The sequence below is a fragment of the Paenibacillus sp. NPDC056722 genome (assembly GCF_042790635.1).
Classification (GTDB): domain Bacteria; phylum Bacillota; class Bacilli; order Paenibacillales; family Paenibacillaceae; genus Paenibacillus_AQ; species Paenibacillus_AQ agri.
Map to the genome: position 1 here is coordinate 1 of NZ_JBHTYV010000015.1, position 57,671 is coordinate 57,671.

39 protein-coding genes, 1 tRNA gene, 1 pseudogene and 1 other annotated feature (1 of these 42 running past the window's edge) are annotated in these 57,671 nt (G+C 49.6%); of the genes and pseudogenes, 11 read left to right on the forward strand and 30 right to left on the reverse strand.

All coding sequences use genetic code 11. The features are described from left to right. Positions 1-989 (reverse strand): annotated as a pseudogene (locus ACFRAM_RS24950) (collagen-like triple helix repeat-containing protein); the annotation flags it as partial. Positions 990-1,219: 230 nt separating this feature from the next. Continuing rightward, positions 1,220-1,440: a binding site (T-box leader), on the forward strand. Between the two features lie 45 nt (positions 1,441-1,485). On the opposite strand from ACFRAM_RS24950, the gene ACFRAM_RS24955 reads away from it, so the two are divergent. Continuing rightward, positions 1,486-3,360 carry an arginine--tRNA ligase gene (locus ACFRAM_RS24955; RefSeq protein WP_379469201.1) on the forward strand — a complete coding sequence of 625 codons (1,875 nt, stop codon included), beginning with the start codon at positions 1,486-1,488 and terminating at the stop codon, positions 3,358-3,360. Between the two features lie 650 nt (positions 3,361-4,010). Here the strand turns inward: ACFRAM_RS24955 and ACFRAM_RS24960 are convergent. From ACFRAM_RS24960 to ACFRAM_RS25015, 12 genes are all read right to left on the reverse strand, one after another. Continuing rightward, positions 4,011-4,760 (reverse strand): response regulator transcription factor, encoded by a 750-nt coding sequence (locus tag ACFRAM_RS24960; RefSeq protein WP_379469203.1) that lies wholly within the window; start codon positions 4,758-4,760, stop codon positions 4,011-4,013. Positions 4,761-4,791: 31 nt separating this feature from the next. Beyond that, positions 4,792-6,519 carry a thiol reductant ABC exporter subunit CydC gene (gene cydC / locus ACFRAM_RS24965; protein WP_379469206.1) on the reverse strand — a complete coding sequence of 576 codons (1,728 nt, stop codon included), beginning with the start codon at positions 6,517-6,519 and terminating at the stop codon, positions 4,792-4,794. Beyond that, a complete protein-coding gene (gene cydD, locus ACFRAM_RS24970; RefSeq protein WP_379469208.1) occupies positions 6,516-8,291 on the reverse strand; it encodes a thiol reductant ABC exporter subunit CydD in 1,776 nt (591 codons plus the stop codon). Before cydD ends, cydC begins: the two co-directional genes overlap by 4 nt. Positions 8,292-8,306: 15 nt before the next feature. Further along, on the reverse strand, positions 8,307-9,320 hold the full coding sequence (locus tag ACFRAM_RS24975) for a cytochrome d ubiquinol oxidase subunit II (RefSeq protein WP_379469210.1): 1,014 nt from the start codon (positions 9,318-9,320) through the stop codon (positions 8,307-8,309). Continuing rightward, positions 9,320-10,684, reverse strand: coding sequence for a cytochrome ubiquinol oxidase subunit I (locus tag ACFRAM_RS24980; protein ID WP_379469212.1), 1,365 nt, complete (start codon positions 10,682-10,684; stop codon positions 9,320-9,322). The genes ACFRAM_RS24975 and ACFRAM_RS24980 overlap by 1 nt, the downstream gene beginning before the upstream one ends. A 1,027-nt stretch (positions 10,685-11,711) precedes the next feature. Then, complete coding sequence (locus ACFRAM_RS24985) at positions 11,712-15,053, reverse strand: GH36-type glycosyl hydrolase domain-containing protein (RefSeq protein WP_379469215.1); 3,342 nt, start codon at positions 15,051-15,053, stop codon at positions 11,712-11,714. Positions 15,054-15,072: 19 nt separating this feature from the next. Next, a complete protein-coding gene (locus tag ACFRAM_RS24990; RefSeq protein ID WP_379469217.1) occupies positions 15,073-17,271 on the reverse strand; it encodes a glycoside hydrolase family 3 N-terminal domain-containing protein in 2,199 nt (732 codons plus the stop codon). Positions 17,272-17,461: 190 nt separating this feature from the next. After that, the gene (locus ACFRAM_RS24995; RefSeq protein ID WP_379469219.1) at positions 17,462-19,075 is read right to left on the reverse strand and encodes an extracellular solute-binding protein; all 1,614 of its coding nucleotides are present in this window, start codon (positions 19,073-19,075) and stop codon (positions 17,462-17,464) included. A gap of 55 nt (positions 19,076-19,130) precedes the next feature. Further along, positions 19,131-20,027: a carbohydrate ABC transporter permease gene (locus tag ACFRAM_RS25000; RefSeq protein ID WP_175370978.1), complete on the reverse strand. Its 897-nt coding sequence runs from the start codon at positions 20,025-20,027 to the stop codon at positions 19,131-19,133. 18 nt (positions 20,028-20,045) lie between these two features. Continuing rightward, positions 20,046-21,002, reverse strand: coding sequence for an ABC transporter permease (locus ACFRAM_RS25005; protein ID WP_066376776.1), 957 nt, complete (start codon positions 21,000-21,002; stop codon positions 20,046-20,048). 29 nt (positions 21,003-21,031) lie between these two features. Then, positions 21,032-21,781 carry an alpha/beta hydrolase gene (locus ACFRAM_RS25010; protein WP_379469222.1) on the reverse strand — a complete coding sequence of 250 codons (750 nt, stop codon included), beginning with the start codon at positions 21,779-21,781 and terminating at the stop codon, positions 21,032-21,034. Positions 21,782-21,815: 34 nt separating this feature from the next. Further along, positions 21,816-22,826: a LacI family DNA-binding transcriptional regulator gene (locus ACFRAM_RS25015; RefSeq protein WP_066376773.1), complete on the reverse strand. Its 1,011-nt coding sequence runs from the start codon at positions 22,824-22,826 to the stop codon at positions 21,816-21,818. 416 nt (positions 22,827-23,242) lie between these two features. On the opposite strand from ACFRAM_RS25015, the gene ACFRAM_RS25020 reads away from it, so the two are divergent. Further along, positions 23,243-24,151 (forward strand): serine hydrolase domain-containing protein, encoded by a 909-nt coding sequence (locus ACFRAM_RS25020; RefSeq protein WP_379469225.1) that lies wholly within the window; start codon positions 23,243-23,245, stop codon positions 24,149-24,151. A 162-nt stretch (positions 24,152-24,313) separates the two neighbouring features. On the opposite strand, the gene ACFRAM_RS25025 is transcribed toward ACFRAM_RS25020, so the two are convergent. Then, positions 24,314-24,387: transfer RNA gene (locus ACFRAM_RS25025), tRNA-Arg, on the reverse strand. A gap of 195 nt (positions 24,388-24,582) precedes the next feature. Continuing rightward, positions 24,583-24,939 carry a hypothetical protein gene (locus ACFRAM_RS25030; protein ID WP_379469227.1) on the reverse strand — a complete coding sequence of 119 codons (357 nt, stop codon included), beginning with the start codon at positions 24,937-24,939 and terminating at the stop codon, positions 24,583-24,585. Between the two features lie 144 nt (positions 24,940-25,083). Between ACFRAM_RS25030 and asnB the strand changes: the two genes are divergently transcribed. After that, on the forward strand, positions 25,084-26,928 hold the full coding sequence (asnB, locus tag ACFRAM_RS25035) for an asparagine synthase (glutamine-hydrolyzing) (protein WP_379469229.1): 1,845 nt from the start codon (positions 25,084-25,086) through the stop codon (positions 26,926-26,928). Positions 26,929-27,031: 103 nt separating this feature from the next. On the opposite strand, the gene ACFRAM_RS25040 is transcribed toward asnB, so the two are convergent. From ACFRAM_RS25040 to ACFRAM_RS25055, 4 genes are all read right to left on the reverse strand, one after another. After that, positions 27,032-27,868, reverse strand: coding sequence for an aldo/keto reductase (locus ACFRAM_RS25040; RefSeq protein ID WP_379469231.1), 837 nt, complete (start codon positions 27,866-27,868; stop codon positions 27,032-27,034). 155 nt (positions 27,869-28,023) lie between these two features. Beyond that, on the reverse strand, positions 28,024-28,479 hold the full coding sequence (locus tag ACFRAM_RS25045; RefSeq protein ID WP_175370972.1) for a cupin domain-containing protein: 456 nt from the start codon (positions 28,477-28,479) through the stop codon (positions 28,024-28,026). A gap of 98 nt (positions 28,480-28,577) precedes the next feature. Next, complete coding sequence (locus tag ACFRAM_RS25050; RefSeq protein WP_175370971.1) at positions 28,578-29,513, reverse strand: SPFH domain-containing protein; 936 nt, start codon at positions 29,511-29,513, stop codon at positions 28,578-28,580. Positions 29,514-29,526: 13 nt separating this feature from the next. Then, positions 29,527-29,946, reverse strand: coding sequence for an NfeD family protein (locus ACFRAM_RS25055; protein WP_379469233.1), 420 nt, complete (start codon positions 29,944-29,946; stop codon positions 29,527-29,529). Positions 29,947-30,698: 752 nt separating this feature from the next. Here ACFRAM_RS25055 and ACFRAM_RS25060 point away from each other — a divergent pair. Continuing rightward, on the forward strand, positions 30,699-32,636 hold the full coding sequence (locus ACFRAM_RS25060; RefSeq protein WP_379469235.1) for a glycosyl hydrolase family 18 protein: 1,938 nt from the start codon (positions 30,699-30,701) through the stop codon (positions 32,634-32,636). 37 nt (positions 32,637-32,673) lie between these two features. Then, positions 32,674-35,112: a glycosyl hydrolase family 18 protein gene (locus ACFRAM_RS25065; RefSeq protein ID WP_379469237.1), complete on the forward strand. Its 2,439-nt coding sequence runs from the start codon at positions 32,674-32,676 to the stop codon at positions 35,110-35,112. A gap of 816 nt (positions 35,113-35,928) precedes the next feature. On the opposite strand, the gene ACFRAM_RS25070 is transcribed toward ACFRAM_RS25065, so the two are convergent. The 3 genes from ACFRAM_RS25070 to ACFRAM_RS25080 all read right to left on the reverse strand — a co-directional run bounded on the left by ACFRAM_RS25070 (position 35,929) and on the right by ACFRAM_RS25080 (position 38,618). Beyond that, positions 35,929-36,570 carry an XTP/dITP diphosphatase gene (locus ACFRAM_RS25070; RefSeq protein ID WP_379469239.1) on the reverse strand — a complete coding sequence of 214 codons (642 nt, stop codon included), beginning with the start codon at positions 36,568-36,570 and terminating at the stop codon, positions 35,929-35,931. A gap of 1 nt (position 36,571) precedes the next feature. After that, positions 36,572-37,330, reverse strand: a complete 759-nt coding sequence (gene rph, locus ACFRAM_RS25075) for a ribonuclease PH (RefSeq protein WP_066376752.1) — start codon at positions 37,328-37,330, stop codon at positions 36,572-36,574. Between the two features lie 163 nt (positions 37,331-37,493). Continuing rightward, positions 37,494-38,618, reverse strand: a complete 1,125-nt coding sequence (locus ACFRAM_RS25080) for a GerMN domain-containing protein (RefSeq protein ID WP_379469242.1) — start codon at positions 38,616-38,618, stop codon at positions 37,494-37,496. A 206-nt stretch (positions 38,619-38,824) separates the two neighbouring features. Here ACFRAM_RS25080 and ACFRAM_RS25085 point away from each other — a divergent pair, with 206 nt between their 5' ends. Then, positions 38,825-39,427 (forward strand): phosphatidylglycerophosphatase A family protein, encoded by a 603-nt coding sequence (locus ACFRAM_RS25085; RefSeq protein WP_379469244.1) that lies wholly within the window; start codon positions 38,825-38,827, stop codon positions 39,425-39,427. A 250-nt stretch (positions 39,428-39,677) separates the two neighbouring features. On the opposite strand, the gene ACFRAM_RS25090 is transcribed toward ACFRAM_RS25085, so the two are convergent. The 5 genes from ACFRAM_RS25090 to ACFRAM_RS25110 form a co-directional block, all read right to left on the reverse strand. After that, on the reverse strand, positions 39,678-40,715 hold the full coding sequence (locus ACFRAM_RS25090; RefSeq protein WP_379469246.1) for an MBL fold metallo-hydrolase: 1,038 nt from the start codon (positions 40,713-40,715) through the stop codon (positions 39,678-39,680). Continuing rightward, positions 40,716-41,450: a class I SAM-dependent methyltransferase gene (locus ACFRAM_RS25095; protein WP_379469247.1), complete on the reverse strand. Its 735-nt coding sequence runs from the start codon at positions 41,448-41,450 to the stop codon at positions 40,716-40,718. It lies immediately after the preceding gene. Positions 41,451-41,619: 169 nt separating this feature from the next. Continuing rightward, positions 41,620-43,332: a glycoside hydrolase family 13 protein gene (locus ACFRAM_RS25100; RefSeq protein ID WP_379469249.1), complete on the reverse strand. Its 1,713-nt coding sequence runs from the start codon at positions 43,330-43,332 to the stop codon at positions 41,620-41,622. 1,134 nt (positions 43,333-44,466) lie between these two features. Continuing rightward, the gene (locus ACFRAM_RS25105) at positions 44,467-46,128 is read right to left on the reverse strand and encodes a response regulator (protein ID WP_379469251.1); all 1,662 of its coding nucleotides are present in this window, start codon (positions 46,126-46,128) and stop codon (positions 44,467-44,469) included. Then, positions 46,125-47,945, reverse strand: coding sequence for a cache domain-containing sensor histidine kinase (locus ACFRAM_RS25110; RefSeq protein WP_379469253.1), 1,821 nt, complete (start codon positions 47,943-47,945; stop codon positions 46,125-46,127). The genes ACFRAM_RS25105 and ACFRAM_RS25110 overlap by 4 nt, the downstream gene beginning before the upstream one ends. A 197-nt stretch (positions 47,946-48,142) precedes the next feature. On the opposite strand from ACFRAM_RS25110, the gene ACFRAM_RS25115 reads away from it, so the two are divergent. From ACFRAM_RS25115 to ACFRAM_RS25125, 3 genes are all read left to right on the forward strand, one after another. Beyond that, positions 48,143-49,516: an ABC transporter substrate-binding protein gene (locus ACFRAM_RS25115; RefSeq protein WP_379469255.1), complete on the forward strand. Its 1,374-nt coding sequence runs from the start codon at positions 48,143-48,145 to the stop codon at positions 49,514-49,516. Between the two features lie 172 nt (positions 49,517-49,688). Continuing rightward, positions 49,689-50,573 carry a carbohydrate ABC transporter permease gene (locus ACFRAM_RS25120; protein WP_175370957.1) on the forward strand — a complete coding sequence of 295 codons (885 nt, stop codon included), beginning with the start codon at positions 49,689-49,691 and terminating at the stop codon, positions 50,571-50,573. Positions 50,574-50,634: 61 nt separating this feature from the next. Beyond that, positions 50,635-51,525, forward strand: coding sequence for a carbohydrate ABC transporter permease (locus ACFRAM_RS25125; protein WP_379469257.1), 891 nt, complete (start codon positions 50,635-50,637; stop codon positions 51,523-51,525). Between the two features lie 107 nt (positions 51,526-51,632). Here ACFRAM_RS25125 and ACFRAM_RS25130 read toward each other — a convergent pair whose 3' ends face one another. Further along, positions 51,633-52,751 carry a hypothetical protein gene (locus ACFRAM_RS25130; RefSeq protein WP_379469259.1) on the reverse strand — a complete coding sequence of 373 codons (1,119 nt, stop codon included), beginning with the start codon at positions 52,749-52,751 and terminating at the stop codon, positions 51,633-51,635. 424 nt (positions 52,752-53,175) lie between these two features. On the opposite strand from ACFRAM_RS25130, the gene ACFRAM_RS25135 reads away from it, so the two are divergent. Continuing rightward, complete coding sequence (locus tag ACFRAM_RS25135; protein ID WP_379469261.1) at positions 53,176-53,997, forward strand: TerC family protein; 822 nt, start codon at positions 53,176-53,178, stop codon at positions 53,995-53,997. Positions 53,998-54,080: 83 nt separating this feature from the next. Here the strand turns inward: ACFRAM_RS25135 and ACFRAM_RS25140 are convergent, their stop codons facing one another. Further along, the gene (locus tag ACFRAM_RS25140; protein WP_379469263.1) at positions 54,081-56,453 is read right to left on the reverse strand and encodes a YcdB/YcdC domain-containing protein; all 2,373 of its coding nucleotides are present in this window, start codon (positions 56,451-56,453) and stop codon (positions 54,081-54,083) included. A gap of 175 nt (positions 56,454-56,628) precedes the next feature. Then, positions 56,629-57,411, reverse strand: a complete 783-nt coding sequence (locus ACFRAM_RS25145) for a TrmB family transcriptional regulator (RefSeq protein WP_379469265.1) — start codon at positions 57,409-57,411, stop codon at positions 56,629-56,631. Between the two features lie 216 nt (positions 57,412-57,627). Here ACFRAM_RS25145 and ACFRAM_RS25150 point away from each other — a divergent pair, with 216 nt between their 5' ends. Next, a protein-coding gene (locus tag ACFRAM_RS25150; protein WP_379469267.1) for a serine hydrolase domain-containing protein crosses the window boundary here: on the forward strand, positions 57,628-57,671 show its 5' portion. It continues 919 nt past the right edge of the window; the window shows 44 of its 963 coding nt (coding positions 1-44); it begins with the start codon at positions 57,628-57,630; its stop codon lies off the right edge, out of view.

Sequence of the window (57,671 nt, forward strand, 5' to 3'; positions counted from 1 at the left end):
CCAGTTGCTCCTGTCGCAGCGTCACCCGTTGCCCCGGTCGCACCCGCTGCTCCAGTTGCTCCTGTCTCGCCTGCCGCGCCAGTTGCTCCTGTCGCTCCTGCGTCACCTGTTGCTCCTGTCGCACCTGCGTCACCCGTTGCCCCGGTCGCACCCGCTGCTCCAGTTGCTCCTGTCTCGCCTGCCGCGCCAGTTGCTCCTGTCGCTCCTGCGTCACCTGTTGCTCCTGTCGCACCTGCGTCACCCGTTGCCCCGGTCGCACCCGCTGCTCCAGTTGCTCCTGTCTCGCCTGCCGCGCCAGTTGCTCCTGTCGCACCTGCGTCACCCGTTGCTCCTGTCGCACCTGCGTCACCCGTTGCTCCTGTCGCACCTGCGTCACCTGTCGCTCCTGTTGGACCTGTCCCACCAGTGTCACCTGTGGCTCCAGTTGCTCCTGTCGCACCAGTGTCACCTGTCGCTCCGGTTGGACCTGTCCCACCAGTGTCACCTGTCGCTCCGGTTGCTCCAGTAGCTCCAGGTGCTCCTTGTGCTCCCGTTGCACCAGTTTCACCTGTCGCACCTGTTGCACCTGTTGCACCTGTCGCACCTGTCGCACCTGTCGCACCAGTTTCACCGGTTATACCATATGGCTCTCTCAATAATTCAGAGGAGACAAGACGGTGTGCGGTTACTAGTTGCCCTTCGGCATCAACACCCCATACCGAGATTTGAACAGGATCGTCGTCCGGCGGATCAGCCGGTGTTTCAAAAAGAAACTCGAAACCGTCAAAGTCAGCAAAATATTCTCTTGTAATGACCTGGTTCGGGGACACAGACAGTACTTCACAGACATACTCCGTTCTTACTCCGTTCAGATAATAACCGTAAATCTCAACGGAAGCGGTAGTCTCTGAACTGCGGTTATCGATTTTAACAATAGCGTGTTGAGTCGGTCTTACCCCGCTCACCGGCGATACCGCATTCTCTATCGGCCCTGTAGATAAAAAGCTCATTGCATCAACTCCTTTTAATATAGATTTAGTAGCTGCGACACTATCATTATCACTAGCATTTATAAATCAGTGCCTCAACATAGTAATATTCGATATTGTTACTGTCGGTGTGGACGTACATAACAATGCTTTCTGATATAGAGAAAGATTTAATTTCAGGGCCGTTAATAAGAAAAGGGGAGTGACTATTGCTTTCTTGGGAAATTTGGGTATACTTAGACAAATTAATATGACAATCGATGATCGGGAGAGTAATTATGGGATTCCAGCCCTCAGCGAGCCGGGTAAGTGAAAGCCGGTGCGGAACTTATAATGAAGCGCACCCGTGAGATGGACTTCTGAACATAACAGTAGGAAGTCCCGGCAGAAGGCCGTTAACCTGTGAGGTGGCTGGACCGAAGGTCCGGCAACAAGAGTGGTACCGCGAGCGCTAACAGCCCTCGTCTCTTTTTTAGAGACGAGGGCTGTTTTTTTATATCTAAAAGGAGGAGTTTTCATGTTAAGTAGCATCATCAGAGAAAGCTTGAATCAAAGTGTACATAGTGTATGCGATACGCTGGGTGTGGCCTACTCCAGTGGTCCCATCCCTATCCAACAGCCTGCCAGTTTGGAGCATGGCGATTATTCCACCAGCATTGCCCTGCAGTTAGCCAAAACTTTGCGCAAGGCGCCTATGGTCATTGCTGAACTTATTGCAGCTGAACTTGAGCAGCACGGTAACACCGCAGGTTTGTTCAGCAAAGTGGAGGTTGCCGCTCCCGGTTTTATTAATCTATCGATTCACTGGCCGGAATGGGCGAAGCATTCGTTCGAACTGCCGACGTCATCAGGAGAGAAAGTAGTTGTCGAGCATACTTCCATTAATCCCAATAAGGCCGCACATATCGGTCATCTCCGCAACTCCTGCATCGGGGATACCTTGGTGCGCATACTGAGAAGAACAGGGAAGCAGGTCGAGGTCCATAACTATGTGGATGATCTTGGTAACCAGCTCGCTGATACGGTGGTAGGATTACAGAACATTCCGCTGGAAGGGGATTATGTCCGCTTCGGGGATTATTGTTGGGATGTCTATTCTCAAGTGAACAAAGCGTATGCTCTTGAGCCTGAGATGATAGCAAAACGGTCAGACACCCTGCATGCCTTGGAAGAAGGTCGGGGAAATACAGCCTGGCTGGGTAATCTCGTCGCCGAGCGGATCGTGCGGGAGCATGTAGAAGAGATGAAAGGCTTCGGCATTGAGTATGATCTGCTCGTCTGGGAAAGCAGCATTGTCAGAGAAGGTTTCTGGGCAGCTGCATTTGACCGGCTGTCACAGACTCCGGCTTTTGTTCAAGAAACTGAAGGCAAGCTTGCCGGATGTTGGGTGCTTAAGCAGAACAGCGGAGAGACGCCAACGGGAGACGCAGAGAGTGACGAATACCATGCTGACAAAGTACTGGTGCGCTCCAACGGGATTTTAACCTATACCGCTAAAGATATTGCCTATCATCTGTGGAAATTCGGACTATTGGAAAAAGACTTCTCCTACAGCGAATTTTCCGCTGGTTTATGGACGACGGGCATGACTGGCCACACCCTGCCTTATGGCAAAGCAGATGCCGTCATCAATGTCATTGATAACCGGCAGGAATATCCACAGCAAATGGTGAAGCAGGCGCTGCAGGTGCTCGGCTACAACGAGCAGGCCGATAAGTTACATCATGTAAGCTATGGCGTAGTTTCACTAAGTCCGGCTTCCGCAGCCGAACTGGGTATTGATATCTCTGACGGCAAAGGCTCTTATGCCATGTCGGGCCGTCAAGGCATTGGCGTGAAGGTTGCAGACCTGATCACCCTCATGGAGGATACGATCCAGAAGAGCCGTTCCGATAAAAGCGGGCTGTCCAGCCGTATCATAGCTCATGCCGCCATCCGGTATTACCTGCTGCGCTTTAATCTTGGCACCGAGATTGTCTTCGACTTCAGGCAGGCTACTGAAATATCCGGCAATACCGGCGTCTATCTGATGTACACCTTTGCCCGGGCAGGAAGTGTGCTTAGCAAAGCAGAAACGGCTGGGATGCTGCCAGAACCGGGAGTTCCAGTGCCATTCCCGAGCTCACCAGAAGCTGCGGAAGCAGCATTACTGAGACATCTGAGCGCTTGGATGGATACCCTCCAAGAGGCTGGACAGGGTCTAGCGCCGAACCTGATCTGTACCTATGCCCACACCCTGGCTACCCTGTTCAATAACTTCTATTCGCTCTGCCCGATCCTGAAGGGAGAAGCGGACAGTATGAGATTCCGGGTCTGGCTAACCGGCAAGTTCCAGGCCACGCTGGGTGATGCGCTGAACGTATTGGGTCTTCCCGCGCCAAACCGGATGTAGAAAGTTCAAAGGTTAGAAACAGAATAGTCCTTCCAGCAATAACCTGAAAAAGTCTCTGGGGCGTTAGTATAACGTGACCACAGAGACTTTTTTAACTTACTATATTAAGAGAAACTAAGATTCAAACAGAAGATCGGGCGTTATTCTAAGATACTGATAATTATTCCGGTTTCCATGCAGTAGCTGATGAAGTTAGGCTTTAGGACGCAAACCTCTTCTCCCTTTACCAGTCGTCTTAACAATGAAAAATGTTCTACTTCCCAATTTAAGCGCATTTTCGTACCTTATTTTTCTTAAATATAGGCGAAAGAAGCAAATAAGGGCATTTTTGTAGCTTATTATTCGAAAAAGCACCCTGAACGGGGTATACTGGAAGATTTAAGGTACAATATTGCACTTAATTCCCACTAAGCCTGAGTTGCAGAGTATTTAAGGTACAAAAATGCCGTTAATTACACTCTACGAATAACTTCTAGACTTTGTTTGTTATTTTAATGCGTTCTATATATTCTAACCAGAATCTGATAATACATATGCTTGGCTGTTCGCCGTAGAATTAGAAATAAATGCTGAGCCAACAGTTTTTCCGCACCGCGTGCGCCTCCCGGCGCGCGGTGCGTGGCCCAAGGTGGTGGTCAACCTCTAGCTGATCAAGACAAAGATTGCTCAGGACAGCGGAACATATAACCGAGTCCCCATAAGGTCTGAATGAACTCAATTCCTTCCGGGTAATGGAAAGTCAGCTTTTCACGCAATCGCTTGATATGGGTATCGACTGTGCGCCTATCGTATATATCCTTCGCGGGCGACTTCCATACTTCTCTCAGCAATTCTTCTCTAGAGAACACTTTTTCCGGATTGGTAACTAGAAGATACAGCAGGTCGTACTCCTTGCGCGTCAAGTGAATTTCATTTCCTTGTACCCGTATACGGCGGGCACTGGGCTCTATCCGAATTCCCGCAATCAAAATTTCCCCACTTGATGAATCATTAACTTGAGAAATGCAGGCTCCGGTCATGCGACCAACAATACTTTGGATACGTAATAGAACCTCTCTTGGACTAAACGGCTTGACGACATAATCATCAGCGCCCGCCTGAAAGCCCTCAATGCGGTCTCCTTCTTCGGCGCGTGCAGACAAAATAACAACAGGAACGTCCCCGCTATGTTTAACGTATCTGCAGATTTCCAGCCCGCTGATATCCGGCAGCTCGCAATCCAGCACGATCAAATCGAAATTTCCATGCACATAATATTTTCGAATCGCTTGAACACCGCTATCAGCTTCCTCCACAATGAAGCTCTCTTTCTCGAGATAGTTTCTCAGCAATGTCCGTACCCGATTATCTCCATCTATTAACAGAATTCTTTTATTCAAAAAATGAGTCAGGTCATTCACCTCCGAAGCTCTTCATCGACACAGCGAAACTTTATGCCCGATCTTCTCCAACCATCTGCCGCTCAATCTGCTTCATCTCATAGAAGTAACCTTTTTGCTCCATCAGCTCTGAGTAGGAACCTCTTTCTACAATCCTCCCCTGATCCACCACTACGATTTGATCCATTTGGTCCAGACCGATAAGCCGATGGCAAATCAACAGAATTGTATCTTCAGCCGCCTGCTCGTAAATATGCCCGAAAACACGCTGTTCTGTGACATAATCCAGAGACGAAGTAGGTTCATCCAATATCCACAGTTTGCCTTTCCGAAGCATTACTCGTGCAATAGCCAGACGCTGTTTCTCTCCGTCGGACAAGTTCTCACCATTCTCGTATACCACATCATTTAACGATTTATTTGGAAGCCCGGCCTTACCCAGAGTCTCAGTCAACACTTCATCAGAATAATCTTCGCCTTGGAGCAGCAGGTTCTCTCTAATGGTTCCCCGGAAAAAATGATTATGTTGTAAAACTACATTTGCCGCGGCCCAAATGCTGGTTTCGTTCAGATCTTCGAGCAACATATCATTTATCCGGATTTCCCCTTCAGTTGGTTTACGCAGCCCCAGCAGCAGATCAACAATCGTTGATTTTCCCGAGCCGCTCGGCCCGACAATTGCCGTCTTGGAGCCTGGCGGAAGTTCCAGCGAAATATTCTTTAACGCAGGACGCCATTCCCCTTCATATTGAAACGCAACATCTGATAGCTTAACCGAGACACCTTGTTGAACAGAGAGCAGACCACCTGAAGGTGAAGATTCCTCATTAGCGGCTTGAACCGTTTCTGTAAGTCTATTGGCAGCATGTTCACTATCCTGCTTGTATGCAGGCAGTGTAGCCATTGCCGCAGCTTCTTCAAATACGGTGAGTGAAGCCATGACCAGCATGGCAAGAAACACGCCAGCCAGTTGACCCTTCATGATCAGACTAGCACCAAGCACCAGTACGCCCCAGGAAATTAAAAACGTAACAAAGGTATGCAGGGATTGGCCTAGGAGCAAATGACCCGCTTCTCGCCGTTGCCCGGCCGCTAAATCTGCTGAAATATCCTGAAGCTGTTGTTCCCGCTGCTTCAATTGACCATATACTTTTAATTCACGAAAACCATACAGAACCTCGGTAAACTCTGTTGACAGTGCTGCTCGCTGCCCGCGCACATGACCCACTATTTTTCGCTGGCCGATTAGAACTATGGCAGGAACAACAAAGGCTATGACGAGCATCCCAAGCACGAATAACGCTGCAATCCAGATGGAGAATACCGATGTAAACAGGATCGTTGCCAAAAAAACCATCACGACAATAACCGGCGGATAGGCAACACGTAAAAAATAAAACTGTAGGCTCTCCACATCCCCAACGATCTGGGCAAGCAGGTCTCCGCTGCGCTTTTTATTCAATACACCTGGTGTTAAGGGAATGAGCTTGGCAAAGAAGGTAGTCCGCAACCGGCTTAGCATGGAGAATGTCGCGCGATGGGAATACAGGCGCTCTCCATAACGGCTCCCTGCACGGAGCAAACCAAGCATTTTAACCAGCGATGTCAATACAATCAAGGTATACAGGGGCGGCATGAATACAGTCTGGGAGATCAGATAGCCGCTTGTGGAAAAAAGAAACACTCCGGCAATGCCTGCAATAAATCCGCCGAGAATGGCAATAACAATATCTTTTCGCTCCTGTATCATCGCTTTGGACAGAATAGCCAGATCGTTCATGCCAATCCCCCTTCTCTTTGAACATGGATCATCTCGGCATACTGAGGTAGAGTCTTCAGAAGCTCGTCATGCCGGCCCGAACCTACTAATACGCCATTATCCATAAATAGAATGTTGTCAGCATGCTGTATGGTATATAGCCGATGCGCCACCGTGATCATTGTCGCCCTTTGGGCCAGTGTACTTAAGGACTTCTGCAGAATACGCTCCGTGTACAGATCCAAACCTACCGTTGGTTCATCGAACAGGATCAGAGACGGCCGCTTCAGAAAGGCACGCGCCAGAGCCAGACGCTGCTGCTCGCCCCCGGACAATCCTCTCCCGCCTTCACCAACCAAGGTATCATAGCCATGCTCCAACTGGGCGGCGAGGTCAGCAAGCCCAGCCTCTGATGCTGCCTGCTCGACTTCTGCTCTGGACACATTCCGGCCCGTACCTATGGCAATATTCTCAGCGAGTGTACCGGCAAAAATATACGGGTGCTGCGTAATATAGCTCATTCGTTCGAACCACTCGGATTCTGCAAATTGCGAATTCAGATTGCCGTTCACCAGAACCTCACCGGAATCTGGTCTGAGTAGGCCGGCAATAAGATGAAGCAGAGTCGTTTTACCTGAGCCGCTTTTGCCCACAATCGCCACGTTCTGGCCTTGTCCAATCGTTATAGATGGTGTGTGAAGTTCAAACGAATCGGGAAGATAGCGGAAAGTAACGTTATCCAGCTTGATGGACGGAGGCATGACAATGGTATCCAAATGGAATTCAGCATTCCTTGTTCCTTCCTCTTCTTCTTTCGGTCCCTGACTTTCTCCATTCGTTTCAACTATCATCTGTTCAACCTTCCGGATCGCGCCCATGCTTGTGCGTCCGCTATGAAAGGCTGTTCCTGTATTTTTGAAAAGACTATAGTATTCAGGAACAAGAAGCAGGATCAAAAAGGCTGTATGAAAAGTAATCGATTTATAAATAAGCAATTGGATCGCCAGCTCCAGGGCAACAATACCAATGCTTAGCATCACGATGGTCTCCAGCATAAATGTGTTCGTAAACGCAATTCTCAAAATACTCATCGTCGCATCCCGGTACCCCATACTGCTGCGTTCAATTTCTTGCTGCTGGCGCCGGGCCTGCCCGAATATTTTCAACGTCACCAGTCCTCGAACCGCGTTGAGAAACGCACCTGAGAACTCGGCGAGCTGGGCATATTTCTCCTCAGATTTATTCTTGGTCTTTAGTCCCGCCAGAATCATGAATAGAGGGATAAAAGGCGCTGTGCACAACATGATAAAGCCGGAATTGGCATGCTGGGTAAACACAACTATTAAAATAAGCACCGGAATCATAGAAACTTCGATCATACGGGGCATATATTGGCTGAAATAGCTGTCAGCCTCATCCACGGCATCCAGTGCAATACTCACCTTCTCCCCTGCTTGTCCACGAATAGCAGAAGGAATGGAGGCGTGAATCATATTCTGCAGCAGCGCTGCCCGCATATTTCTTTTCGCAGTAGCAGCCATGTTCAATCCGATCCTTCCGTTTCCATAGGATAAAAGACTCCGTGCAGCCATAACAGCCAACAGCATTCCTAGCAGAGCAACCACTGATGAAAGTGTTTCTCCTTGGACAAAGATCCGTTGAACTGCATTCGCTAACAGTGCAGCCTGGCCCACAATAGCTATCCCAAGCCCTAGAGAGAGAACTGCGAGGATAGCGAGGCGATTCCTTTGCACAGACATTTGCTGAGATATCAGACTTGTTTTCCTCTTCACGTTCCTTCCCCTCCTTTAATGTTTCCCCTTTACATAATCCGCATCAAAGAGGAAAAGTCTGAACACTAGAATAAGTGAAGGGATCAGCAGACATAGCCCTCCGACAAAGACAATAATTAAGGCGAGACCCATAGCCGGCGAAGTGGCACTGTTCTGGATCGTAATGTAAGGATCAATGATATAGGGATACTGCCCAATACCGTATGCAAAGAAAGCGCTGAAGAATTGCAGCATGACACATATAAATGCCAATCCGTAGCGGCGCCCATTGTACAGCAGCCACATTGCCGTCATAAAGAATCCAACGGAAATCGCCAGCAGCCACCATAGATCCATCATGTTTTGAAAATGACGCGAATTGTGCTGGCCAAGGTAAATAAAAGCAGTCAGTGCAATAACAATGGTCGGTGTACTCCAAAACAGAGCATAGCTCCGCATCAGCTTCAAGGCACCGGTATCCTCCGCACGGGAGGCATAAAAGGTCAAAAATGCACTGCTGATGAACAAGACAGAAACTATCGCCAGTCCAACGATGCTCCAGGATAACGGGCTTGAAAACAACGCCCAGTAATCAAGCGCAACGCTACCCTGCTCTTTTACAATAAATCCGCCCTCAGATAAGGTCAGCGCTACCGATAAGGAGGCCGGAATAAGCAAGCCGGAAGCTCCGTATAGAAATAAATACACGATGCTGCTCTTGGCCCCATAGTTCTCAAAAGCATAAAATGATCCGCGAATAGCAAGCAGAATCACAGCAATGCTTCCCGGAACAAGCAACGCAGAACCGTAGTAGTAGGCCGTATCAGGGAAAAAACCGACCATACCAATATAGAAAAAGATAAAGAAGACATTCGTAATCTCCCAGACAGGGGATAAATAACGTGAAATCAGACGATTAATCAAGTGGTCCTGCTTGGTCAGGCGAGCATAGAAAGCAAAGAAGCCTGCGCCAAAATCAATAGAAGCTACTATTAAATAGCCATACAAGAACAGCCAGAGCACCGAGATGCCAATCAATTCATAATTCATTACGTGTGCTCCCCTTCTTCTGTAGTGAGATTGCGCTTATCCTTCGCCCACTTTTCCATCTCGACTTCTGCCGGATTATTGTTAAACAAGCGTCTTAACACAAGAACACACATAATCCCCAGTACGATGTAAAGAAGCAGGAAGAAGAAAAATAAAATCCGCACATTAGGGGAAGAGGTTGCTGCTTCATCTACACGCATATATCCCCTGATGATCCAGGGCTGCCGCCCCATCTCAGCATAGAACCAGCCTAATTCGACGCCCATAAAAGCGAGCAGTGCACCCAGGACGATGATTCGAAGCAGCCACTTGTTGAACTCATTACGCTTTTTCCAGAATACAAAGAGGAAATAAAGCAGGGAAATAGCAAGTAGTGCAAATCCAATTCCAGCCATCGCATCAAAGAAGTAATGAATGAGCAGCGGAGGCCATTCCTCTTTGGGGATTTGATCAAGTCCTGTGACTGTTGCATTAAAGTCTCCAAAAGCCAGGAAGCTGAGAATTTTCGGGAGATGGAGTGCACCTATGACTTCATGCTCAGCGTTAAGGAAGCCGAGTAAAATCAAATCTGCGCCCTTTTCCGTTTTAAAATGCCATTCCCCGGCAGCGAGCTTTTCCGGCTGATGCTCAGCCAAAAATTTAGCAGAGACATCCCCTGCCAGCGTATTGAGCAAGCTGAACAGCAAAACTACCCCCATCATAAGTTTCAAGGCTTTTTTGTGGTAAGGCGTAACGCCTTTTCTCAGCATGGTTATAGCTGCAACACCGGCCAAGAGGGCGGCTCCTGTCAAATAAGCGGAGCTTAATACATGAAACACCTTGGAGAAGGTTGCAGCATTCAGCATGGCCTGTAACGGATTAACGGCTGTGAATTGCCCGGCATTCATTACAAAGCCTTGAGGCTGATTCATAAATCCATTGACCGTTGTGATAAACACCGCCGACATCCCGGCTCCCAAGACAATAGGTATCATCAGCAGACAATGAATATACGGATTTTTGAACCGGTCCCATGTATACAAATAGATTCCTAGAAAAATAGCCTCAAAAAAGAACGCAAACACTTCTAAAAATAACGGAAGCGCGATGACATTACCCGCCATTTTCATAAAATTAGGCCAAACTAAAGCTAGCTGTAATGAAATTGCGGTGCCTGTCACAACACCGACTGCTACGGAAATTACAAATCCTCGTGACCACCTCTTGGCCATCAGTGTATAGTGAGGATCTTGCTTGCGGACACCGATGAACTCGGCAATGGCAATCATCAGCGGTATACCGACGCCAAGTGTTGCGAAAATAGCATGAAATCCCAGGGTCATCCCTGTAACCAGCTTACTCCAAAATACCGTATCTACTCCCATAGGCTAATGCCTCCTCTCAAGGTCTGTTCGAATTATAAATATCAGAATTATGCTACTCAGCGTCTCCGTTCTATTTCATTCATAAACCCTTTTTTGAACTCGTAATGAACTAATAGAGATTTTTTTCACAAGATAGACAAAAAGCTTCCCTGCATCCCGTATTACGATTCCTGATATTTAAAATTATTATATCTTCGGTTTGAAGCAATTCAATTAAGGTCACGACTTCGTCTTTAAACGTTCAAGAAAGGATCAACTCTTTCCGACAACTACGTGAACATCATAAAAATAACCCGAACGAGCTATTGATGGATCCTTCAGAGCACCCCTCAAATTCTGATTAACCCAATGTCATCCCCGGCTTCAGCGGCAAGAACATGATTCGTAAGGCATATTTGTAGCACGCCTCTCAATTAGAACCTTTATACAATCCGGACGGCTGGAAATCCCGATCTTATCGCAGAGACTTTGGATAATACATATGAAAAGCAAGATCGATTCGAAGATGTATTCCCAACAAACTTTGATCTAACTTAGTTTTCTAATTTATATAGATGAACAAAAAAGAGGCAATTCCGGCTGGTCAGCCAGGAATCGCCTCTTTTTTAGTTATATATAAGTCAAACAAAAGAAATTAACAAAAGCGAAGCTGAGCGAACAGGGACGTTTGGAACTACAGGCACATAGCTCTCGCCTGGATGCTTTTCATAGGAGAGCTAGCACCGGTTCATAGACTGTCTGTCGACAGATTTCAACCACTAGAAGTGCTATATTCCCCTTCACCAGTCGTCTTTACAGTGAAAAGAAGGCTCCCTCCCCAACTAACAGCATTTTTGTACCTTATTTTTCTTCAATATAGGTAAATGAGGGAAATAAGGTCATAATTGTATCTTATTTTTCGAAAAAGCACACTAAATGGGCTATTTTAGAAAATTTAAGGTACAATATTGCACTTAATTCCCACTCCCCCCTAGCTGTAGATGATTTAAGGTACGAAAATGCCGTTAATCGCACTATAGAACGCTTTTTACAGGTAGATCTCTACGACGTTGCCCTCAGCTTTGCTGAACTGGTCATAGTCTTTACGATCGATGCGGACACCGCCGCTGCGGTAGCGGTTGTGGTTGTCTTTGGTAGCAACATCGTTGCCGTTCACGGTAACCCGCGAAATATCTCCACCTGTCAGATGATAGATGAAGTCCACTTTGGCTCCAGCGTATTCAAAAGTAAACTTCATGCCGTCAAGTGACTCCGGCAGGATCGGATCGAGGATCAGATCCCCGCCCTCTTGGCGAATACCAAGCGCGTTGGAGATCAGCTGGTTCATATAGATCCCAGGACCGCTGGAGTAGATTCTCCAGCCGCCTTTTACCGGAACCTCACCGGTACGCAGCTTGTCAAAGCCTTCTTGCGCTTCATAACGAGTATTGAATTTACCGTCCGAGCTGCTGAAGTAAGAATTCGCTTGGCGCAATTCAGCATTTGGTACTACATCACGGATACCAATCGGGTTGATGGCAGCCAGTCCACTCCAGACCTGATCATTCTTGCCCAGCTTAGCCATCGCTTCCACGTAACGGATATGTGCATGCACATATTGAAGTCCGATTTCGCGGCCGAAGTTCGAAGCCTGCTCTGCACGTTTGAAGTGCTTACTAACTCCGCCGACATATTGAGCCGGACGGTTCATCAACCGCACGCCGTCAGGACAGAACAATTTATCCTGAATCACCGCATAATGCGCTTCAGCCTGTTCAGGCGTCAACAATTCACTGATCATGCTGCGAGTCATCGGCAGGAGACGATATTGAATCCCTGTTTCGGTGTCACTAGGATGCACCATCAGCTTCACTTGTTCCGGGTCTTCCATGTAGAGGAAGCCAGGGATAACTTCGGATTGCAGCATATGCGTGTTGAAATCTTCACGGATGCCTTCAGCCAACTTGCCAAGTTCCTGTGCAATACCTGCATCAACTGTCTCCAGCACTTTGGAGAAGCGGTTCAGCGTCTGATAGGTCAGAGCAACCGTCCAGCTGCTCACCATGTATTGCTTGAGCTGCGGGTTCGCAGGCTGCAACGTATCATCCCAGTCCCCGTCGCCGTAGGAGGATAGATGGGTGTCATGCAGGAAATGGCTTTGGATATAACCGATTTCTTTGCGCGCATGATCCAGCAAGCTTTCAGTCTCCTCCGTGAAGTCGAAGCTATGCTTGCGGGTGTATGGAAGCTGCTCCTGCAGGATTCCATAATCACGGGTAACCGCCAGGTAATCTCCCAATACTTTGAGCGGCCAAACGATAATATCGCCATGGCTCTCTTCCTGTTGAATCTTCGTATACTTATCGAACATGAACCATTGCGGCCAGTTGCCATCATCCTCATATTGGTGAGCGAAGATGGTCAAGATGATCTCACGAACTTGCTCATACTTGTGCGTAGCCATGAAATATTCAACCGGTCCTTGGCAGACGTCACGTGTTCCCCATGCCGCGCCGCCGTATTGCTCCAGACCATGCGGAACGGAATAGTGAACCAGCATATTATGCGTGTACCACCAAGCAAGCGCGTTCACTTTGAACAGTTCGCCTTCTTCTCCGTTTTTATTGCTCAGATGGAACCCGTTCATAACACCGGTATAGAATTCACGATAGGAAGCAATTTCTGTTTCCACTGTTGTTTGACGTTCAGGTAGGACTTGTCCGTCCAGCAAACCTTGAATACTCAGGGTCCATTCTGCACTAGACGACAGTTCCAAAACAGCTAATGGTGCCTTCTCAGGAGCAACACCGCTAACCAGCTTGGACTCATCGGTCAACGACAGCTCAGCACCTTGCAATTGGAAACGGTACTGCAGCTCAGGATATACGTCAGAGCTTAGCGATTCGCTGTCAGCCTGGAAGATGATACTTCCATTCTCCTGCTTCACTTTGTAAGCCAGTTCATATTCGTTAACATTCATTGTAATCTGATTCGTTACCAAATAACGATAGGCTGTACCGCTCTCTGCCCGAACATTCAGCAACAGCTCAGGTTCATTCGCTGTCGTGTAGTTCGTAATGATGAAGACCTCATTCTCGGTCTTGTAATGCCAACGGGCATAGTTGAAACCGATCTCGAACAGGGACGGCATAGTCAACAGTCTGTACTGCCCATCGATTTGTACATAAATCCGCTGACCTGATGTTTTAGCAATATTCAGCGCATTTCTAGGATTGGTCATCAGCTTGTTGAAATTCGTGTTGCCGATAACGACCTGGGAATTGAAAATCCCGTACATATAAGAAGTAGTAGTAATGACCTTGTCGTTGAGACGGGCATTGTCGCCGCTCATCAGAATATGACCATGCGGACGCTCTACGAGCAGTTCTTTTTCCTTCAAGACTACATGCTCATAAGTATCCGTGAAGAAGGACAATAGCGTATCCCCCTCCCACTCTTCTTGATGGCGAACCGGATACAAGGCGTTGATTTCTTCCGTAGTCAACGACAGAGCAGCCAGGGGCGCTCCTAGCTCAGACGTTAAGGCAGGACGTTCAGCCACTGCTCCACCTTGGACTTCGGCATCTTTTACCGTATTCCATGCGACAGTGATCTCATCTTCGAATTCCAGTCCAGTCACTGCATCCTGGTGATTCTCCTTGAACAAACCGTAGAAGACAAAGCGGGCATTACCGTCCAGCTTCACCCGTGCAGATTGCAGCGCCGTATAGGCAAACTCATATTGATATACTTCATTCGCCAGTTTCTCACGGCTTAAAGATTCCGGTTCATTCGTCTCCTTATAGGACAGGCCGAAGAATTGGAATCCGTCCGTCGAGAATCCGGTCGCTCCGGTTAGAGAACCTTGCTGTAGATACGGGAATTTCCCGCCTTGCGGCTGGTTTTGTCTGGAGCAAACAACGTAACCTTTAGTGCTATCTTCGAATACCGCATGGTCAATATATTGCGACAAATAAGCTTCATTGCTACGAACCGCGCCGATATCGGCAATACCGACATCCTGGCCGTACACCAGATCAACCTCAACATCGCTACCTGTCAGTTTTACATCCCAGAACCAGATACTGTCCGAACCCAGGGTAAAGACCACTTGATATTCCACATGTCCGGCTTGGCCTTCCCAAACTACACGGTTGCCGTCCTGACGAACCGTGCTGGAAGAACGGATGCCAAGCAATGGAAAAGCTTGAATACCCTCGTTACTGTGCAAACGCAGGTAGAGGTTGGACAGCGAGCCATCCAGCAAGTTTGATAAAAGCTGGTTGATCATCGTCCGTCCGTATGAAGCTTTAAATACATCCCCGCTATTCAGAAAAGTAAACGACAGTTCTCCAGTACTCAGGGAGATGTTCGTGTTGTTAGTTGTCATTCCTGATCACTCCTATCCTTTACGACAGCACATGCCGTATATTTTCTACTGCAGCCTTCTCCAGGCGGAAGCTGTGGCTTTTCACATCTCGGCTGTTTGGACCGACGAACAATTGGAATTGTCCCGGATCACTAACAAAGCTGAGATCACTATGGTGATAGCGAAGCTGTTCTTCTGTAAGTGTGAAGTGAACCTCTCTGCTCTCTCCAGGCAGGAGACTAACTTTGGCAAAGTCCTTCAGTTCCTTAACAGGTCTTACTACTTCGCCTGAAATATCTCTAATGTAAAGCTGAACAATGTCTTGGCCAGCAACAGTTCCGGTATTAGTGACAGTCACCGACACCTTAAGGGGCTGATCCTGGGACATGATCCCTGAGGATACGACCGGTTCGCTATAAGTAAAGGTTGTATAACTAAGACCATAGCCAAACGGCAGCAGTGGTTCATTCGGAATATCGAGATATTGCGAGACATAACGTCCATCCGCATCCGGCGAATCCACAGGACGACCTGTGTTGAAATGGTTATAGTATACCGGGATTTGCCCCACCGATACCGGGAAGGACATACTGAGCCGTCCTGAAGGGTTCTCATCGCCGTAGAGCAAGCTTGTAATTGCCGCGCCTCCTTCACTGCCCGGGAACCAGGCTTCCAAGATAGCGTCTGCAGTCTCATACACACCGCCGAGATCCAGCGGACGGCCATTGAATAGCACGACAGCGATTGGCTTGTCTAGTGCCTTCAGGCGAAGCAGCAATTCTCTTTGTGCTTCCGGCAAACGGATATCGGCACGGCTGCCTGCTTCACCGCTCATTTCGGAGCTTTCCCCGAGTGCCAGCACGATAACATCTGCAGCCAGCGCAGCGGCTTCCGCCTCCTGCCATTGCTCTTCAGTCATAGTCTCTATGCCTGAGCCTTCAGCTACGGTAATATGATCCGCGCCAACCCGTGCGGTCATTGCTGCTTCCAGCTTGACGGCATCCTCCATGGAGCCCGTCCAGGACCATGGACCAAGAATGTCACCGCTGCGGGCGAATGGACCAATCAGGGCCACCTTCTGGTCTCCAGAGAGAGGCAACACCCCATCATTCTTCAAGAGCACACTGGATTTAACAGCCAGCTCACGTGCGGCTGTACGGTGCTCCTCACAGAACACAATCTCACGCTCAGCCTCTGGATCAGCAGCACGATAAGGATTCTCGAACAATCCCAGCTTCTGCTTCAGCTTCAGAATGCGCAGTACAGACTCATCAATCAACTTCTCATCCACCAGGCCGTCCCGCACAAGAGCAGGCAATTGGTGTACATAACAAGCCGTCATCATTTCAATATCCACGCCGGCGCGTATAGCCTTCAGAGCTGCCTCGGCTTCATCCTCAGCAACACCATGCGGGATCAGTTCCTTCACTGCGCCCCAATCGGAGATCAGGATCCCGTCAAAGCCCCATTCTTCACGCAGCAGTTCGCGCATCAACTTCACATTTCCGCTGGCCGGAATCCCGTCAATGGTATTGAACGAGGTCATCACCATTTCACAGCCTTCATCCAGCGCCGCACGGTAGGCTGGCAAATAATATTCACGCATATGGCGTTCAGACAAATCTACCGAATTGTAATCACGCCCAGCTTCAGAGAGTCCATAAGCGGCAAAATGCTTAATGCAAGCCGCCACACGGTCCTTATCTCCTGCCAGATCGCTACCCTGAAAGCCGCGCACAAACGCGCGGGCGAACAGACTATTCAGATGCGGGTCCTCTCCCGTGGACTCCATCACTCTTCCCCAGCGCGGGTCACGCACCAGGTCAGCCATCGGCGCATAGGTCACATGTACCCCCGAGACCGCAGCTTCCTTAGCAGCAACAGCTGCGCTGCGCTCCGCTTCTTCCAAATCCCAGGAACAGCCAATAGCTAGTGGCACCGGGAAAATAGTCTTGAAGCCGTGAACGATATCAGCCATCATCAGCAGCGGAATGCCCAGTCTGTTCTTACGCAGATGAGCTTTCTGCACGGCAATCACTTGCTCCGCCCCTGCCAGACCAAGCACAGAACCACTGCTCTCTATCATTTGATCCGTCATGCCCATTGCTTCCATCGGGCCAGTAATCTGCCCTCCGCTCTCCGCCCCTTCATAGAAGTTAGCGGCTAGCTGTTGTAATTGAGCAATCTTCTCCTCAAGTGTCATCTGATTTAACAAGATGACCAGTTGCCGATCGTCCATTTCAAATCCCCCGTTGTATGATTTCTATATATAATGTCTAATGGAAGAACCCGGGTGCAGCAATTCGCACCCGGGTTCTGTAGCGGTTCGGCCCGGGCGAGCCCGGGAAGACGGGAATCAACACTTTCCCGTCCGCACGATTAATTAAAGATACTAACCACGCTTGGTTCCTCCGCGCATGGGGCAGGAATTACTTTTTCAAGTTGTTCAATTCATCAAGAACAGGTTGTACAAGTGACATTTTGCTGTTAACCCAATCTTTCCAGTTCTTTTCAAGATCACCTGGTTGCAGAATCAGGTTCGTATATTCGGTAGCATAGTCGAAGGACGCCTGGTTCTTGGCTTTGGAATCATACAGCTGGAAGTCCCAATCGTAATCAGCAAGTGATTTGTCTTTCATTCCAAGTTCAGCTTTTTCTTTGAACAATTGCACTGAACGCTCACGGTATTCTTTCTTGATGCCAGGATTCACAATGCTGAAGTCATCCGCCAGGACATACAGTCCTTCAAAACGGTTTGGATATTTCTTATCCAGTGTTTGTCCTTCAGGAAGAAGGCTCACTAGCTCCTGATTGTCACCATACTTCCAGTCTTTTCCTTCAAAGCCCATGTTAACAATCAAGTTGCCTTCTTTGGCTGTTGTGTATTCCATGAAGTCCATGATGCGCTCGAATTTCTCTTTGCTGATGTTTGGCGAGAAGATTACAGCAGACCAGAAGTTAACTTGCTCCAGGTTGCGATATTTACCGTCATCACCAAGTACGATAGCGGTATGCACGACATCATCGCTGTTCAAGCCGAGGTTATCCTTCAGTCTTTGATCCATGTCTTTTCTGTAGGAAGCCAAACCTCCAAGACTAGTAATCCCGGATACACCGTTAACATTGAACTTTTGGTTAGCTTCTCCGTTCTTCCAAGTGTAAAACTCTGGGTGCAGCAGGCCTTCTTTATACGCTTGTTGCAGATCCTTTAAGCCTGTCAGCGTTTCTTGGTTGGCAGGTCCCCATTGGTATTTGCCATCCGCATCTTTGTAGAAGGCAGATTCCACACGGGAATGTGCGCTGTTAGCCATAATAATGTTGGTCAGTGCATCGTTGACATCATAGGAGATAGGAACCAGATTCGCCCCAACCTTGCCTGGATCTTTCTCTTTAAGCAGTCTTGCAAATTCCATCAGTTCACTTGTAGTGTAAGCATCCTTTATCGGGAAACCTACTGCCTTGGCCCAGTCGGAACGAAGGGCGATAACGCCAATTTGGTTCACAAGCGGATCAGCCGGCTTGTTCTCGTTGTATACCGGTCTTGGCAGAACATAAGTACCGCCGACCAATTCTTCCAGCTTGTCACCAAGTCCAGTCAGCTTGTAAGCTGCTGCTACGCTTGGCCAACGCTCTTTCCAGTTATCCGGAAGTTTGTACAGCAGACCTTGATCAATGTAATTAAGGGCATCGCCGTGAACATAGTTCCAGCTCGCTACGTCCGGCAGATCGCCAGAGTTGATCCACAGGCGCAGCTTCTCTGCCCAAGAATCCCACTCTACGTAGTTGTAATCCCATTTGATGTTGAATTTATCGGTAAAATATTTATGAAATTCGTTATCGAAATCAGAGTTCGCTGTCTTGATCGTGCTGGCAATGGAGATATTCAGATTATTTTTGTACCCATCTGTAGGATTTCCGTAATCGGAGTTGCCTGCTTCAGCTCCATTGTTACCCGAGTTCGAGCATGCTGCCAGCAAGACCATGGAAGTGCCCAATACAGCTGCCAAAATCGTTCTGACTGACTTTCTTTTGAATGTGTTCATGATAGACCTCCTGTTTTGTGTGACTATCTGTCTCTTGATGTTACTCATGTATAAACTAGGTCTTGATAGCCCCTGTTAATACCCCTTTAGCAAAATGCTTCTGTAGCAGCGGGAAGAAACACATGATCGGAACCATGGTTACGAATACCGCCGCCATTTTCATACCCATGGAGAAGGACTGCTTGCCGGCAGCACCTAAGCTGCTGGCATTAGCAGCGTTGACCTGTGCCTCCGTAATGATAGATCGCAGCACATTCTGCAATGGCATCTGGTCGGCTTTTCGCAGGAAGATCATTGCTTCATACCAGCCATTCCAGAAAGCTACACCATAGAACAGCGTGATTGTAGCTACGATTGGTGCCGACAATGGCAGTACGACTCTAAAGAGAATCTTCCATTCTCCAGCTCCGTCGATCCGTGCCGATTCCATCAAGGATTCAGGCAGGCCGCTGAAATAGTTGGACATCAGAATCAGGTTGAAGGCACTGAAGCTTCCCGCCAAAATGACGGACCATAGTGTACCTGTCAGGTGCAAGTCCTTCATGATGAGATAGAGCGGTACAATCCCGCCGTTGAAGATCATCGTGAACAGGACAAGCATGAAGATCAGTTTTTTACCTGGAAACTTGCTTCTGCTGAGGCCGTAGCCCATGCTTGTCGTCAAGAACAAGCTCAACGGCAGACCTAGTACAAGAATCTTCATTGTATTCAGATAACCTGTCCCGATGAGACCTTCCGCGAAGAGCGCTCTATACGACTCCAGTGTCGGGTGTTTCGGGAATAGCATCAATGGATTGTCGGCATATTCCTTTTGCGTGGAAAAGGAAATCATGATTACATTCCAAAATGGAATCAGAATGGCTAAAGCACCTACAGTCAGAATTGCGAAAATGACATAATCCATTGTCGTCATCTTCTGACTGCCTACCTTGGCCTTGGATTTCTTGCTCATTTGTTTAGCTCTCCTTTCTTACCGGAATAAACCGTCGCCGCCCATAAGCTTGGCAGCTCTGTCAGCCAGAAGCAGTAATATCATGTTGACAATCGAACGGAACAGACTGACTGCGGTGGAGAACGAGAAGTCCGTAGCGGACTGGAACGTAATCCGGTAGATGTACACATCCAGCACTTCCGAGACATTCTTAGTCGCCGCATTTGCCATATTGAAGATTTGGTCAAATCCGGAAGACATCAGACCACCTACAGATAGAATGAACATAATGGTAATGGTCGGCAAAATGTTCGGAATCGTAACTTTGAAAATTTGTTGCAGACGTGTAGCTCCATCAATCTGAGCGGCTTCATATTGATCCGTATCAATCCCGGAAATCGCAGCCAGGAAGATAATCGCTCCCCATCCGGCTGATTTCCAAATATCTGCCAGATACAACATCGGTACGAACAATTTCTCGGAACCCAGGAAGTTAATGCCTGTTCCACCGAGTAATTTAATGAGGCTGTTCACCAGACCATCATAAGAAAGAACGTTGATGACCACACCGGACACAACGATCCAGGACAAGAAGTTCGGGAAGGTAAATACAGTCTGTAGCGCTTTCTTATAACGGGTCATGCGCAGTTCGTTAATCAGAAGTGCCAGGATAATCGGGAACGGGAATTGAATGATCAGCTTGCCGATGTTAATGGCGAGTGTGCGCCAGACTGCATTAGCAAACGCCGGGTCCCGGAATACATATTTGAAATTTTCAAATCCTACCCAAGGACTTCCCCATATTCCCAAATTAGCTTTAAAATCCTTGAAGGCCAACGACAAACCGCCCATTGGAAGATATGCGAACAGAATTAACCAGACCAAACCTGGAAGCACCAGGGTATACACCATTCTGTTCTTCCATATTTCCCTCATCAACAGCCGAAACTTGCTGTCATTCATCTTACTTGCCGGTAATGCGGCTGCGGGTTTCAAATTGCATCTCCTCACTCTACTTGAGACTTTTAGTTATACAGAAAATCAAAGGTTGTCTTCAGATGCTGCTCCCAGAATCGCCATTCATGCGTGCCGGGGGTTTCAACATATCTGAAATCATAAGGTGTCGTCTCCATATATGAGGCGAAATCCCGGTTCATCTCGGCAAAAGGATCCTCCGAGCCGCAGCAGGTCAGAATGGCCGGTAGCGCCCTGTTATCCTTCACCAGCTTGTCCGCGAGCGCGCGGATATCTTGGTCCGGCTTCACCTGCAACCCATTGCCAAAGACCCCCATCATCTCCCTTGACATCTCCGGGCCCATGTGCGGATCATTCAAGCGTTTCTGAAGATCAGTGACTCCAGACAAGGACACGACCTTGCTGTAGCGTTCCGGATAAGTCAGTGCACATTTCAGTGCACCGTACCCGCCCATCGACAAACCAGCGATGAACGTCTTCTGCGGGTCGGTCTCAAGATTGAGCAGACGCGCGCAGAACTCGGGCAGTTCCTGTGTAATATAGCGGAAGTAATCTAGCCCGTACTCCATGTCCGTGTAGTAACTTCTGCCCACTTGAGGCATAATCACCGTGCAGCCATATTGGCTTGCATACAGCTCTGCGGTGGTTAGTCTGTGCCATGTGCTAGCATTGTCACCCGCGCCGTGCAGCAGATACAGCGTTCCGCCTGATCCTGTACCGGCATCAACGGGTGAGATGATATTGACTGTGGTCGTCATTCTCAAGGTAGGAGAACCTGTCTCAACAGTTAAAAGTGCCATATGCTATCTCCTTTGATTCAATACTGACGCCGATTTATTTGATTTTTCTGCAAGACCCGCGCTTAACCAGCACCGATTCGAATACCGTGTGCTTGTTCGCAGATTGTCCCGAGATCAGATCAAACAAAATTTCAACGCTGGCTTTCGCCATGTCCACACCAGGCTGGCTGATGGTATCGAGGGATGGGTGATAATACTCGGCCATCTCAATGCCGTCAAAGCCGATGATTGACACATCATTCGGGATGGAAAGTCCGAGCGACAGCAGCGCTTTGGCTGCCCCGATCGCAATCGTATCCGATGCTGCGAACACAGCGGTGATTTCCTTCTTCTTGTTGAGCAGGCGTTTGGTTGCCGTGAACCCCGAACTTGGACTGTATTCACAATCCTCCACCAGCGCGGGATCATACTCAATACCATGCTCCTCAAGTGCCTTGATGTACCCCAGCAAGCGTCTGTTCCCAGTCGTATGCTGCACCAACGGGAACCTGGCCAAGAAGCAAATTTTCCGATGACCAAGCGAGATCAGATAACTTGTTGCCTTATACGATTCCTGAACATCGTCAATGACCACACTGGAAAAGACCGAAGGATCAACATCCTGCGTCGTTGTGATGGTCGTAAGCACGAATGGAATGGATAATTGCTTGAACTTTTCTTCTGAGTGGTCATAAGTACCGCCCATGAAAATAACTCCGTACAGATTCTTCTCCTTGACCAGTTGAAGGGCTGTGTTAATCTCGTCCACCCCGTCTTCGACATGCTGGATCAAGAGCGGACAGCCGCGCAGGTTGACCTGGCGCTCAACTTCCTTGATCATATTGGCGAAGAAAGGGTTGGAAATCCCTTTAACCATGAGTGCAATCGTATTGGATTGTGTCTTTTTCAAGTTGCGTGCATTTCCGTTAGGAATGTAGTTGTACTCTTTAACAACTTCCATAACCTTGGCCCTGGTAGCCTCACTGACTACGCCGGTATTATTAATGACCCGCGAGACCGTGGCTATGCCGACACCTGATAGTTTGGCAATATCCTTAATATTCATGTTCTTTCTCTCCACTCCGGTTATCAAATTCTCATAACGTAAAACACGGTTATGAAAACAACTAAAATCTATGGGAAACGTTTCCCATGATAACAATAAGAAACTCTTCTCTAGCTGTATTCGCTTTCTTTGTTCATTATGAACATCATTTTTGGGATTGTCAACAAAAATATCTAACATCAAAAAAGTAGCAATTTAATTATTCAGTAGAATTTTATTCACTTTAAATCATAATTTATGTCAATAACTAATAAATGTAATTTTATCTTCGGATCATTTCATTCCGTTAACTTAGTAAAGAGCTTGAAGAACCTGATTTCCGTTTTTTCTTTACTATTTCAGGAAACGTTTCCACTTGTATTGTTTCTCCATCAAGTTGTACACTTATAGAAGCATTTGCAGAAAGAAGGGAAACTATGCTCAACTTGACCTCATTTGAAACCCTGATCCGGGAATCCGGGCTGAATGTTTTTGGCATCCGTGTCCTGCAACAAGGAAAGTTGCTGGGCAAAGTAGCCTTCGCGGAAGATGTCCGCCGTATCCAGCATTCGATCAGCAAATCCTTTACCGCTATGGCAGCTGGACTGGCCATTGAAGAAGGCAAGCTCTCACTGGATACCAAACTCAAGGATCTTTTTCCCGAGTATCCTCCTCTACCCGGTGTCACTGATGACTCCATGCAGCCGGGTGAGCTGACACTTTATGATTTACTTCGTATGTCTTCAGGACATGATAACCCGCCATTCTGGGCGGAAGAACGAGCCACTTTGCCCGAGAAAGATTGGGTAAAGCATTATCTATCCTTGCCGCTCGACCGTGTACCAGGTGAAAAGTTCATGTACAGCAGTGGGGACACCATCATGATCTCGGCTATGATACAAGAAGCCGTAGGTGAAACTGTGAAAGACTATCTCGTCCCGCGCCTGTTCGCACCGCTCGGCATCCACGATGTCTACTGGGAGACTACCCCGCTTGGCAGAACACTCGGCTGCGCTGGGCTTGTGATCAATACAGAAGAATTGAGTCGTTTTGGACAGCTTATGCTGCAAAGAGGACAGTGGGAAGGTAAGCAATTGATCCCGGCCGAGTGGATTGACTATGCTACCGGGAAGCGGATCGATAACGATGGACCGGCGGATTGGGGACAAGGCTACGGCTGCCAGTTTTGGATGTGTACGCATCAGGCCTACCGGGCAGATGGAGCCTACGGACAGTTCTGTATTGTCCTGCCGGACAAGCAGGCTGTCATCGCCATTAACAGCCAAGAGGAGAATATGCAAGGAATCTTGAATGCCGTATGGTCAGAGATATGGCCACAGCTGTAAGTTGACGGCAGTACTCTTCCCCGAGAAAAGTAACGGTTATATAAAACACAACGCCATTCGGAAAATGACTTCAACGTCATGCGCCGAAAAGATCAATTCCACTTGATAGGGCATTGGAATATAACACAGAAAAAGCCTTCCATATGGAAGGCTTTTTCATGACGTCCCGGAAGGGATTCGAACCCCCGACCGTGCGCTTAGAAGGCGCATGCTCTATCCAGCTGAGCTACCGGGACATGACTATGTATTAACGCAACGTTATCTATTATACCTTATTCAGCTTTTTTTTCAAGGCATAACAATGGAAAACGCATATTTTTTTCATTTTCTCATCTAATCAACACCTTCTTCCGGGCGCTCTCACGAGATCACCATGCACAAAGACCCGCCTTAAGCGGGTCTTTGACAAAGCGAAACCGGGCTTTCTTTTTTTAGGAGAGTCCCCGAAAATGATCCTCCAGCTGCTTCTTCAAATCCCCAAAAATCAACAGCTCTCGCTGGAACTTGGATCGTTCCTCCTCAGGGCTCATAACAATGCTGCCGGCAAAGGCACTTGAAGTCACATCCACAAAGGCATCGTGCAGGTTATTGTCGAACCAATCCGTAGCAGTGCTGGCATCATTCGTCACAATACGCACAATTTCGTACCCGTCCTCGCGCTCGTCCTCCACGATATATACAAGCAGCCCGGAATCCTCAGCAGCCCCTGGCAATACCCCTACCTCTGCGCATGGCGCACCGTCATATTCCGTCATTCTGCGAATTTTGGCATCTTTAATATAATACACTTGTCATCCATCCTTCCCGGCAAATTTCCCTCTTCTCTAGTGTTCGGATAAGGACATACATTTTATTCCTTGCTTCGGCATATATCTGTATTACTTGGCAAAAAAGAAAGGACAACAATCGCACAAAAGAGAGGATGAAACATCATGTGCGGAATAACCGGATTTATCCAGTGGCGCGATGATCTTACGCAGCACTCGGGACTACTGGTCAAAATGACTGATACATTAGCTAACCGCGGGCCGGATGCAGCAGGCACCTGGATTTCAGGACCTGTCGCTTTTGGACATCGCAGACTTAGCGTAATTGATCCAGAGAACGGCGCACAGCCGATGATTACCCGCCATGAGGACCATCCATATGCAATTGTTTATAACGGAGAACTCTATAATGCACCCGAGCTGAAAAAAGAACTGCTCGTGCGCGGTCATCAATTCCGCACAGAGTGCGATACCGAGGTTCTCCTCCATTCCTATATTGAATGGGGACCGGATTCTGTAGAGAAGCTGAACGGCATCTTCGCTTTTGCCATATGGGATGGCCGGCGGGAGCAGGTGTTCTTCGCACGTGATCGCCTTGGCGTTAAGCCGCTTTTCTACAGTCAGGTGGATGATGTCTTTGTCTTCGGCTCCGAGCCCAAAGCGCTGCTCCAGCATCCCAAAGTGCAGCCCGTCGTGGGCCCTGAGGGTCTGGCAGAAATCTTCATCATCGGCCCTGCCCGCACTCCCGGGCAAGGGGTCTACAAGGATATGTTCGAACTTCGCCCTGGCCACGCTATGATCTACAGCCGGGAAGGACTGCGCAATTATGCCTATTGGAAACTGGAAAGCTTCGAACACACAGATAATGAGAACGAAACTGCCGCCAAGGTGCGCGAGTTGCTGCAGGATACGCTAGAGCGCCAACTCGTTTCCGACGTACCGGTCTGCTCCCTCCTGTCCGGAGGACTGGATTCAAGCGCCTTATCTGCGCTGGCCGTCAACTACTACAACCGTACCGGTCAGGGGCAAATCAACACCTTCTCTGTCGATTATGTCGACAACGACAAGCATTTCAAGAGCCATACCTTCCAGCCCGGTGCTGACGGTCCCTGGATCAAGCGGATGGCGGAAGAGTTGAACACGAACCACCACTACATCAATTTTGATACCCCCGAGCTGGTCGAAGCGCTTGATAATTCCTTATACTCTCGCGATCTGCCAGGAATGACGGATGTGGATTCTTCCCTCTATTTGTTCTGCCGTGAGATCAAGAAGCAGGCAACCGTGGCCATTTCGGGTGAAGCGGCTGACGAAATCTTCGGCGGCTATCCTTGGTTTCACCGGGAAGAGATGCTCTCTTCCGGCACCTTCCCTTGGTCCGTAGCTCCGAAGATGCGGGCCGGATTATTGTCTCCGGAAATCGGCGAATGGATTCGGCCACTGGAATATCTGGGAGACCGGTACAGCGACGCGGTCGCCGAAGTCCCTGTCTTAACCGGGGAAACCGGCAAGCAAGCGCAAATGCGGGTTATGTCTTACCTGAACATCACCCGCTTCATGCCTACCCTGCTCGACCGCAAAGACCGGATGAGTATGGGCGTGGGTCTGGAGGTTCGCGTACCTTATTGCGACCACCGGCTCGTGCAGTATGTCTGGAATATTCCTTGGGAGATCAAAACTGTCGGCAACCGGGAAAAAGGCATTCTGCGCAAAGCACTGGAAGGCGTCCTCCCGGATGATGTGCTCTACCGCAAGAAAAGTCCCTATCCCAAAACACATAATCCGGCTTATCTCGATGCCGTGCGCCAGCGGATGCTGAATATACTCGATGACGCCTCGTCCCCGCTGCTTCCTTTGATTGATGCTGCTAAAATCCGTGAGATTGCCGCTTCGCCGGAATCCTCTACCAATCTGCCTTGGTTCGGGCAATTGATGTCCGGTCCACAGCTATTCGCCTACCTGTCACAGGTAGATCTCTGGCTCCGCACATATAACGTAGCTATCCGTTAATTGCACATGTCGATATCCTAGCAAAAATAGCAGGTTCCCGTGTTGGGAGCCTGCTATTTTACGATATTCAAGCTATTGAATGCCTTTACGAAGCTAGGGCGTTTTAAAAATTAAAATTATCCGGGTCCGGCCCAAACCGGCTGTCCTGGTTTAGCTCTTCCAGCGCCTTGACATCCTCATCACTGAGCGTGAAGTCAAAGATGCCTGCATTTTCCTGAATACGGTTGGCATGAACGGATTTCGGAATAGTGATTACGCCCTGTTGAATATCCCAACGCAGCACAATCTGTGCAGGCGTTTTGCCGTATTTCGCCGCCAGTTCCTGAATCAGCGGAAGATCCAGGTTCCCCTGCATCAGCGGACTCCAGGCTTCCAGTTGAATCCCCTGCTCGCGGCTATACTTCAGCAATTCGCGCTGGGTCAGCAGCGGGTGGAATTCAACCTGGTTGACGGCAGGCACAACCCCGGTATCTTCTATAATGTCCTTGAGGTGATGAATTTGGAAATTACTCACGCCGATGGATTTGACCAAGCCCTCTTTTTGCAGATGGATTAGCGCTTTCCATGACTCGCGGTACTTCCCTGCAACCGGCCAATGAATGAGATACAGATCAATGACCTCAAGTCCCAGCTTGCGCCGGCTATCCTCGAACGCCTGAAGCGCAGACTCATAGCCTTGATGGCCGTTCCACAATTTGGTGGTGATGAACAGTTCTTCGCGCGACACTCCACTTTCCCGTATGCCTCGTCCGACACCTTCTTCATTCTTGTACGCCGCCGCGGTATCAATGCTACGGTAGCCTACCTCTAGCGCTGATTTCACCGCATGAACTACCTCGTCGCCATCCTTGGTCTGCCAGACACCGATCCCGAGCCACGGCATGGTCGCTCCGTCATTTAATGTGGGTCCACCCGTGAACGGTCCGTTCAATGTACTCATTGCTTCACCCTCCAAACGTGTATTGTTCGTTTCACCATACTTAACCTTAAAACAGGTTCCAGAATCTGGTACTAACCAAAGATAAGTATAGCAGATTGTCCTCCAAGAAAAAAACAGACAAAAAAACGCGGGCAATCGCTGCCCGCGCCTCTCTCCTACTCTTCAATCAGCTTGAAATCATCAAAATGGAACTCTGGTGAAACAATGCACGACACCAGCGCTGGCTCATCGCCAAGAGTGCGGGCCGCTTGCCATGCCCCTGCCGGAACAATCGCCTGCGGCTGTTGGCCGGCTGCGATATCCGTACCCAAAATCACTTCCTGTACGTCTTCCGGCTTATCGCCGGTTCCGCCAATACTCAAGACGATCGGACTGCCGGAATGCCAAAGCCAAACCTCATCAGACAGCACGGTATGCCAATCAGAGCTTTCATCACCATGGAGCAAAAAATAAATGGAAGAGGCCGAACCTCGCGGGCCGGAATAAGCCTCACCAAGCGTGTTCTGCGGAATTTCAAAAGAAGATACCCAAAGCCTTTTGTACCAGCCGCCTTCGACATGGGGCTGCAAACCCAGCGCCTCCACTAACGGGGAAATTTCTCTTTGTGTCAACTGTCTTCTCTCCTTACTCGTTTGGGAAATTTAACCGGTTCATTTGCCCGGTTTCGCTTCCACTTTAACGGAATAAGGAGCCTTTGTCTATTATCTGCTTACTTTCCGTCCTTACTGGCCTTGAATACTTCAGCAATCGCCCCAAGACTACCCAGGGTCTCTACTGTGCTAGAAGGCAGGAACACTTTGTTCGCCGGTCCCTTAGCGATTTCAGTCAGAGCCTCGAAGGAGCGATACGCCAATACATTCTCATCCAGACCGGCAGTACGGAGGAGCTCAATCCGAACCTTTTCCGCTTCCGCTACAGCTTGAATCGCCTTCGCTTCACCGAGTGCTTCCAATTCCTGCGCCTGACGCAAACCTTCCGCTTCGCGAATGCGAGCTTCTTTATCCCCTTCCGCCTTCAGGATCTTACTCTGCTTGTCGCCTTCCGCGCGCAGGATCATGTCCTGTTTGGCAGCTTCGGCTTCCAATACGATCGCCCGCTTGCTGCGTTCCGCCTTCATTTGCTTATCCATGGCTTCCTGGATATCAACCGGTGGCTTAATGTCAATAACCTCGACGCGCTCAATCCGCACGCCCCATTTCTCCGTCGCCTCATCAAGGGCAATCCGGATCTCGGTAGAGATTTTTTCCCGGCCAGACAAGGTCTCATCCAGCTCCAGCTTACCGATAATCTGCCGCATGGTTGCCGTGGAAATGTTGCGCACCCCATAGACGTAATCGGAAATGCCGTAAGTGGCTTCTTCTGGTCCAACAACTTGATAGAAAATGATGGTGTCGATCTGCACCTGCACGTTATCCTTCGTAATCACTGTCTGTGGCGGCACATTGGCCTGTTGAATCCGCAAATCATGATATGTGCGTACCTGATCAATAACTGGAATAAGGATGTTCAGACCCGGTTTTAACAGACGGTGAAATTTACCGAGACGCTCGACAACCCCCACCCGCTGCTGTGGTACAATTTTGACCGTCAAAGCTACAAATACAATCACAACAAAAAGTACAACTCCAATAATGACCCATTCCATCATTACATGCCCCCTATCGTTCTACTTCAATAATGGTACTGCTTCTTCCAATGATCCTGACAACTTCATCTTTATCCAGCACCTGTGACGAGGATGCACTCCAGGTATCCCCGCCAACCTTGACCTGGCCATAACGCCCCGGTTCAATCGGCTCGACAACAATACCCTGTCTTCCGACAATATCCGTCCCTGTATCCTTGAATCCTCTGGAACTGCGAAACCTAGCCACAATCGGCTTGGAGAACACAGTCAAACCAATGGCAACCAGCGAGCCAAGCACAACCTGAAGCAGAATAGCATCCGGCACGATAAGTGAGACCAGACCTGCGACTACAGCACCAATGCATAGCCAAAGCAGATAAAACGTAAGCGTCATCATTTCTACAACGAGCAGGAGACCGGCCACAATAAACCAGATAGCCCAAATGACCATGGGGTACCACCACCTTCCCTATATACTACTATAACGAAAAAATTGGCAGCGCGTTGCATCCTTTGAAAAAAAAGTCGCTAAGGCATACATATGATATATATTTCTTTGTCTCGGGGGATATGTGTCGATCTGCACTTTCATCTGAAAAAGATGGTTTAGGCCCAAAAACCAACAAATCCAAAACAAATAGACTAATAGATTCCTTCAATCCCCTTTTGAAGTGAGAATAGGTATACATCGATGCACACTAATTAACATACAAGGGCAACTAACATACCATGAACTACTAAAAATGACTATTGCATAAAGAAAATAAAAGGGTTTTTATGAGAATTAGTCTATATATTTGAAAATTTTATCCCTCTATTATGTAATTTTATCCCTAGCATATTAACAAAACTTAACCGAAAATAGAAATTACCTTCACCGCTTCATATGTAAATCATCCTTCTAATTCAACTTTCCCTATCCCTTCCAGTCTTTCTTAGCATTATCCCAACCCCTACAGGACGCGTCACATTCCAGAAGTTAGGAAAATTAACATTAAGTACGCAGCATTAAAAGAAGCGCTTACAATTAATGCGAATTTGGGTTACTCTATCATTTTGCGGCTCTTTCTACATTTTATTAGCCTATTAAATGATAGAAATCAACAGGGTGAAGGTGAATCTTTTAAAACGATGGGGGTGAGCGCCAGAACTTCTTGCTGTACGGGTTTCGATCCAAACATGAACCAGGGAGGTAGTTCGTCAATGATATTCAAGAAAAAAAGCTCACGCAAAACCTTTGCCATCGGAATGGTCGCAGCACTTCTGGTTACCCTCTTCTCCGCTTTGGGTGCAAACATCAAAACCGCCAATGCGGCACAGGATTACAAGCTAGTTGGTTATTATCCTTCGTGGGCTGCCTATGCACGCAATTATAACGTATCGGATATCGACCCTACCAAGATGAATGTAATTAACTACGCGTTCGCTGATATCTGTTGGAATGGCATTCATGGCAATTCCGACCCTACCGGCCCGAATCCCGTAACCTGGACCTGTCAAAATGAGCAAGCTCAAACTATAAATGTTCCAAACGGCACGATTGTTCTCGGCGATCCTTGGATTGATGCCGGAAAGAGCTTCGGGGATGACAAATGGGATGATCCCATCAAGGGCAACCTGAAGCAGCTCTGGAAGCTGAAAGAGCGCAATCCGAACCTCAAAACCCTCATTTCCGTTGGCGGCTGGACCTGGTCGAACCGCTTCTCGGACGTAGCAGCATCGGCGGCAACCCGTGAGGTATTTGCTAACTCCGCTGTTGATTTCATTCGCAAATACAAGATGGACGGCGTCGATCTCGACTGGGAATACCCGGTGAGCGGCGGTCTGGCTGGCAATAGTGTTCGTCCTGCAGACAGAGAGAACTATGTACTGCTCCTGCAAAAAATACGGGAGAAGCTGAACGCTGCCGGGCAAGCAGACGGCAAGACCTATCTGCTGACCATTGCCTCCGGCGCAGGTCCGTCTTATGTAGCTAATAATGATATGGCTGGCATCGCCTCTGTGGTCGACTGGATCAACATTATGACCTACGATTTTAACGGCAGCTGGAATCCAACCACCGGTCATAATGCTCCGCTGTACTACGATCCGGCAGCAGGCGCGTCCGGACTTACCGATCCGCAGAATTATAATATCGACAAGGCAATTACATCTCATTTGGCAAGTGGCGTGCCCGCCAGCAAACTCGTAATGGGTATGCCCTTCTATGGTCGTGGCTATGGCGGAGCACCGAGTGCAGGCAATGGACAATATCAGGTATCGGCCGGCATTTCCGGTACAGGCACTTGGGAGAACGGAAGCTACGATTTCTATGACCTTGAAGCTAACTATATTAACAAGAACGGCTACACCCGATATTGGAATAATACCGCCAAGATCCCTTATCTCTATAACCCTTCAACCCGAATCTTCATCACCTATGACGATGTGGAGTCCTTCAGCTACAAAACCAGTTACCTGAAATCCAAGGGTCTAGCCGGCGCCATGTTCTGGGAGGTCAGCGGCGACCGTAACAAAACACTGCAGAACAAACTTATCGCGGATCTGGCCGGAGGCGTCGTGCCGACCCCTTCGCCAACAGCGACACCGTCCACAACACCAACCCCTTCCCCAACAGCAACACCAACTGCCACCGCAACACCGACAGCAACGGTAACACCTACGGCTACACCAACTGTAACACCTACGCCGACTACTACACCGGGACAATGCGCTGCAGCCTGGAGTGCCACAGCCATTTATACCCAGGGTCAGCGTGCATCCTACAACGGATCGCTCTATGAGGCCAAATGGTGGACCCAAGGTGACCGTCCCGATCTTAGCGGCCCTGATGGTGTATGGAAATTCATCAGCGCATGCGGCGCTCCGACAGCTAGCCCAACAGCCACTGTAGCGCCAACGCCGACAGCAACGGTGGCTCCAACACCTACACCAACGCCGACGCCAACCGCAACAGTAGCTCCGACAGCTACACCAAGCCCAACAGTATCGCCGGGCGGTTCCGCCTGGGCGGCAGGTGTAGCGTACAAAGTCGGTGATGTGGTCAGCTATAGCGGCAAATCCTATACTTGCCTCCAGCCCCACACTTCCATTGTAAGCTGGGAGCCAGCTAATACACCGGCCCTGTGGAAACTGAACTAATCTTAGTACACGATCGAGTTCAAAGGAGGAATGCCCGATGAAAACAAATGCACGTTCAAGGCATCCGTTCCCCGCCCGTTTTCTCGCCGCTATGCTGAGCCTGATTCTGCTTATTCCGCTGTATGCGGGTGCTGGTGCCGGATCACAAAGCGTTGCCCAGGCTGAGGGAGCGAATGCTGCCGCAGTCCCGCCTGCTCCAGATCATCCCCGCAAGATTGTCGCCTATTTCCCGGAATGGGGAGACCAGGCGAACAAAGGCTTTTACACTGTTGATAAAATTCCGTGGAGCAAAATCACTCATATTAATTATGCCTTCGCCCAGGTGAGCGCTCAGAATACAATTGAACTCATGGACCGCACAGCGGCCATTGAGAAGGATTACCCCGGACAATTGACCACTCTTCCGTTTAAAGGTCATTTCAACCAGCTTATCAAATTCAAGCAGCTCTATCCGGATGTCCGCACCCTGATATCGGTTGGTGGCTGGGCAGGCTCCGGTGGATTCTACAACATGGCCAATTCAGAAGCCGGACGGGAAACGTTCGCGAACAGTGTTATCAGCTTCCTGCGCACCTACCAATTCAACGGCGTGGATATCGACTGGGAGTATCCGTCTGGAACGGCACAGTCCGGAAACCCTAATGATTTTGGGGCAGCGGAGCCGCTGCGCGGCGTGAATTATAACAACTACGTTTTGCTTATGAAGACGCTGCGGGAGAAGCTGGATCAAGCTGGCGCACAGGACAACCAAAAGTATGATCTCACTGTCGCTGCCACAGCTTCCTCCTGGATTCTCGGCGGTATGAAGCTGGGAGAGGCTAATCAATATCTGGATTGGGCCAATCTCATGACCTATGATTTTCACGGAGCGTGGAACGGTTATGTCGGACCGCATTCCGCCCTGTACCCGGACTCCCGGGATACGGAGACCACCGCTCTGGGGACGCCCGTCCTGAACACCGATTGGGCCGTCCGCTACTACCTGGGCACTCTGCCCCCGGAGAAAATCGTGATTGGCGTTCCCTATTATTCAAGAGGCTGGAAGAATGTAAGCGGCGGTATCAACAACACCGGCCTCTACGGCACGGCACCGACCACCGGAGGCGGCGCGGACGGCGATTATGGGATTTGGAATGATCCAGCGCCGGAGCAGCCTGCCGGAGCAAATCCGATCTGGCACATCCTCAATCTGCTCAAGGACCCGGCGAACAAGCGCTACTTCGATCCTGTAACTAAAACCCCTTACCTCTTCAATGCAGATAAGAAAATATTCTTGACCTATGAAGACCAGGAATCTCTTGGCTACAAGCTCGATTACATCAAGCAAAAGGGCCTCGGCGGCATGATGTTCTGGGAGCTGACCGGCGACTACTCCCAACAAGCGGACGGCACCTACACGTACGGCACATCACTAACCGATTACGCCTATAATCAGCTCAAAAATGCTACACTGCCCGGCGGACCTCCCAAGCCGCAGCTTCCAGCACCGAAGAACTTCAGCATCAACTTCAGCGGAGCCTATGACCATCCGAACTATACCTACTCTCTGAAAATTACAAACAACACCGGCGCCGATATTCCGGGCGGCTGGAAGCTGGAATTCGATTTGCCTACCACTACCACCCTGACTTCCGCCTGGGGAGCAGGCACTGTGGAGCAAATCGCTACAGCCTGGGACTTCAACCGCTACCGTATTACCGGTACGGCCAGCCAGACTCTCGCGAATGGAACAACCCTGGACATTCCAGGGATGATGAAGCTGAATTTTTCCGGCGGTCCGCAACGGGTCACGCTTAACGGAAGCTCATCCCAGCAGGAGTATGACAAACTGTACGGAGGTGTCACGCCGACACCGACGCCTTCTGCGTCAACAACACCTACACCGTCACCTACGCCGACAGCTAAACCAACTACTGCTCCGACAGCAACACCATCGGCTACAGCAACAGTGACACCTTCAGCCACACCGACAGCTACACCAACATCAACACCAACATCAACACCAACACCGACGCCAGCACCAACCGCAACGCCAACACCTAGCGCTACTCCAACGCCGGGGTCGTGTACGGCTGCAGCCTGGAATGCATCCTCAATCTACACGCAAGGCCAGCGTGCATCCTACAACGGCTCGCTGTATGAAGCGAAATGGTGGACTCAGGGCGACCGTCCTGATCTCAGCGGTCCGGATGGCGTCTGGAAATTCATTAGTGCTTGCGGAACGCCGACAGCTACACCTGCTGCCACTGCAACCCCTTCACCGACAGCTGCACCAACTGCAACGGTGACACCGACACCAGCGACTACGCCGACACCGACGCCTTCACCGGCTGGCACAGCCTGGGCAGTAGGGATTGCCTACAAAGCAGGCGATACCGTCAGCTACAGCGGCAAGACGTATGCCTGTCTCCAGCCCCACACCTCCCTAACAGGCTGGGAGCCTGCTACTACCCCTGCACTTTGGAAGCTGCTCTAGCAGGCTTCAGTCGAGTAGATTGAGTAGCTTGAAATGGCTTAGTGTGGCTTGGAGTAGATTGTGTAGCTTAAAGTGGCTTAGTGTGGCTTGGGTAATTGGCGCATCTGAGTCAAACATCTGTAGCCGGGCATTCCTAAGTCTGGCGAGCAAGAGACGGTTGAACCCGGGGGATAGGCGAGTCACAGTGACCAGAGTCCACATTTGGGAGTCCACACTTCACACTTCGCCTAAGCATTGGTCTAAGCCCGCGTTTGAGCATAAAGTGATTTTGACGATTGGATAGCAGGAAAATATACCGTTAAATGCTTTCGTTTATCTTATTTATCGCAAATAACTGGATTTTCTCCCGTTAAAAACCTCTTTTATCCGTAAAACGCGTAAATCAGAAGAAATTAACGGGAGTTTTTCCAGTTATTTATTAAAAAAGAGAAGACCTTAGCCAAAATAACAGGAACTACTCCCGTTATTCCCGTGCCCTATCGAGCGAAATTGATCTTTTAGCACATGTCTTACCTGAAGAGCTAACCTTTTGTGTATGAATGATTCAAAGGAGGTTCAAAAGAAACTCAAAGGGTGCATTTTCTTGTATTAGACGACAAAACGGACCTTATTAAGACGAGGACGTCATTTTCGAATCAACGTGGCGTTCTAAAATGCGCTTTATTACTGAAGATTTTCATAAAGCAAAATAAGCTTGCAGAACCAAGGTCCAAACCTTGTCCTGCAAGCTTATTTATGTACCCGTAGCTCCCGCTAAAAGGGGAGGCTGAAAATCCTGCTATCGTCTGGCTTACGCTGACACGAAGCGATCAGCCTTTATGGCCGCACGCCGCCTTGCGCCGCGAGCTTCTCGGTCAGCGCCCGAAGTGCTGCGCCCCGGTGGCTAATACCCTGCTTCTCGGTCAGAGTCAGTTCCGCCATCGTCTTCTCATACCCTGGCAGGTAGAACAGCGGATCATAGCCAAAGCCCCCAGCCCCGGAAGGCTCAGAAGTAATCCAGCCGTCCACTGATCCTTCTGCCGTGAGCTCCTGTCCCGTGGACGGATCATAGAGCGACAAGGTGCACACGAACCGGGCTGTGCTCAAGAGCGGTTGGTCAGTGTCCTCCCCCTGCTTCAACCCTTCCAGTTCGCCGAGCAGCTTCAAGTTATTGTCCGAATCTGTGGCGCCTTCACCGGCATAACGGGCAGAATAGACGCCTGGTCTGCCATCAAGCGCATCTACGCATAGTCCTGAATCATCGGCAAGCACAGGCAGCCCGAGGGCATCACCCACTGCCTTCGACTTCTTGAACGCATTCGCAGCAAAAGTCTCGCCATCCTCTACCACATCAGGCAGCTCAGGATAATCATACATGCTCTTGACTGTCAGTCCCAGAGGCTCAAAGGCATGCTGGAATTCTCGCAGTTTCCCTTTGTTCTTCGTAGCTACAATAAGAATATCACCTGCGGAGCTCATACTAGACCTCCTGACCTGGCTGACCCGATTGGATTTTCAGAGCGACCTCGCCCAGAACTTCTTTCTGTGCGGCAATCAGCTCGTAAACCCCCTTCTCGCCAAGTCCTAACAGCTGATCCAGCTCCTGACGTGTGAAGGGTCTGTCTTCACCAGTGCCTTGCAGTTCCACAAATGCACCAGCGCCTGTCATAACGACATTCATATCGACTTTCGCTTTGGAATCCTCTTCATAGTTCAAGTCAAGCAGAGCTTTATCACCCACAACTCCGACACTGATGGCTGCGAGGTAATCTGTGACTGGGAATTGACTCAATTTGCGGTCGTGTGCCAGCTTGTTGATGGCGAACACCATGGCTACAAAAGCACCTGTGATCGAAGCGGTCCGGGTTCCCCCGTCCGCCTGAATTACATCACAGTCCAGGGTGATGCTCCGCTCGCCTAAAGCCTGCAGATTCACAACGGAACGCAGTGCCCGGCCAATCAGCCGCTGGATCTCCATCGTCCGGCCCGTCAGCTTGCCCCGAGCGGCTTCCCGCTGGTTACGAGTCTGGGTAGCCCGTGGGAGCATGGAATACTCTGCGGTTACCCAGCCTTTGCCTTGCCCCTTCAGAAAGGGCGGAACCTTCTCTTCCACTGTCGCTGTACAGATCACCTTGGTATCGCCCATCTCTATAAGTACAGAGCCCTCGGCATATTTATTTACTTGGGTCGTTATCTTCACGTGACGCAATTCGTCAACGTTTCGCCCGTTTGATCTCATCTTTTCTGCCTCCTACATCGAATAGCTAAAAGTTTGTCCTGGCCGTTTCCCCATACGCCTGCCCGCAGTTTGAACCGCTGGCGTAAGCGCACGTTTTTTGCGCAACCTTTATTCTACCAAAGAGCAGGCACAAAAGCATCTTTTTGACCGCCACAATCAGTGATTAGAGCGGCAAGTCGTTCACATATTCCGGGGCCGAAACCGGCTTACCGTAATCCACATGATCCGTTCCAGTCACCGCAGTCTTTCCGTTCATCACAATCTGTACAAGGGAATCCTCTGCATTCTGAGCGACCGTAAGTACGACAGATTCCAGCATTTCCGCCGGTACGTCCTTGGCATCAGCGAACATATCGTCACTCAGCGATACAGTCACCACACCGTTCTGCCCCGCATCCACAGAATCCAGCTTCGTCCCCTCCGTCATCACCATCTGCAGACCGTTATCTGATTCCGGACCTGTAATCAATTCATTCAGCGCTGCCTTGAGCGGCTCTTGCGAAGGGTCTACAAAACGGGTGACCGGAACATAATATTGAGTACCATCAGGCGATTCTGCGGAAAAATAAACCGTAACCGCACTGGAATTCATAACGTTCGTGCTGTGTTTCGGCAGGTTAATGCCCATAGTGCGGGAGAGGGGGCGATCCAGCGGTGTACCCTTGAGCGGCATTTCGGTCAGTTTTTTGCCGTCTACCCATAACTGAACGCCTTTAATATTGTCCTGTCCGGTCAGCGTCCAGGTGACCGCCTCCAGCAGCTTGCGCTCATCCTTGGCTTCATAGGAACCGAAGGAATCATTGAACTCAACTACGGCAAGTCCCGTTGCAGCATCGACGGTAACATCTTTCACAGCTGTTCCGGCAGGCAGTACGCCTTGAAATCCGCTTGGAAGCGAAGCTGCCAGTGGGCCTTGGCTTACCAATGCGGTCAGTGAGTTCTTCAGCATAGCACTCTTATCACCCTTGGGCAGCGCGAGCGAGATCGGCGCCAGAAGGCCGTGTTCATCTTCCAGATATACCGTGGTGCGCGGACCATCGGCTTTGGCCGTCGATGCCTTCTTATCCTTGCTTGCCACGTTACCTGTATCTTCTTCCGTCACTCGCCCCATCACACCAGAATCCAGTGTAGAATCCCCGCTGATCTGAAGCATCTGCGCTTCGACCTCACTTGGCGGCGGATCAACTGCGGCAGATTCCGAACCAAACCAGTTGCAGCCGGAGAGCGTGAGCGGAACGGCCAGCAGGCAGGCTGCGGACAAGCCGCGGATATATTGCTTTCGATTCATAATGAATTGCCCCTTTCAAGGTTGGATAAGCATTTAATACTGCTATGTATACGAGCCCTCTGTCCAAAAAATAACAAGAGCTTATCCTAATTTCGCCTTTCTGGACAAATCTGTCCCATAAAAGTAAAATTCCAAGTACAGCGGAAAGATTATATCGACCTGAACCACCGCTGATAACCAACGACTCATTAACGGGGTGACTGAGCATGGCTGATGCAAAAATGCCTTACAGTCTGAACAGCAAGGCGGTCGCAGACGCAACCTATGCCTGGCTGCACAAACGTGGAGTAACACTGCTGGAAATTGCAGAGCTGGTAATGCTGCTGCAGCAAAAATATTATCCGGGCCTAACGATGGACGAGTGTGTTCACAACGTCGAGATGGTGCTCAGCAAGCGGGAAGTACAGAACGCGGTGCTGACCGGCATCCAGCTGGATATTCTGGCCGAAGAGGGCAAGCTGTTCCCGCCGCTTCAGGATATGATTGAAAATGATGAGGGTTTATACGGGGTGGACGAGATTCTCGCCTTCTCCATCGTCAATGTGTACGGCAGTATCGGCTTCACCAACTACGGTTATGTAGATAAGCTGAAGCCAGGGGTACTGGAGCGCTTGAATGATAAGAGCACAGGACAGGTTCATACCTATCTCGATGATATTGTAGGTGCTGTGGCCGCAGCGGCAAGCAGCCGGATTGCCCACCGCAAGCAGGCCGAGCGGGAAAAAGATTATGGGCTGGCACATACTCCGGAGGACAGCGAACCTGCCGCCAATAAGACGGTACCTCAGGATGGGGAACAGCCAGAATAATTCTTAAGCCTGAAATGATGTAGATTAGCCGCACCAGTGTTCGCGCAAATTCTCTCTTGGATGAACCAAAAAGTCCCCGGACATGCTCTATAGGACTAAAAGAAGCCTCCATTCCCACTCGTAAAGTGGTATGGAGGCTTTATTATGATACAGGAATCGCACAATCACCGGTTCCCCCGTGGAATCATTCAATAAGCGTAATCTTGTACTATGCTTGATAATGATAAAAGCAGCTTATCGCGGGATTGCGTCATCCCGACTTCGCTAGTGCAAACAAAATGGCGTCCTCCGTACCGGACTCCACAATTCGGCCCCGCCGCACCAGCTCGGCGAGGTGGGCCAGCGCTTCGCTCATGGCGAAGCGCATCTGATGCGCCGTTGTCACCCGGCCCCGGAACAAGGCTTCGCAGATTGCGAAGCCGCTGAGCGGGCCGCCTTGCAGCAGCGCCTCGGCGGTGTCCAGCCGTTCCTCGTGGTGACGGAGCAGACTCTGGGTCCGCTCCGTAAAGCCACTGAACGGCTCCCGGTGACCCGGATACGCGAAGCTTACCGGGTAACTCCCAAGCTGCTCTAGTCCCTGCAGGAACGTGAGCAGCGGCCTATCATCGCCGCCAGGATGCAGGCCGATGTTAGGGGAAATCTGCGGCAGCACGGCATCGCCGCAGATCATAGCCCCGCTGCCGGCGTGGTAGAAGGAGACATGCCCCGGGGCATGTCCTCCTGTCACCACCGGCTGCCACACCCGGCCGCCCATCGTAAAGGGCGCCGCGTGATCAAGGGCGGTAATCTCCGGCTGCGGGGTGACCTGCGGCGTGAAGCTCTCCAGGTGAACCCGGATTTCCGCCGTCAGGGCCTCAGGCATGCCATGTCTGGCAAAGAACAGAGGCAATGCCTCATTCATTATGGACTTCTCGCCCCACATTAGTGACGCCTCGGCATGGGCACGCTCCGTCATCCACACCTTGCCGCCGCTGCGTTCCTGCATCCATCCGGCCAAGCCATAATGGTCGGGGTGATGATGCGTAACAACGATATCCCGCACCTGTTCCCATCGCAAGTCCAGCTCCTTCATTACACCCTGCCAAGCCAGCACACTTTCCTCTTTATGCGGACCAGGGTCTATCACCGTGACCGTTCCGTCCGCCCCCGGCAACAGATAGCTGTTCACCCGGCGCAGTGGCGGGTCCATCGGTACCGATATCTGCAGAATCGCGCCATTGTCCCAAGAAGTGATGTCGGCTTTCCGCGGGAAGCCTTCGTCTTCGGAAATTCTTTTGCCCGATACCATCTACGGCCGTACGCCCCGGAAAATCATCCGCTTGGAAGTCTCCGCATCATAGTCAGCTTCGTCATAGCTCCCATGAACAGACTGAATCCGCAGCCCCGCCTGCTCCAGCATCTCACGAAATTTCTCCAGTGAATACAGCTTTACCCGTTCATGATAACGACGGGGCTCCCCGTCTGTCCCTGCCGTCAGAATAATATCTTTTTTCACATAGCCGTCCTCAATCACTCTATGCTCTTCAATATGATTCAAGCCGTCTTCACGTGTAGAATGGGGAACCAGATGATGGATAACATAAGCAGGGTTCAGAAAATCAATAATGAATCTGCCGCCGGGCTTCAGCATACGGTAGATCTCCCGAAGCACCTTTACCTGCTCCCCATCCTCTTCGAAGTAGCCGAACGAAGTGAACAGGTTCACCACCGCATCAAAGCCGCCTTCCAGGGGAAGCTCCCGCATATCCGAGCGAATCCAGGTTACCTGCTCCGCTCCTTCTTGTGACCGTGCCTCACGCAGCAGCGCTTCTGATAGGTCCACACCAGTGACATTGAAACCGGCTTCCGCCAAGGCCAGCGAATGACGGCCCATCCCGCAGCACAGATCCAGTACGTTCGAACCCGCCGGCAGATCCAGCCAATTGATCATCTGCTCCACCTCTCGCCGTGCGCCTCCGAAGTCACGGTGCCTATAGACGATCAGATAATCCTCACCGAAGCTCTTCTCATACCACTCAGCCATTATGTCTCTCCTCTCCAAACTGCTTCCCATTCATGCCTTATGTATATTACCGTTTATTGTAACGCCTTTTCCATTTAAAGCAAAGTCGCAGCCGTGGTAAAAAACAACAGGCCGGGAGCAACTCCCCGCCTGTCTTCAGTATTGAATGCGTCCTGGTCATACATTGTTCTTAAGCTCCGTTCGCGGCGCCGTCTTTCAGACGCTGCAAGTAGACCCTGGCTTCATATGGGCGAAGCTTTAGATGAGCCAAGTCCTCCCCTTTTTCCAGAGGATAGTTGGATATCAGCAGTTGACTCTTCTCCGATACGACCCCGGGTGGTAGCTGACATACAGGCTCCCGGTCAAAAAAGTTCAGGATAACCAGCAACTGCTGATCCTCAAGGGTCCGGGTGTAGACATAGATTTCGTTATCACCCGGTAGCAGCAAATCATATTTACCATAGACGATTACCTTATGCTGCTTTCTTAGCGCAATCAAATGCCTATAGTAGTGATAGATAGAGTCAGGGTCCTTGATTGCGTTCATGGCGTTGATCTCCAGCGCATTGGAGTTCACCTTAAGCCACGGAACACCGGTCGTGAAGCCACCTTCGTGACTGTCATCCCACTGCATGGGTGTGCGGGCGTTATCACGGCTTTTAGCATGAATCGCAGCCATGATCTTCTCTTCAGGTACCCCCGCACGACGTCTCTCTTCATAATAATTCAGTGTCTCTACATCCCGGTAATTATCGATGGATTCAAAGGCGACATTCGTCATCCCGATCTCCTCGCCCTGATAGATATAAGGCGTGCCCTCCAGCATGTGGATGAAGGTCGCCAGCATTTTAGCCGACGGGACACGATAATAGAGATCATTCCCGAACCGTGACACTGAGCGCGGCTGATCATGATTGCAGAGATAATTCGCATTCCAGCCCTGGTCATGCAGAACCGTCTGCCAGTTCGTGATAATTCGCTTGAGATCCAGCAGGCTCCACGGCACGACATCCCATTTTCCACTGCCCGGGGAAGCCGCATCGATGAACATATGCTCGAACTGGAAAGTCATATTCAGCTCCCGCCGTCCGTCCCCTACATAATCCAGCGCCTGCTCCGGCCCCAGGCCAGAGGTCTCTCCCACCGTCATGATGTCGTAGTAATACAGCACCTGGTCATGCAGGTTCTGCAGCAGGGTGTGCACATTTTCCAGGTTGGAGAACATCTCATATGCCCTTACGGTCGGCGTCCCTGCAGGATTCAGGGCATCCGGGTAACCGTGGGTCTTAGCAATATGCGCAATCGCATCGAAACGGAAGCCATCAACCCCCTTCTTCAGCCACCACTGCACCATTTCATGCAGCTTGTCGATCACCACTGGATTCTCCCAGTTCAAGTCCGGCTGGTACTTGGAGTACAGATGAAGATAATATTCATCCGTCTGGGGATCAAGCTCCCATACCGAACCGCTGAAGTAGGACTCCCAATTGTTCGGCGGACCGCCATTCTTCCCTTTTCTCCATATATAATAGTCCCGCTTGGGATTATCCTTCGAGGCTCTGGATTCTATGAACCAAGGATGCTCATGGGAAGTATGATTCAGCACAAGATCCATCATCAGCTTCATGCCTCGGGCATGGATTTCACGCAGCATCGTGTCAAAATCATCCATCGTACCGAATTCCTTCATAATGTCGCAATAATCACTGATATCATAACCATTATCATGGTTCGGCGATTTATAAATCGGACAGATCCAGATCATATCCACACCCAGCTCCTGCAGATAATCCAGCTTCGAGATAACGCCGCGTAAATCCCCAATGCCATCGCCATTGCTGTCCTTGAAGCTGATCGGATAAATCTGGTATACCACACTTTCTTTCCACCATTTGGGGTTCATGATGAGATCCTCCTTCTGTGCAGCGTCCGTATGAGTGCAGCAAGCAGGAACAAAGGCCGGGCTGTGCGGACACGTAAATATATTTTAACCACTGCGGCAGAAGGAGATAACATCTTGCTATAATTCTTCCGAAGCTTCCCGTGTAATTAAGCTGGCAGCAGGCCGATGCCGAGGACCGTGTAATCAAGCAGCACGCAGGCCGATGCCGAGGACCGTGTAATCAAGCAGCATGCAGGCCGATGCCGAGGACCAACGTGAGCCAAGCGGATAGCTGCGGAGTTGCCCATACTTCGTTTAAGTGCCACAACAGAGCAGGAGCGATACCTATGTAGTGTGAACTTACAAACCCAGCGTCATGATGGGTGAATCCTTGATATACAAGCTGGGGGAGGATGAGGGGGACTGAATGTGGGAACAGGTTGCGAGGGGCGGGGGGTAGTACATCCGTAGCCGATTGTCATTTTGAAAATGACCCCAACGTCTAGATAACAGCCTTCTTGTAGCCTTAAGTACAAAATGACCCTTGGATCTCAAGGGTTTCAATCACTGGGTGACAAATGCGAAAAGCCCACCTTAATCTACAGGGCATGGGAATAACGGGAATAGCTCCTGTTATTTTAATTAAATCTCCTTATTTCTAAAAATAACTGGAAAAACTCCCGCTAATCCCCTCATATTTAGGCCATTACGAATAAGTAGAGGTATTTAACGGGAGAAATTCCAGTTATTAATGGAAAATGAAGCAAAAACGAACGAATAACGGTATATTTTCCCGCTATCCAAACCCCTCTTAACCTCGAATGAGGGAGGGCACGGGTAGTGAATATTACGGTGATTGCAGAGGCGAGCGGTTGTTATAAATTGAACAGGTTAAAGGATCTCTAGTCACTGAACTCATAAATGATCGGCTACGGAAGGTTACTCCAGATAGCCCAGAACCGAGGGTTCATTTTGTTCTTAGGCTACAGGAAGAGCAATATTTAGAGGCCAGAGTCATTTTCGAAATAACGTAGTTTTTTTGATAACTTCCTAATAATAGACTCCTTTCTCCTGTTCTGCTCTGAAATGTATTGTCCCCTTACGATCTAGCACATCCCCCCGATCCTATTTTCGGCGAAAACACCGCTCCTCAGACTATTTCTCCAGACCTTTCTGATACTGTGAAGGCGTCAGCCCCGTCCACTTCTTGAATGTGGCGCTGAAATGGCGTTCCTCTCCGTATCCGACCAGCTTCGCCACTGCATACATCTTCAGGTTCTGACGGAGCAGCTTTTTCGCTTCCTCCACCCGGTATTGGTGCAAATAATCCAGAAAATTCACTCCCAGCTCCTGCCTGAACAACGAGCTTAAATAAGTGTTGGACACGTAAGCTTCCTTGGCTACATACTCCAGCGTCAGGTTCGTGTTGTATTTCTGCCTGATAATCTCCAGCGCCGTTACCACGGTGCGGTGCAGCGGACGATGGTTGGAAAACGCCTCGACGACACTTTGCATCACCATGTTCAGGATCGCCGACAGCTCTTCCAGCGTCTCCACCTGCGGGGCCTGTTCCATCCAGTTCACCAGATGCTGCTTCCATTCAAATCCGGCTACCTGCTTCTCTTGGGTCAGCCGCTTCAGACGTACCACCAGCGCCGTCGCCCGGATATTGACTTCCTGCTTAAGACTGCCCGGATTGCTACGAAAGCGCTCCAGCCATCGCTCCAGCAAGTCCAGAGCGACTTCATAGCTGCCCGCCGTTACGGCAGACAACATCTCATCCTCCAGAGCGTTAAGCCCTTCATCATCCAAAATACTGACCAATTCGGCAGAAGGACCGGATTGTCCCGCGGTTCCTTCGGAGTAAAAATAGACCCCGCCCTTGCCGTTCAGAAAACGCAATTCCATCGCCTGGTTCGCTTCCATGTAGGACAGATGCGCTTCTGAAAGATGTGTGCGACAGGAGCCGACAGCAATACTGATCGACAGCTTGAGATATTTCTCCAGATTGTCCTGCAGCTTTCCAATGTCATCCTTCAGATTCGCAGGCGCCCGATAAACCTTCCGCTGATCACCTGCCGCAAGGCCACTACCGATCCACAGCAGGTGATTGCCGTCATGAAAGGTCTCGATACGGCCTTTATAGATTGGCCCCAGCGTCTCTCTGATAATATTGAGCGCTGCATATCGCAGCAAGACAAAATCCTGCCCTTTACTTCTCGCGGAAAGCGGCTCGATGTCAAAACTGATGAGACCGATCTGAGGTCCTTCGGGCGCAATTGCCATGGACAGTTCTTCAATCAATTCCTCGCGGCGTTCCAGCGGAACAGGGGGATGATGAATCCACTGTGACAGCACCTGGCTTTTGACCAATGGAGCATTCTTATGCCAGGAACGCTCCTTCTCGAACAGCACATTCTCCTGACTACGTTGGGCTTCGATAGCATTCTTGGCTTTCAGCACTGTCTTCAGAATCTCTTCGGGGCGGCAGGGCTTCAGCACATAATCCACAACGCCCAGAGAGATTGCTTGCTTGGCATAGGAGAATTCATTGTAGCCGGATAGAATAATCGAGCGAAAGCCGTAGCCCTTACGCTGAGCAGCTTCAATCAATTCCAGCCCGTTCATCTGCGGCATCCGAATATCCGTCAGCAGGAGATCCGGTGGATGATTCTCCATTAGCGCCAGGGCCTCGGTGCCGTTACCCGCTTCGCCAACCACTTCAATTTGATGTGACCTCCAGTCAATCATGTTTACAATACCTTCACGAATGGTATCTTCATCTTCGGCAATCAGCAGCCTCAGCTTCATCATCATGGCCCCTCCACAGCGATCTGAATAATAATGCGGGTTCCCATTCCTTCAATGCTCTCAATTTCCAACTGGGTTCCTGTAAAGAATAGCTCCAGCCGTTCTTGTACATTGGCAAGGGCAAACCCGGTACGGCTCCCGTTCTCAGGCTCCACTAGCGGCTTGCGCAGCTCCAGACGCTGGCGCAGTTCCTTCAGTCCTTCCGGCGTAATGCCTACTCCGTTGTCCTGCACCTCCAACACAATCATCCGCTCGTTGCGGTACGCGCGGATAGCAATGAGCCCACTGCCAGACAACGGCTCAATGCCATGAATGACAGCGTTCTCGGCCAGCGGCTGCAGCAGCAGCTTAGGCACGATGAAATCTTTCAGGCTGTCGTCCAGGAAGATCTCGAATTGGAAGCGGTCACGAAAACGGTTCTTCTGCAGAAACAAATAATTGGTGACAAGCTCCATCTCCTGCTCCAGCGTAAACGTATCCCGGCCGTCATTCAGGCTAAGCCGGAAGACTTGGGAGAGAGAGTAGACCATGTCAGCAATCTCCTTGTCGCCCTTCTTCTCGGCCTCCCAACAAATTGTATTCAAAGTGTTGTAGAGAAAATGCGGGCGAATCTGTGCTTGAAGCGTTTTCAATTCTGCTTCGCGCTGCTTGAGCGTGGAGGCATAAACATCGTTGATCAATGATTTGATGCGCTGTACCATGAGATTATAGCCATGGCCCAGCAGTCCAATCTCGTCGTTACCTTCGAAAAATACGCGCTGCGAGAAATCCCCGGTCTGCAATCTCCGCATCGAGCGTGACAGCTTCTTAAGGGGCTTTGTAATGGCCGCTGCCGCAAACCAGGTCACCATCAAACTCATGATCAGGCACAGGCAGGCAATGGTGAACGTCACCTGGGAGATCTGTCCCAGTTCCTTCACAAGCTGCCGCTTGGAGTGAACAACGACAACATACCAGCCGGTCAGCTCGGACTGAAGATGCGACACAATCCATTGGTCATGACCGACAGCTTGATCCAGCCTTTCCTTCACCGTCAAAGCAGGATTGCTGTCCGCTAAATACGGAAGTTCAATATCCTGCTTACCGATCCAGCTCCGGTTCGAGGCCGTAATGACCATACCCTGCCGGTCGATGACGAACATATCCACATCATCCTTGGAATTATCGAGATATTGGCTGCCAATCCTCCCTGCATCCACCCCGATCACGGCTAAGCCTGCCGGTTGCAGGGTATATACATTCTTGATGATTCGAGATAGGACAATCTTATGATAATGATCCCCGACGAAGATCCCGTCGGAAGGTCTAGTCAAACCAAAGGTCGGACTACCCGCTGCGGCAACCGCCTCAGCATAATATGAGGTATGTACGAAATCAGAGAACTTCATAGCGGTCGTCAATCCAGCCTGATTCGTTGCAAAGGGCTCCGCCGCCTGGTTCTGGTCCTGTAGCGTGTACAAGATCAAAGACTGAATGGAATTGCTGGCAATCATCAGGTTCGTTACTGTCTTGAAGACAGAATTGCGGTCATGCTGCGCCTCCGTTGACGCATTCAGAAGCCGCTGCACGCCTTCATCCAGAAACATTGTGTTGGAAAAGGAAACCATACCTTTCACCATCTCGTCGATCTGCTCTGTCGTCTTCTTGGTCAAATGGTCCTGGGATTGCCTCATCTTCTCCACGACCTGCTGGGAGGATATTCTGTAGGAATTCCAGCCCATCGCGAATATCGTTACGAGGAGCAAGGGCACAAACCACAGAAGCAGCTTGAACTGGAGCGGAAGATGGCGGTAACGGCTCACAAGGCGGAATTTATGGACCATGGGAACCACCTTCTTTTATAAATAGGAGTTTATTGGTAAAACAATTATAGCGTAAAACCGAAATGGCCGGTCACGCTTTTTACAAGAACTGAAAAATGAGTACATATTTCTTAATTTTGGACCATGTTTAAGCGGGCTAGAACCTTTTAAGATGAGAATGCAACGAAAATATGACATCTCCAAAAAAAGGTGGGTTTATGATGAACGGAAAAGGAATAAAGCTTGTGCTGGCAAGTCTGATGGTGTCAGTCGGACTGGCAGGCTGCGGCGGCGGCAATAATGCACCAGCTGCGAATGCGCCTACAGATGCACCGAAGTCCACGGATACTGCTGCCACTAACTCAGGCGGAAATGCTCCCGAAGAGAAAGTTACACTAAAGTTCTTCACCGCACTCGCGGATCGCGCCAACGGCTCCGGCAAAGTGGAACAGGATATTATCGATGCATACATGAAAGAGCATCCCAACGTAAAAATAGAAGTGGAAGCGCTTCAAGATGAGCCCTACAAATCCAAAATCAAAGTCTATGCTTCCAGTAACCAGCTGCCGGACATCATCCAGGCCTGGGGTCAACCGTCTTTCCTGAGCCCGCTGCTGGATAACGATCTGCTGCTTGAACTGAACAAGTCTGACTTTGAAGGCGATCAGTTTGTAGCCGGTTCCATGGACGGATTCAGCAAAGACGACAAGCTGTACGGTTTGCCACGTGGAGCCGACTATATGGTCATGTACTATAACAAAAAAATCTTCGCCGACAATGGCATTGAAGTACCTAAGACTACTGCCGAGCTGATGGATGTTGTTAAAAAGCTTCGCGACAAGAAGATCAACCCGATTGCTATGAACGGTATGGATGCCTGGACTCTGCCAATCTGGTATGAATTTGCCGCTCAGCGTGTGAACGGTGATTTCAACAAAATGGATGAAGCGGTTGCCCGCAAAATCTCCTTCACTGACGCTGATCTCGTTACTGCTGCCAAAGACATGAAGGCATTCGCGGATGCCAAAGCCTTCGCTGACGGCTGGCTAACAGCTGACTACGGCGCAGCGCGCAACCTGTTCGGTCAAGGTCAGGCTGCGATGTTCTTTATGGGTGCCTGGGAATCCGGTCTAGCTACTGACGAGAACTTCTCGGAAGACTTCCGCAACAATGTCGGCGCATTCGCCTTCCCTGCTTCTGACAAAGGCAAGACTACAGATGTCGCTGCATGGTACGGCGGCGGTTATGCTGTCAGCAAGAACTCCAAGCATCCAGAGGCTGCAGTAGATTTCCTGAAATACTTCTTCACTCCAGAGAACTGGTCCAAATTGCTCTGGCAAGCCGGCGCGGGTACACCTGCGCAGCAGTTTGACCAATTCCTGACTGGCTCTGAAACCAATCTCCAAAAAGAACTTATCGACGTCTTCAGCACTATGACATCTTCCAGCGGCACGCCGCTGCAGGATATCGGTGACGATGAGTTCAAGCAGAAGGTTATGGAGGCTCACCAAAGCTTGCTGTCCGATAAAATGTCTGCCGAAGATTTCGCCAAAGCGCTGGATGCCGCTTCGGATAAATTCGCCGGCAAGTAAGTCATAGGCTTGCACATCCCCTTATCCTTAAAACCCCCGGCTTATTCCAGAGCCGGGGGTTTTCTTTTTAAAAAATACATACAACGATCTGAAATTTACGGCATGTTCCGCCGGGTGGCTTCCCGGTACGATGGAAGTAGATAGATTACCCTTTTAAAAGGACGGAGATTCCATGCACAGAGTATTAAGCGACAAAAAAGCAATTGCCCTGCTGATCGCGCCCGGTCTGTTCCTGTTTGCCTTTATGATCTGCATTCCTATCTTTATGAGCGCCTATTACGGCTCGACAGACTGGGGCGGAATCGGCAAATACAACTTTATCGGCTTGGACAATTACCGTGAGATCCTGTTTCACGACAAAGTATTCTGGACCTCGCTGGGCAACGCACTGCTGCTGACGGCAGCGACTGTATTCCTGCAGCATCCCTTCGCCATTCTACTGGCGATCTTCCTGACACATTCAGGTAAATACGAGAAGGTATTCCGGACCATCTTCTTCATTCCTGCAGTTATCTCCATTGTTGTAACTGCCAAGCTTTGGAGCAGCATTTTCCATCCCAATTACGGTCTGCTCAACAAGCTGCTGGACGGCATTGGCCTGGAGGCCCTGAAGCATGACTGGCTCGGTGATCCCAATACGGCCATCTGGTGTATTATCATCGTCGTTATGTGGCAAGGTTTCGGGTATGCGCTACTTCTCTATTACTCAGGCTTGCAAGGTATTCCAAGTGATCTGAGCGAAGCCGCCAAGATCGACGGAGCGAATAACTTCACGCTCTACACGCGCATCATCATTCCATTGCTCTCCCCTATGATGCGGGTAGCCATCATCATCGCCGTAACGACTTGTCTCAAGCAGATGGAGACTGTATTCCTGATGACGAATGGCGGTCCGGCGAACAGCACACAGTTCCTTGGCAACTACTTGTACAAAACCGCCTTCTCCTCGTCGCTGTACGGTTACGGGAATGCGATTTCGATCTTGTTCATCATCTTCTGTCTGGTGCTGACGGTTGTGCTGAACAAGGTACTCAAAAAAGATATCGGTGAATTCTAGGGCCGGAATACCGCCGGCATTTCCATAACGCTAAGAAAAGACTTTAACCGGAGGAACCCATATGACCAATTCCTTATCGCCGGCAGCTCCGCTGCCAAGCACGAAGCCGCATAAAGAGGAACGCCGCAAGGTATCCGGCGGTAAAATCCTGATGATGGCTTTCCTAATCCTGATTGCCTTGTTTCAGCTCTTTCCGCTGATCTGGCTGGTAGACTACTCCCTGCTAAAGAGCGGTGAATTCTTCGGAAGCTCATTCCTGAAATGGCCTTCCCCGCCACAATGGCAGAATTACGTTAATGCCTTTACCTACGGGAGGGTCCCGCGCTATTTTGCCAACAGCCTTATCATTACAGTCATTACGGTGATACTGTCTGCCCTGGTCTCCCTGATGATGGGCTATGCGTTCACCCGCATGAAATGGAAGCTGAGCGGAGTTGTCCTCTCCCTGATCATGATGGGGATGATTATTCCAATTCACGCCACCCTGTTGCCGAACTTCATTCTGTTCAACAAGCTGGGCATGCTCAACAATATGTACACCCTGATTCTGCCATACTCAGCTATTGTGATCCCGATGAGTGTGCTGATTATGACCGGGTTCCTGGAGACCATTCCACGTGCAATTGAAGAGTCTGCAGTGATCGACGGGGCCAGCATTTACGGCGTCATTTTCAAAATCATTTTTCCGATTACAAAGCCTGCACTGGCTACGGTCTGCGTACTCAATTTCATCAGTACCTGGAATGAATTCATTATGGCGAATACCTTCCTCACCTCGGAGGATTTGAAAACCATACCTTTCTCCATCATGAAATTCGCTGGTGAATACTCATCCAACTACGGCGCACAGTTCGCGGTTATGACGATTATCGCCATCCCGACGATCCTGATCTACTTGCTCTTCACCGAGCAAATGACCAAAGGAATCACAGCCGGAGCGGTAAAAGGCTAAGCTTCTAGGCATAAGAAAAGCATGGGAACTCTCGCAGAATGAGAGTCTCCATGCTTTTGTTTTTTCCGTATCTATTCCTTGTCCGTATCCGTTCCTTACACGTATCCTTATTCATCACCCGTTACTTTCGGAAAAGAAAAACGCTCCCCACCTGTGAGGGTGTAATCAAAAGTCTGTGGCTCACCAACCTGCTTGTTATTGCTGTCGTAAACGGTTAGCTGACCGCCCTTGATTAGCAGCTTACCAGCAGGCGTCTCACCATTATAGGCGTATACAACCGCTCCACTGGTGCTCTCGTCAAAGTACAGCGTTGGATCATAGAGCAGGAGCAGATTGCCCACAAGGCCAACAGGAATGATCTGCGGGTCCACATTCGGGTTCGGCTTCCGGTCTGGCAGGAAATCCTGAATGTCCTTATAAATAGCACTTTGCGTAACAAAGGTCTCCTTCTTCAGATCAAAATATCCGAAATCTCTGCTTCTCCATACGTACAGATGATCGCCATCCAAGATCGAATTACCAGGACTCACAATCATATCGCCAAAAGGGAGGCCTGTAGCAGGAAATTCCTTTACCGCGAATGCGGACGAATTCTTGCTGTAATCAACAACGACGATCCAGCCCTCGCCCGGCTTAAAGACTTTGGGCGCTGCCGTGAAGACAAGTCTGAAGCCACTATTATCCTTTGTAGCGGCTGCGTTAGCCAGATAAAAGCGTCTGTCCGTAAACCCCTGAAAATCGTTCAGTGTAAGCTTATAACTGCCTTCTTGGTCCTGTATCGTGTACACAGGGTTCTCTTCATCTTCAGGGCCCGTCACCTCGAACCCTTTAAAGACATCCTTCTGCTCCTCTGGCTTCTGCTTCACATCGGTTAACTGAAGCGTATAACGATGATCAGATCCGCTCACAGGCACGGCAATTTGCCGATCCAGAATCAATGTGGTTCCGCTCCAATACAGCGGTGAAGCATGGTCACCCTTATAGGAATAAAGATCATCTCCGTAGGCTAGCTCTGATCGGGAGAGATCCCAGGTTCCAAGCTTCGCCGTTCCGCTGTCTCCATCCACCGCACGGTAGACGAGAAACGGAATTTCTGCCTGAACCGGCGGGTGTTCCTCATTGTTGTTATCTTTGACCCCTTCGGGTGCCGGTGCTATACTGCTACATGCTGCCAAGATGAGCAGTAACGCAGCGGTCAGGAACATAAACCTTGGCTTTCTCATCATGGATCACGCTCTCTTTCACGTAAATTCGATGCCCTATCAATTATATAGACCTCATATGCACATCCTAACCCTACAACATGCAAAAGTAAAATTATCGTGCCCCGCGATCACTCACACAACCATTGACATAGGGATTCAACTAATATATGATCTACCTAGAATCATTACTGAAACTTCAAAATTTCATATATCCCGTAAAGGGGAGTAGCTGTTAAGTAAAGTCGTCAGTACGAGAACGTGAGGATGTTCTCCGGCTTTATTGGCAATATACATTGTTAGCGAGACCTTTACCAATCAGGTTAGACCTTTATTCCAAAGGCTAATCTGTTTGGTAAAGGTCTTTTTTATATATTAAAATTACCATTTTATGGTATAACAAGTGTCTCTTTACGGGATACTTACAGTCAAAGAGGAGGAAACAACAATGGATTGGGGATTATTATTAGAGTATGGATGGGTACTGCTTGTCCTCGTAGCACTGGAGGGGCTACTGGCGGCAGATAATGCGCTGGTTCTGGCTATTATGGTCAAGCACCTGCCGGATGCAGAGAGGAAGAAAGCACTGTTCTACGGATTGGCCGGGGCATTTATATTCCGTTTCGGTTCACTATTTGTCATCTCTTATCTGGTAGATATATGGCAGGTACAAGCTATTGGTGCAATTTATCTGTTATTTATTGCGGGTAACCACATTTTCCGAAAACTATTGGTCAAGAAGCCCTCTACCGAAGAAACTAATGAGGGCGAGACCCCTGAGGCTAAAAAGAAATCGAGTTTCTGGTTTACCGTACTTAAAGTCGAGATCGCTGATATCGCTTTTGCCGTCGATTCCATCCTGGCAGCAGTAGCTTTGGCTGTAGCGCTCCCTGCAAGTGGCTTGCCTAAAATTGGAGGCCTCGACGGTGGACAATTCCTGGTCATCTTCGCTGGCGGATTCATTGGACTGGTCATTATGCGTTTTGCAGCTACCTTCTTCGTCAAGCTGCTCCATTCCCGCCCTGGACTTGAGATTGCAGCCTTCTTCATCGTCGGCTGGGTCGGCGTCAAGCTAGCGATCATCACCATGGCGCATCCTTCACTCGGCGTGCTGTCTGAGGACTTCGCTCACAGCACCTGGTGGAAATTAACCTTCTACGTAGTATTAGTGCTTATTGCTGTAATCGGATGGTTCATGAGCAGTAAGAAAGAGGAAGAGCAGCCTCATGACAACCCGCTCAAGGAAGCGAATAAACAGCCTAGCAAGTAATAGCGAACTGTAATAAAACAAACAGCCTGCCCCGCCATATGGCGGAGAGCAGGCTGTTCTTTTGGTACAAGCTTATAATTGGACTAGTATCTGTTGTTGCTGCCAATAATCTGATCCGTTTTACCTTGCAGTTCTACCAGCTTCATTATAATAGTGGCAACTTGTGCCTTTGTTACATTCTGCCCTGGGTTGAACTTGCCACCTTCATCCTTCAGAAGCCCCAGCTTCACTGTGAGAGCTACCGCACCCTTATTAACGATAGCGGATGCATCACTGAACTGTTCTACCACAGCATCCTTATCGAGATAGGCCGAGATTTTGCTGTATTTCACAAAAGAGGTTAGCAGAACAGCCAACTGTTCACGAGTCAGTTTCTTATCAGCTTGGAACGCTGTATCCTTGCTGATCCAGCCGCTTTGCACGGCAAAACTTACAGCATCATAATACGGGCTATCCACACTGGTACCAGCTGTTGCTTTACGCTCACTACCATTATTATAATATTCGGCGTAGTAAGGCTGAGTAGCTTTCGCCAAATAGGTAATCAAATCCCCGGCAGTAACTTCCTGATCAGGATTTAATTTGCCGCTCCCATCCACCTCGAATACTCCGTATTTCAGAAGTTCGGTAAGCTGCTGTTCAGCAGCATGACCCTTAATATCACTGGCATCAGCACCCTTCTGCACAGGATTGGTGTAGATGGTCGTCCACTGACCAGTGACAGCGTTCAAAGTTTCGTACGAGTTCTTCTCTTCGGTCGGCACCAATGCGTACACCAGGGTCACCTTTGGTTCCGCATAAGTATTATTGAAAGTATAGCCTCCAGTTTGTTTATACTGAAGCTCCACCTTATATTGCTTTGCGTACTTTTCCAACGCATCCTGCTTGGTAATCTTGGCTACCGGCTCCTGGGTAATCTTGTCGGTGTTCAAACGATTACCGTAGTAGGCCACCAATCTTCCGTACACATCCAGATTCAAACTGATGGTGCTTCCGCTTACAGGAATTCCATTGTGCTGGAGAATGTACTGGTATCTGTAGCCTGCGCCATCCGGAAGCGTACTCCATTCAGTGCCATATTCAATCTGCTTCAATGTACTGCTGGCTTGCGGGTAAAGTGCATTGATTAGCGCAGTAGCTTTCTGCGCGGCTTCTGCGGCTGTCAGCTTCTTAGCACCTGCTGGCGCAGCCGGAGTCTTCGTTTTTCCATCTTCAGCAAAGTTGTACTGCTCTGACTGGAAGTTTATGATTTCTCCGCTAGACGCATCGATCTCAGCAGAGGATTGGGACGGAAATCCCGGTCCAAAGCTCCGCTGTCCTTCATCCCAGGAGAGTCTCCATACCTTGCGGTCTGGACTCTGGTAGCTATCCCCGAGCGTTTTGCTTGTCAGCTTGCGCCCAGTAGGAATATACCCCACCTTCTCTACCAGCTTGGCCGCCTGCTCGGCAGTAAGTTCAGCACTACCCTGCGACTTGAAGACTTCCTTAGCCTGCGGTACAGCAGTGTAGGTTACTGGACTGGAAGGCACCGGAACACCTTCATCTGTCAATTTCTTGCCGGTTGCTGCGTCAACAGCATAGAGCGCCTGCTCCACTGGAGACCAGCTCAGAATCCAGCTGTCCGGTACTCCATTTTTATAAATCGGATTATAATACAATGCCACATCAAAACTGTCCCGAATGCTCTTCTCCGCCTGGGCCAGGGTTACTTTTGGCACTGCGGAAGGGTAGACGAGATTCTCTGAAGATTTATGAAAGGAGACCACTTCACCATTGCCATCCACTGTAATATTCAGATTATCACCTGTAGAAGGAAGTCCATTCTTCAAGAGATTGAAAGTAAAATTGTAGCGAACCGGTCCAAATAGTGCATTGCCATAATTATAGTTAGGGTTGTCCTGCAATTTCAAATCACTGCTCTTAATGCTGGCGGCAGCTTTGGAAATAAACGCCCGTGCTTTTTCTAGCGCCTGGGCCTCTGTTACCTTGGGCGGGTAGTAACTTTCATTAATTTGATTAGGGAAATAGAGATAGGTATTGATCAGATCACCATTCAAGGCGTCTACTTCACTACTGAATCCGTATCCTGAATTTCCAATTTGATATTGCCACTGAATATTCCAGACCATTTGATTCGAGGGAACTGGATATCTATTGGTTGACCCCAACTCCGTGGAATTAACTTTAGCCTCTTTAAGTATAGGAAATAATTCCTTTAATTTGGCAATGGCAGCTTCCTTCGAGAATTTCACCTTGGAAGGGTCAGCGGCCACGACCTCAGTAGTTGCAGCAGAATCGCTAACTGCGCTTGCCGAGACATTGACGGTTGATGAGTTGACAGTAACGGAGCTCGCCGCTCCGGCGAGGCCAGCGGGCAATAACAGAGAGAGTGCGACGGTTGCCACTAGTGCTGTTCTAGTCTTCTGCTGGATAAAAGTAGTGTTGTTGCTTTTCAAAAGTGTTCATCCTCCTCTACACATGATCTAGCAATTATACCATCCGCTTCATTAATTTCCCATTATTTATTTACGACAGGAAATTCTTAAACTCTCCCATAGCTCATTGCTGACGACAAAAAGGGACAACTCAGGCCACAAACGTAGCAGATGTTGTCCCCGATTTTTTAAAAACCTACTCAAGCAATCCTTTATATGGACCAATAATCGCCTCATAGTGACTGCCGTATTTCGCTGTCAGCTCCTCGGCGAAGTCCTGCCCGATTCTTTCCATCACTACATCATGATAAAAGCCGTTCTGCAGCAATTCGATCACCGAGGGGTGATCACTTTCCAGAGCCGTCAGCCGCAGTGTTTTACCAAAACTGCCAATCAAGGCAGAACGGTTATCGCAGAGGATCGAGAAACGCCGGCTCTCCGCCCCGTTCCATGCCTCCTGCCGTTCGTGGACGATAACCTTCTTGAGTGGTGTGTGGCTTTCGCCAATCGTAATCAGCACCACTTCCACGCCCCGATTCTCCGCCTCCAGCAGTGCTTCTTCGACCCAATGAATATCTTCTGACCACAAATCAACCACGATGCTCTTGTCTGCATTCGCTATCAATCGCCGGATAGCCGTCTCCAGCGCCCGCTCACCCTGCCAGTTATAAAAAGAGGTGGATGTCCGTACCGGATTCTGCATCTGCTCCAGCAGATTCGCTGCCGTCTGCTCAAAGTCTGCCTTGAGGAGTCTGATCAGCTGTCCAATCGGAACAGCATCGTACAGGACAGGCTCGGCCTCGATAGCCCTGCACACGCCTTTGTCCGTCAGCGATCGGAGCGCCGCGTACACATTTGTACGGGACACCGACACTCTTTTGGCCACTTCATAGCCGGACAGATTGCCCTCTTCATGCAGCGTCAGATAACATCTTGCTTCCAGATCCGATAATCCTATTTTGCGCAGTTCCTCAATCAATGGTTGGTTCCCCTTTCATGTTCCGATAACCTTCTCCAATAGGAGTATAAACAAATACCACTACGAATACAATAAACAGCCTTATGGACTGCAAATTACGAGCTTTATTAAGGAGATAGAGATGCGAATGAAGTTGAAGGGTTTGAACTTGGGCAGATGATCTGGTAGACTTTCCAGAACCGTATTCATCATACAAGCGCACTAACTACCTAGGAGATGATTCGCATACACGACTTTAACTTCACAACGCTGGTTCAAGG

Bases quoted from the DNA above. Each gene is read 5' to 3' on its own strand.
- ACFRAM_RS24955 (WP_379469201.1), top strand. From the start codon at position 1,486: ATGTTAAGTAGCATCATCAGAGAAAGCTTGAATCAAAGTGTACATAGT.
- cydC (WP_379469206.1), bottom strand. From the start codon at position 6,519: ATGAACGATCTGGCTATTCTGTCCAAAGCGATGATACAGGAGCGAAAA.
- ACFRAM_RS24975 (WP_379469210.1), bottom strand. From the start codon at position 9,320: ATGAATTATGAATTGATTGGCATCTCGGTGCTCTGGCTGTTCTTGTAT.
- ACFRAM_RS24980 (WP_379469212.1), bottom strand. From the start codon at position 10,684: ATGGGAGTAGATACGGTATTTTGGAGTAAGCTGGTTACAGGGATGACC.
- ACFRAM_RS24985 (WP_379469215.1), bottom strand. From the start codon at position 15,053: ATGACAACTAACAACACGAACATCTCCCTGAGTACTGGAGAACTGTCG.
- ACFRAM_RS24990 (WP_379469217.1), bottom strand. From the start codon at position 17,271: ATGGACGATCGGCAACTGGTCATCTTGTTAAATCAGATGACACTTGAG.
- ACFRAM_RS24995 (WP_379469219.1), bottom strand. From the start codon at position 19,075: ATGAACACATTCAAAAGAAAGTCAGTCAGAACGATTTTGGCAGCTGTA.
- ACFRAM_RS25000 (WP_175370978.1), bottom strand. From the start codon at position 20,027: ATGAGCAAGAAATCCAAGGCCAAGGTAGGCAGTCAGAAGATGACGACA.
- ACFRAM_RS25010 (WP_379469222.1), bottom strand. From the start codon at position 21,781: ATGGCACTTTTAACTGTTGAGACAGGTTCTCCTACCTTGAGAATGACG.
- ACFRAM_RS25015 (WP_066376773.1), bottom strand. From the start codon at position 22,826: ATGAATATTAAGGATATTGCCAAACTATCAGGTGTCGGCATAGCCACG.
- ACFRAM_RS25020 (WP_379469225.1), top strand. From the start codon at position 23,243: ATGCTCAACTTGACCTCATTTGAAACCCTGATCCGGGAATCCGGGCTG.
- asnB (WP_379469229.1), top strand. From the start codon at position 25,084: ATGTGCGGAATAACCGGATTTATCCAGTGGCGCGATGATCTTACGCAG.
- ACFRAM_RS25040 (WP_379469231.1), bottom strand. From the start codon at position 27,868: ATGAGTACATTGAACGGACCGTTCACGGGTGGACCCACATTAAATGAC.
- ACFRAM_RS25050 (WP_175370971.1), bottom strand. From the start codon at position 29,513: ATGGAATGGGTCATTATTGGAGTTGTACTTTTTGTTGTGATTGTATTT.
- ACFRAM_RS25055 (WP_379469233.1), bottom strand. From the start codon at position 29,946: ATGGTCATTTGGGCTATCTGGTTTATTGTGGCCGGTCTCCTGCTCGTT.
- ACFRAM_RS25060 (WP_379469235.1), top strand. From the start codon at position 30,699: ATGATATTCAAGAAAAAAAGCTCACGCAAAACCTTTGCCATCGGAATG.
- ACFRAM_RS25065 (WP_379469237.1), top strand. From the start codon at position 32,674: ATGAAAACAAATGCACGTTCAAGGCATCCGTTCCCCGCCCGTTTTCTC.
- ACFRAM_RS25070 (WP_379469239.1), bottom strand. From the start codon at position 36,570: ATGAGCTCCGCAGGTGATATTCTTATTGTAGCTACGAAGAACAAAGGG.
- rph (WP_066376752.1), bottom strand. From the start codon at position 37,330: ATGAGATCAAACGGGCGAAACGTTGACGAATTGCGTCACGTGAAGATA.
- ACFRAM_RS25080 (WP_379469242.1), bottom strand. From the start codon at position 38,618: ATGAATCGAAAGCAATATATCCGCGGCTTGTCCGCAGCCTGCCTGCTG.
- ACFRAM_RS25085 (WP_379469244.1), top strand. From the start codon at position 38,825: ATGGCTGATGCAAAAATGCCTTACAGTCTGAACAGCAAGGCGGTCGCA.
- ACFRAM_RS25090 (WP_379469246.1), bottom strand. From the start codon at position 40,715: ATGGTATCGGGCAAAAGAATTTCCGAAGACGAAGGCTTCCCGCGGAAA.
- ACFRAM_RS25095 (WP_379469247.1), bottom strand. From the start codon at position 41,450: ATGGCTGAGTGGTATGAGAAGAGCTTCGGTGAGGATTATCTGATCGTC.
- ACFRAM_RS25100 (WP_379469249.1), bottom strand. From the start codon at position 43,332: ATGAACCCCAAATGGTGGAAAGAAAGTGTGGTATACCAGATTTATCCG.
- ACFRAM_RS25105 (WP_379469251.1), bottom strand. From the start codon at position 46,128: ATGATGATGAAGCTGAGGCTGCTGATTGCCGAAGATGAAGATACCATT.
- ACFRAM_RS25110 (WP_379469253.1), bottom strand. From the start codon at position 47,945: ATGGTCCATAAATTCCGCCTTGTGAGCCGTTACCGCCATCTTCCGCTC.
- ACFRAM_RS25115 (WP_379469255.1), top strand. From the start codon at position 48,143: ATGATGAACGGAAAAGGAATAAAGCTTGTGCTGGCAAGTCTGATGGTG.
- ACFRAM_RS25120 (WP_175370957.1), top strand. From the start codon at position 49,689: ATGCACAGAGTATTAAGCGACAAAAAAGCAATTGCCCTGCTGATCGCG.
- ACFRAM_RS25125 (WP_379469257.1), top strand. From the start codon at position 50,635: ATGACCAATTCCTTATCGCCGGCAGCTCCGCTGCCAAGCACGAAGCCG.
- ACFRAM_RS25130 (WP_379469259.1), bottom strand. From the start codon at position 52,751: ATGATGAGAAAGCCAAGGTTTATGTTCCTGACCGCTGCGTTACTGCTC.
- ACFRAM_RS25135 (WP_379469261.1), top strand. From the start codon at position 53,176: ATGGATTGGGGATTATTATTAGAGTATGGATGGGTACTGCTTGTCCTC.